This is a genomic window from Microbacterium sp. UBA7513 (genome assembly GCF_002478345.1).
Classification (GTDB): domain Bacteria; phylum Actinomycetota; class Actinomycetes; order Actinomycetales; family Microbacteriaceae; genus Microbacterium.
Genome location: NZ_DLNJ01000002.1, coordinates 1 through 55478 on the forward strand (window position 1 = coordinate 1; position 55478 = coordinate 55478).

Annotated in this window: 56 protein-coding genes (1 of these 56 running past the window's edge); 28 read left to right on the forward strand and 28 right to left on the reverse strand. The window is 70.6% G+C overall.

Annotated features, from left to right (window positions below):
• Positions 1–75: 75 nt before the first annotated feature.
• On the reverse strand, positions 76–813 hold the full coding sequence (locus tag B2W79_RS00060) for an IclR family transcriptional regulator (protein ID WP_256209444.1): 738 nt from the start codon (positions 811–813) through the stop codon (positions 76–78).
• A 94-nt stretch (positions 814–907) separates the two neighbouring features.
• On the opposite strand from B2W79_RS00060, the gene hutH reads away from it, so the two are divergent.
• Genes hutH through hutI form a run of 3 tightly spaced genes read left to right on the forward strand, consistent with a single transcriptional unit; the run spans position 908 to position 5263 of the window.
• Positions 908–2449 (forward strand): histidine ammonia-lyase, encoded by a 1542-nt coding sequence (hutH, locus tag B2W79_RS00065; protein ID WP_292785749.1) that lies wholly within the window; start codon positions 908–910, stop codon positions 2447–2449.
• Positions 2442–4100, forward strand: coding sequence for a urocanate hydratase (hutU, locus tag B2W79_RS00070; RefSeq protein WP_292785751.1), 1659 nt, complete (start codon positions 2442–2444; stop codon positions 4098–4100). The genes hutH and hutU overlap by 8 nt, the downstream gene beginning before the upstream one ends.
• Entirely contained in the window at positions 4097–5263 is a 1167-nt protein-coding gene (gene hutI / locus B2W79_RS00075) for an imidazolonepropionase (protein WP_071329109.1), read from the forward strand. Before hutU ends, hutI begins: the two co-directional genes overlap by 4 nt.
• A 12-nt stretch (positions 5264–5275) precedes the next feature.
• Here the strand turns inward: hutI and B2W79_RS00080 are convergent, their stop codons facing one another.
• From B2W79_RS00080 to B2W79_RS00095, 4 genes are read right to left on the reverse strand one after another with little or no spacing between them, the layout of a single operon-like run.
• Positions 5276–7144, reverse strand: a complete 1869-nt coding sequence (locus B2W79_RS00080) for a glycogen debranching N-terminal domain-containing protein (RefSeq protein ID WP_071329108.1) — start codon at positions 7142–7144, stop codon at positions 5276–5278.
• On the reverse strand, positions 7141–7980 hold the full coding sequence (locus tag B2W79_RS00085) for a carbohydrate ABC transporter permease (protein WP_292785758.1): 840 nt from the start codon (positions 7978–7980) through the stop codon (positions 7141–7143). The genes B2W79_RS00080 and B2W79_RS00085 overlap by 4 nt, the downstream gene beginning before the upstream one ends.
• Positions 7977–9074, reverse strand: coding sequence for a carbohydrate ABC transporter permease (locus B2W79_RS00090; protein WP_071329107.1), 1098 nt, complete (start codon positions 9072–9074; stop codon positions 7977–7979). The genes B2W79_RS00085 and B2W79_RS00090 overlap by 4 nt, the downstream gene beginning before the upstream one ends.
• A 2-nt stretch (positions 9075–9076) precedes the next feature.
• Positions 9077–10327 (reverse strand): sugar ABC transporter substrate-binding protein, encoded by a 1251-nt coding sequence (locus B2W79_RS00095; protein ID WP_071329106.1) that lies wholly within the window; start codon positions 10325–10327, stop codon positions 9077–9079.
• A gap of 116 nt (positions 10328–10443) precedes the next feature.
• On the opposite strand from B2W79_RS00095, the gene B2W79_RS00100 reads away from it, so the two are divergent.
• Entirely contained in the window at positions 10444–11448 is a 1005-nt protein-coding gene (locus tag B2W79_RS00100; RefSeq protein ID WP_292785783.1) for a LacI family DNA-binding transcriptional regulator, read from the forward strand.
• Between the two features lie 30 nt (positions 11449–11478).
• Here the strand turns inward: B2W79_RS00100 and B2W79_RS00105 are convergent, their stop codons facing one another.
• Together B2W79_RS00105 and B2W79_RS00110 are read right to left on the reverse strand one after the other, a co-directional pair.
• A complete protein-coding gene (locus tag B2W79_RS00105) occupies positions 11479–12393 on the reverse strand; it encodes an agmatinase family protein (protein WP_292785785.1) in 915 nt (304 codons plus the stop codon).
• A gap of 1 nt (position 12394) precedes the next feature.
• Entirely contained in the window at positions 12395–13672 is a 1278-nt protein-coding gene (locus tag B2W79_RS00110) for a DUF445 domain-containing protein (protein WP_292785787.1), read from the reverse strand.
• Between the two features lie 36 nt (positions 13673–13708).
• Here B2W79_RS00110 and B2W79_RS00115 point away from each other — a divergent pair, with 36 nt between their 5' ends.
• Entirely contained in the window at positions 13709–13981 is a 273-nt protein-coding gene (locus tag B2W79_RS00115) for a metal-sensitive transcriptional regulator (RefSeq protein ID WP_025102619.1), read from the forward strand.
• 20 nt (positions 13982–14001) lie between these two features.
• Here the strand turns inward: B2W79_RS00115 and B2W79_RS00120 are convergent, their stop codons facing one another.
• On the reverse strand, positions 14002–15390 hold the full coding sequence (locus tag B2W79_RS00120; RefSeq protein ID WP_292785801.1) for an aspartate aminotransferase family protein: 1389 nt from the start codon (positions 15388–15390) through the stop codon (positions 14002–14004).
• Positions 15391–15405: 15 nt separating this feature from the next.
• Positions 15406–16890 carry a CoA-acylating methylmalonate-semialdehyde dehydrogenase gene (locus B2W79_RS00125; RefSeq protein WP_292785803.1) on the reverse strand — a complete coding sequence of 495 codons (1485 nt, stop codon included), beginning with the start codon at positions 16888–16890 and terminating at the stop codon, positions 15406–15408.
• A gap of 178 nt (positions 16891–17068) precedes the next feature.
• Between B2W79_RS00125 and B2W79_RS00130 the strand changes: the two genes are divergently transcribed.
• Complete coding sequence (locus tag B2W79_RS00130; protein ID WP_292785805.1) at positions 17069–18526, forward strand: PucR family transcriptional regulator; 1458 nt, start codon at positions 17069–17071, stop codon at positions 18524–18526.
• Positions 18527–18535: 9 nt separating this feature from the next.
• Here the strand turns inward: B2W79_RS00130 and B2W79_RS00135 are convergent, their stop codons facing one another.
• The 5 genes from B2W79_RS00135 to B2W79_RS00155 are packed head-to-tail and all read right to left on the reverse strand — an operon-like array spanning position 18536 to position 23137.
• Entirely contained in the window at positions 18536–19003 is a 468-nt protein-coding gene (locus B2W79_RS00135; RefSeq protein ID WP_071329100.1) for an Lrp/AsnC family transcriptional regulator, read from the reverse strand.
• A 55-nt stretch (positions 19004–19058) separates the two neighbouring features.
• Positions 19059–20219: an acyl-CoA dehydrogenase family protein gene (locus tag B2W79_RS00140; RefSeq protein ID WP_292785808.1), complete on the reverse strand. Its 1161-nt coding sequence runs from the start codon at positions 20217–20219 to the stop codon at positions 19059–19061.
• Complete coding sequence (locus B2W79_RS00145; protein WP_292785809.1) at positions 20216–20974, reverse strand: alpha/beta fold hydrolase; 759 nt, start codon at positions 20972–20974, stop codon at positions 20216–20218. The genes B2W79_RS00140 and B2W79_RS00145 overlap by 4 nt, the downstream gene beginning before the upstream one ends.
• A gap of 40 nt (positions 20975–21014) precedes the next feature.
• A complete protein-coding gene (locus tag B2W79_RS00150; RefSeq protein WP_292785811.1) occupies positions 21015–21932 on the reverse strand; it encodes a sugar kinase in 918 nt (305 codons plus the stop codon).
• Positions 21929–23137 carry an MFS transporter gene (locus tag B2W79_RS00155; protein ID WP_292785813.1) on the reverse strand — a complete coding sequence of 403 codons (1209 nt, stop codon included), beginning with the start codon at positions 23135–23137 and terminating at the stop codon, positions 21929–21931. Before B2W79_RS00155 ends, B2W79_RS00150 begins: the two co-directional genes overlap by 4 nt.
• 377 nt (positions 23138–23514) lie before the next feature.
• On the opposite strand from B2W79_RS00155, the gene nrdH reads away from it, so the two are divergent.
• The 4 genes from nrdH to nrdF are packed head-to-tail and all read left to right on the forward strand — an operon-like array spanning position 23515 to position 27350.
• Positions 23515–23748 (forward strand): glutaredoxin-like protein NrdH, encoded by a 234-nt coding sequence (gene nrdH / locus B2W79_RS00160; RefSeq protein ID WP_017202656.1) that lies wholly within the window; start codon positions 23515–23517, stop codon positions 23746–23748.
• A gap of 6 nt (positions 23749–23754) precedes the next feature.
• Entirely contained in the window at positions 23755–24189 is a 435-nt protein-coding gene (gene nrdI / locus B2W79_RS00165) for a class Ib ribonucleoside-diphosphate reductase assembly flavoprotein NrdI (protein WP_060922465.1), read from the forward strand.
• Complete coding sequence (nrdE, locus tag B2W79_RS00170) at positions 24186–26330, forward strand: class 1b ribonucleoside-diphosphate reductase subunit alpha (protein ID WP_292785821.1); 2145 nt, start codon at positions 24186–24188, stop codon at positions 26328–26330. Before nrdI ends, nrdE begins: the two co-directional genes overlap by 4 nt.
• 39 nt (positions 26331–26369) lie before the next feature.
• Positions 26370–27350: a class 1b ribonucleoside-diphosphate reductase subunit beta gene (nrdF, locus tag B2W79_RS00175; RefSeq protein WP_292785823.1), complete on the forward strand. Its 981-nt coding sequence runs from the start codon at positions 26370–26372 to the stop codon at positions 27348–27350.
• Positions 27351–27467: 117 nt separating this feature from the next.
• Here nrdF and B2W79_RS00180 read toward each other — a convergent pair whose 3' ends face one another.
• Both B2W79_RS00180 and B2W79_RS00185 read right to left on the reverse strand, forming a co-directional pair.
• Positions 27468–27743: a hypothetical protein gene (locus B2W79_RS00180; RefSeq protein ID WP_292785825.1), complete on the reverse strand. Its 276-nt coding sequence runs from the start codon at positions 27741–27743 to the stop codon at positions 27468–27470.
• A gap of 94 nt (positions 27744–27837) precedes the next feature.
• The gene (locus B2W79_RS00185; protein WP_292785827.1) at positions 27838–28314 is read right to left on the reverse strand and encodes an adenylyltransferase/cytidyltransferase family protein; all 477 of its coding nucleotides are present in this window, start codon (positions 28312–28314) and stop codon (positions 27838–27840) included.
• A gap of 203 nt (positions 28315–28517) precedes the next feature.
• Here B2W79_RS00185 and B2W79_RS00190 point away from each other — a divergent pair, with 203 nt between their 5' ends.
• Complete coding sequence (locus tag B2W79_RS00190) at positions 28518–30326, forward strand: oleate hydratase (protein ID WP_292785829.1); 1809 nt, start codon at positions 28518–28520, stop codon at positions 30324–30326.
• Between the two features lie 8 nt (positions 30327–30334).
• Here the strand turns inward: B2W79_RS00190 and B2W79_RS00195 are convergent, their stop codons facing one another.
• Together B2W79_RS00195 and B2W79_RS00200 are read right to left on the reverse strand one after the other, a co-directional pair.
• A complete protein-coding gene (locus B2W79_RS00195) occupies positions 30335–30739 on the reverse strand; it encodes a PIN domain-containing protein (RefSeq protein WP_292785831.1) in 405 nt (134 codons plus the stop codon).
• Positions 30736–30990: a type II toxin-antitoxin system VapB family antitoxin gene (locus B2W79_RS00200; protein WP_062636763.1), complete on the reverse strand. Its 255-nt coding sequence runs from the start codon at positions 30988–30990 to the stop codon at positions 30736–30738. The genes B2W79_RS00195 and B2W79_RS00200 overlap by 4 nt, the downstream gene beginning before the upstream one ends.
• A gap of 135 nt (positions 30991–31125) precedes the next feature.
• Here B2W79_RS00200 and B2W79_RS00205 point away from each other — a divergent pair, with 135 nt between their 5' ends.
• The gene (locus B2W79_RS00205) at positions 31126–31752 is read left to right on the forward strand and encodes a hypothetical protein (protein WP_292785834.1); all 627 of its coding nucleotides are present in this window, start codon (positions 31126–31128) and stop codon (positions 31750–31752) included.
• Positions 31753–31768: 16 nt separating this feature from the next.
• Here B2W79_RS00205 and B2W79_RS00210 read toward each other — a convergent pair whose 3' ends face one another.
• The gene (locus tag B2W79_RS00210) at positions 31769–32158 is read right to left on the reverse strand and encodes a hypothetical protein (protein ID WP_292785836.1); all 390 of its coding nucleotides are present in this window, start codon (positions 32156–32158) and stop codon (positions 31769–31771) included.
• Positions 32159–32222: 64 nt separating this feature from the next.
• Between B2W79_RS00210 and B2W79_RS00215 the strand changes: the two genes are divergently transcribed.
• The 4 genes from B2W79_RS00215 to B2W79_RS00230 all read left to right on the forward strand — a co-directional run bounded on the left by B2W79_RS00215 (position 32223) and on the right by B2W79_RS00230 (position 37270).
• Complete coding sequence (locus tag B2W79_RS00215) at positions 32223–32840, forward strand: cyclodeaminase/cyclohydrolase family protein (RefSeq protein ID WP_292785838.1); 618 nt, start codon at positions 32223–32225, stop codon at positions 32838–32840.
• A complete protein-coding gene (locus B2W79_RS00220; protein WP_396654692.1) occupies positions 32761–33696 on the forward strand; it encodes an aminoglycoside phosphotransferase family protein in 936 nt (311 codons plus the stop codon). The genes B2W79_RS00215 and B2W79_RS00220 overlap by 80 nt, the downstream gene beginning before the upstream one ends.
• A 13-nt stretch (positions 33697–33709) precedes the next feature.
• Complete coding sequence (locus tag B2W79_RS00225) at positions 33710–34225, forward strand: hypothetical protein (protein WP_292785842.1); 516 nt, start codon at positions 33710–33712, stop codon at positions 34223–34225.
• Between the two features lie 267 nt (positions 34226–34492).
• Entirely contained in the window at positions 34493–37270 is a 2778-nt protein-coding gene (locus tag B2W79_RS00230; protein WP_292785844.1) for a hypothetical protein, read from the forward strand.
• Between the two features lie 64 nt (positions 37271–37334).
• Here the strand turns inward: B2W79_RS00230 and aztD are convergent, their stop codons facing one another.
• Genes aztD through aztB form a run of 4 tightly spaced genes read right to left on the reverse strand, consistent with a single transcriptional unit; the run spans position 37335 to position 41587 of the window.
• Complete coding sequence (aztD, locus tag B2W79_RS00235) at positions 37335–38531, reverse strand: zinc metallochaperone AztD (protein WP_292785846.1); 1197 nt, start codon at positions 38529–38531, stop codon at positions 37335–37337.
• 29 nt (positions 38532–38560) lie between these two features.
• Positions 38561–39475 (reverse strand): zinc ABC transporter substrate-binding protein AztC, encoded by a 915-nt coding sequence (aztC, locus tag B2W79_RS00240; RefSeq protein ID WP_292785848.1) that lies wholly within the window; start codon positions 39473–39475, stop codon positions 38561–38563.
• Position 39476: 1 nt separating this feature from the next.
• Positions 39477–40700, reverse strand: a complete 1224-nt coding sequence (locus tag B2W79_RS00245) for an ABC transporter (protein WP_292785850.1) — start codon at positions 40698–40700, stop codon at positions 39477–39479.
• 20 nt (positions 40701–40720) lie between these two features.
• Positions 40721–41587, reverse strand: coding sequence for a zinc ABC transporter permease AztB (gene aztB / locus B2W79_RS00250; protein WP_292785852.1), 867 nt, complete (start codon positions 41585–41587; stop codon positions 40721–40723).
• Between the two features lie 55 nt (positions 41588–41642).
• On the opposite strand from aztB, the gene B2W79_RS00255 reads away from it, so the two are divergent.
• A complete protein-coding gene (locus B2W79_RS00255) occupies positions 41643–42299 on the forward strand; it encodes a metal ABC transporter ATP-binding protein (protein WP_292785854.1) in 657 nt (218 codons plus the stop codon).
• A gap of 26 nt (positions 42300–42325) precedes the next feature.
• Here B2W79_RS00255 and B2W79_RS00260 read toward each other — a convergent pair whose 3' ends face one another.
• Positions 42326–42670, reverse strand: a complete 345-nt coding sequence (locus tag B2W79_RS00260; RefSeq protein WP_071329076.1) for a hypothetical protein — start codon at positions 42668–42670, stop codon at positions 42326–42328.
• 105 nt (positions 42671–42775) lie between these two features.
• On the opposite strand from B2W79_RS00260, the gene B2W79_RS00265 reads away from it, so the two are divergent.
• A complete protein-coding gene (locus B2W79_RS00265; RefSeq protein ID WP_292785860.1) occupies positions 42776–44371 on the forward strand; it encodes a DHA2 family efflux MFS transporter permease subunit in 1596 nt (531 codons plus the stop codon).
• Positions 44372–44387: 16 nt separating this feature from the next.
• Here B2W79_RS00265 and B2W79_RS00270 read toward each other — a convergent pair whose 3' ends face one another.
• Positions 44388–45218, reverse strand: a complete 831-nt coding sequence (locus tag B2W79_RS00270; RefSeq protein ID WP_292785862.1) for a zinc-ribbon domain-containing protein — start codon at positions 45216–45218, stop codon at positions 44388–44390.
• 168 nt (positions 45219–45386) lie between these two features.
• Here B2W79_RS00270 and B2W79_RS00275 point away from each other — a divergent pair, with 168 nt between their 5' ends.
• Positions 45387–45878 (forward strand): DUF1269 domain-containing protein, encoded by a 492-nt coding sequence (locus tag B2W79_RS00275; protein ID WP_071329073.1) that lies wholly within the window; start codon positions 45387–45389, stop codon positions 45876–45878.
• Between the two features lie 86 nt (positions 45879–45964).
• Complete coding sequence (locus B2W79_RS00280) at positions 45965–46480, forward strand: GNAT family N-acetyltransferase (RefSeq protein WP_292785865.1); 516 nt, start codon at positions 45965–45967, stop codon at positions 46478–46480.
• Between the two features lie 10 nt (positions 46481–46490).
• On the opposite strand, the gene B2W79_RS00285 is transcribed toward B2W79_RS00280, so the two are convergent.
• Positions 46491–47891: a threonine/serine ThrE exporter family protein gene (locus B2W79_RS00285; protein WP_292785867.1), complete on the reverse strand. Its 1401-nt coding sequence runs from the start codon at positions 47889–47891 to the stop codon at positions 46491–46493.
• A gap of 134 nt (positions 47892–48025) precedes the next feature.
• Here B2W79_RS00285 and B2W79_RS00290 point away from each other — a divergent pair, with 134 nt between their 5' ends.
• Entirely contained in the window at positions 48026–49465 is a 1440-nt protein-coding gene (locus B2W79_RS00290; RefSeq protein WP_071329070.1) for a serine/threonine-protein kinase, read from the forward strand.
• 37 nt (positions 49466–49502) lie between these two features.
• Here B2W79_RS00290 and B2W79_RS17590 read toward each other — a convergent pair whose 3' ends face one another.
• The gene (locus B2W79_RS17590; RefSeq protein ID WP_313391092.1) at positions 49503–49679 is read right to left on the reverse strand and encodes a hypothetical protein; all 177 of its coding nucleotides are present in this window, start codon (positions 49677–49679) and stop codon (positions 49503–49505) included.
• A 314-nt stretch (positions 49680–49993) separates the two neighbouring features.
• Positions 49994–50428, reverse strand: a complete 435-nt coding sequence (gene soxR, locus B2W79_RS00300) for a redox-sensitive transcriptional activator SoxR (protein WP_060922707.1) — start codon at positions 50426–50428, stop codon at positions 49994–49996.
• A gap of 171 nt (positions 50429–50599) precedes the next feature.
• On the opposite strand from soxR, the gene B2W79_RS00305 reads away from it, so the two are divergent.
• From B2W79_RS00305 to B2W79_RS00335, 7 genes are all read left to right on the forward strand, one after another.
• Positions 50600–50974, forward strand: coding sequence for a VOC family protein (locus B2W79_RS00305; protein ID WP_071329068.1), 375 nt, complete (start codon positions 50600–50602; stop codon positions 50972–50974).
• 108 nt (positions 50975–51082) lie between these two features.
• Positions 51083–52408, forward strand: coding sequence for a flavin monoamine oxidase family protein (locus B2W79_RS00310; protein WP_292785870.1), 1326 nt, complete (start codon positions 51083–51085; stop codon positions 52406–52408).
• 106 nt (positions 52409–52514) lie between these two features.
• Positions 52515–52679 carry a hypothetical protein gene (locus B2W79_RS00315; protein ID WP_292785872.1) on the forward strand — a complete coding sequence of 55 codons (165 nt, stop codon included), beginning with the start codon at positions 52515–52517 and terminating at the stop codon, positions 52677–52679.
• A 56-nt stretch (positions 52680–52735) separates the two neighbouring features.
• On the forward strand, positions 52736–53104 hold the full coding sequence (locus tag B2W79_RS00320; RefSeq protein ID WP_292785874.1) for a hypothetical protein: 369 nt from the start codon (positions 52736–52738) through the stop codon (positions 53102–53104).
• A 75-nt stretch (positions 53105–53179) separates the two neighbouring features.
• The gene (locus tag B2W79_RS00325; RefSeq protein WP_396654693.1) at positions 53180–54907 is read left to right on the forward strand and encodes an MDR family MFS transporter; all 1728 of its coding nucleotides are present in this window, start codon (positions 53180–53182) and stop codon (positions 54905–54907) included.
• A gap of 1 nt (position 54908) precedes the next feature.
• The gene (locus tag B2W79_RS00330; protein ID WP_071329065.1) at positions 54909–55364 is read left to right on the forward strand and encodes a MarR family winged helix-turn-helix transcriptional regulator; all 456 of its coding nucleotides are present in this window, start codon (positions 54909–54911) and stop codon (positions 55362–55364) included.
• 52 nt (positions 55365–55416) lie between these two features.
• A protein-coding gene (locus B2W79_RS00335) for a MarR family winged helix-turn-helix transcriptional regulator (protein ID WP_071329064.1) crosses the window boundary here: on the forward strand, positions 55417–55478 show its 5' end (the start). It continues 406 nt past the right edge of the window; the window shows 62 of its 468 coding nt (coding positions 1–62); the start codon lies at positions 55417–55419; its stop codon lies beyond the right edge, outside the window.

The following is a 55478-nucleotide window of genomic DNA, read 5'->3' on the forward strand; positions in this document are numbered from 1 at the left end:
CCGCCGGACTCCTTTTAAACAAGAAGGCCACCCAATGCTGGGTGGCCTTCTTGCGTTAACGCGTGAGGCGTCGCCTCAGCGGGCTAGCCGCGCCTCGAGCGTTGCTGCGGTCTCGCGCACCGCTTTCGCCAGCATGACCTCTGCGCCGTCGTCCCCGGCCCAGGTGACCGCGACCGCGGCGACGGGCCAGCCGGCAGCGTCGCGCACGACGGCGCCCACGGAGCGCAGGCCTTCCGCGACCTCTCCGTCCTCCGTCGCCCAGCCTCGCGAGCGCACCTCCCGGAGGAGATCGCGCAGCTCGCCGGGCCGTCGCGGGCCCCGCCCCGTGCGCTCGGAGAAGGCGGAAGCATCCGGGTACAGCGCCCGCACCTGTTCGCGGGGGAGGGCGGCGAGCATCGCGCGTCCGGTCGCGGTCAGGTGCGCGGGCAGGCGCACGCCCACGTCGGTCACCAGCGCTGGCCGCCGTGGCGCACGCTCCTCGACGATGTACAGCACGTCGCCGCCGCTCATGACCGCCAGGTGCGCGCTCTCCCCGAGCTGGTCGGAGAGGCTGGCGATGAGCGGACGGCCGAGCCGTGCCAACGGCTGCTGCCGGGCATAGCCTCCGGCCAGCTCGAAAGCCGATGTCCCGAGTCCCCACCGGCGCTCCTCGCGGAGGTGCAGCACGAAGCCGTGCACGGCGAGCGTGCGCAGCAGGTGATAGACCGTCGATCGCGGAAGCATGAGCTCGCGGGCGATCGCGGACGCCGCCACCGGTGCCGGCCGGCCCGCCAGGTAGCTGAGGATGCGCAGGGTCTGCGCCGCGGCAGGCACCTGGACGTCATCGGCCTCGGGAATGTCTGGGATCACAGACACAGGTTGCCACGAAGCCGCGCGCACGTCGACCCGGCGGGTGTGGAATCGAGACATGAGCGATCCTGCCCCTGTCCTCGTCGGCGCCGCCCCTCTCTCCCCGGCGGAGGTCGTCCGCGTCGTGCGTCACGATGCTCCCGTCATCGTGGACCCGGCTGCGCTGGCCAAGGTCGCTGAGACCCGCCGCGTGATCGACGGCCTCGCCGCCGACCCGCACCCGCATTACGGCGTGTCCACCGGCTTCGGTGCGCTGGCGACGACCTTCATCGCCCCGGAGCGTCGACTGCAGTTGCAGGCGAGCCTCATCCGATCGCATGCCGCCGGCACCGGCGCCGAGGTGGAGCGGGAAGTGGTGCGCGGGCTCCAGTTGCTGCGCCTCCAGACGCTCTCGTCGGGACGCACGGGGGTTCGTCCCGTCGTCGTCGAGACGTATGCCGCGCTGCTCAACGCGGGCATCGTGCCAGTGGTCCGCGAGTACGGCTCGCTGGGGTGTTCCGGGGATCTCGCTCCCCTCGCCCACATCGCCCTCGCCGCCATGGGCGAGGGCGAGGTGCACGACGCCACGGGCCGACTCGTCCCGGCGGCCGAGGCCCTCGCGGACGCCGGCATCGCGCCCCTCACGCTCGTGGAGAAGGAGGGACTGGCCCTCATCAACGGCACCGACGGGATGCTCGGGACGCTGGTGCTCGCGCTCCACGATTTGGAGACGCTGCTTCTGACGGCGGATGTGGCGGCGGCGATGTCGGTGGAGTCGCAGCTCGGCACCGATGCGGTGTTCGCCGCCGATCTCATGGCGCTGCGTCCGCAGGCGGGACAGGCCGTATCCGCAGGTCATCTCCGGGCGCTGCTCGCCGGGTCGCCGATGGTCGCCAGCCACAAAGGCCCGGAAGACGGCCGTGTGCAGGACGCATACTCGCTGCGGTGTTCCCCGCAGGTGCACGGCGCCGCACGCGACACGCTCGGGCATGCCGTCACGATCGCGGAGCGCGAGCTGTCCAGCGTCATCGACAACCCCATCATCACCCTCGACGGGCGCATCGAGTCCAACGGCAACTTCCACGGGGCGCCCGTCGCCGCCGTCCTCGACTTCCTCGCGATCTCGGTCGCCGACGTCGCGTCCGTGTCGGAGCGCCGCACGGACCGGGCCCTGGACCCGGCGCGCAGTCACGGACTCCCGCCCTTCCTGGCGGCGGAGGTCGGCGTCGACTCCGGCCTGATGATCGCGCAGTACGCGGCGGCCGGCATCGTCTCCGAGCTGAAGCGTCTCGCCGTCCCCGCCTCGGTCGACTCCATCCCCTCCTCGGCGATGCAGGAGGACCACGTCTCGATGGGCTGGGCTGCAGCGCGGAAGCTGCGTCGGGCGATCGACGGCCTCTCCCGCGTCCTGGCGATCGAGATCCTCACCGCCGCCCGCGCCCTGGATCTCCGCGCCCCGCTCGAGGCGGGGCCGGCGACCGGAGCCGTGCGCGACCTCGTCCGCACGGTCGCCGCGGGCCCCGGCGCCGACCGCCACCTCTCGCCCGAGATGGAAGCCGTGACCGCCCTCGTCCAGTCGGGTGCCATCGCCCGTGTCGCAAAGGAGCACATGCATGACTGAGGAGAACGCAGCGCGCACGGTACGCGCCGCCCGCGGTGCCGAGCGCACCGCCAAGAGCTGGGGCGCGGAAGCGGCCAAGCGCATGCTCATGAACAACCTCGATCCCGAGGTCGCCGAGCACCCCGAGGACCTCGTGGTCTACGGTGGGACGGGCAAGGCGGCCCGTAGCTGGGCGGCGTACGAGGCGATCGTCCGTACGCTCGACGAGCTGGAGCCGGATGAGACGCTGCTCGTCCAGTCCGGGAAGCCCGTGGGCGTGTTCCGCACCCACGAGTGGGCGCCGCGCGTGCTCATCGCCAACTCGAACCTCGTCGGCGACTGGGCGACCTGGCCGGAGTTCCGCCGTCTGGAGGAGCTGGGGCTGACCATGTACGGCCAGATGACCGCCGGCTCCTGGATCTACATCGGCACGCAGGGCATCCTGCAGGGGACGTACGAGACGTTCGCCGCGGTCGCCCGCTCGCTCGGGCGGGACTCCTTGCGGGGGACGCTGACGCTGACCGCCGGTGCGGGCGGGATGGGCGGGGCGCAGCCCCTCGCCGTGACCCTCAACGAGGGCGCGGTCCTGATCGTGGACGTCGACGAGACGCGGCTGGCCCGCCGTGTGGAGCACCGGTACCTCGACGAGTACACCACCGACCTCGATGCGGCGGTGGCCCGGGTGGTCGCGGCGAAGGAGGCCGGTCACGCCCTCTCGGTCGGCGTCGTGGGCAATGCCGCAGAGGTCTTCCCCGAGCTCCTGCGCCGGGGCGTGCCGATCGACGTCGTGACGGACCAGACCAGCGCCCACGACCCGCTCGCCTACCTGCCGATCGGCATCGACGTGGACCGCTGGAAGGAGGACGCCGCGCGCGACCCCGAGGAGTTCACCCGGCGGTCGAGGGAGTCCATGGCCGCCCACGTCGCCGCGATGGTCGGCTTCCAGGACGCGGGGGCGGCGGTCTTCGACTACGGCAACTCGATCCGCGCGGAGGCGCAGCTCGGCGGTTTCGACCGGGCGTTCGCGTTCCCCGGATTCGTCCCCGCCTACATCCGCCCGCAGTTCGAGGAAGGGCGAGGACCGTTCCGCTGGGTGGCGCTGTCCGGAGACCCGGAGGACATCTTCAAGACGGACCGCGCGATCGCCGAGCTCTTCCCCGAGGACGCCGCCCTGCACCGCTGGCTCGACAAGGCGGGATCGGCCGTCCACTTCGAGGGGCTGCCGGCGCGCATCTGCTGGCTGGGCTACCAGGAGCGGCACCTCGCCGGACTGAAGTTCAACGAGATGGTCGCCTCGGGAGAGCTGTCCGCGCCGATCGTCATCGGCCGCGACCACCTCGACTCCGGTTCCGTCGCGTCGCCGTACCGGGAGACCGAGGCCATGAAGGACGGTTCCGACGCGATCGCCGACTGGCCGCTGCTCAACGCCCTCCTCAACACCGCCTCCGGGGCGTCGTGGGTGTCGCTGCACCACGGCGGCGGGGTGGGGATCGGGCGCTCGATCCACGCCGGACAGGTCACGGTGGCGGACGGTTCGGCTCTCGCGGCGGAGAAGCTCGCCCGGGTGCTGACGAACGACCCCGGGACCGGCGTCATGCGGCACGTGGACGCCGGGTACGACCACGCCAAGGAGGTCGCGCGCGACCGCGGACTGAAGGTGCCGATGCTGTGACGACGACGCTCATCTCCGGGATCGGGGAGCTGACGACCAATGTCGCCGCCGGGGGCGACCCGACCGGCACGCTGCGCGACGCGGCCGTGCTGATCGACGGCGAGCGGATCGCGTGGGTAGGATCGTCCGCCACAGCTCCCGCGGCCGACGAGGTCGTCGACGCCGGGGGTCGGGCCATGATCCCCGGATTCGTCGACAGCCACAGCCACCTCGTCTTCGGCGGCGATCGGGCGGCGGAGTTCGAGGCGCGCATGGCGGGGCAGCCGTACGCGGCGGGCGGCATCCGCTCGACGGTCCAGGCGACGCGGGCGGCGACCGACGACGACCTGCGCGCCCGACTGCGCGGGTTCATCGGGGAGCTGCGGACACAGGGCACCACCACGGTCGAGATCAAGAGCGGTTACGGTCTCGCCGTCGCGGAGGAGGAGCGCCTCGTGCGCCTCGCCGCCGAGGTGACGTCGGAGGTCACGTTCCTCGGTGCGCATGTGGTGCCGGTCGAGTACGCCGACGATCCCGACGCCTATGTCGACCTCGTCGTGGGGCCGATGCTCGACGCGTGCGCCCCGCACTCCCGGTGGATCGACGTCTTCTGCGAGACCGGCGCGTTCACGGTGGCGCAGTCACGACGGATCCTGGAGGCGGGCATCACCCGGGGTCTCGCTCCTCGGGTGCATGCGAGCCAGCTCGGTCCGGGCGACGGCGTGCGGATGGCGGTCGAGCTGGGGGCGGCGTCGGTGGATCACGGCACCTACCTCACCGACGCGGACATCGCCGCGCTCGCCGCATCGGACACGGTGCTCACGCTGCTGCCCGGCGTGGAGTTCTCCACGCGCCAGCCCTATCCGGATGCGCGCCGGCTCCTCGACGCAGGGGTGACGGTCGCGCTCGCGTGCGACACGAACCCGGGGTCCAGCTTCACGTCGTCCATGGCCTTCTGCATCGCCATCGCCGTGCGGGACATGGGCATGACCACGGCGGAGGCGGTCTGGGCCGCCACCGCCGGCGGGGCGCGGGCACTCCGGCGCGACGACATCGGCCGCATCGCCCCCGGGGCGCGCGCCGACCTCGTGCTGCTCGACGCCCCCTCCCGCGTGCACCTGGCGTATCGCCCGGGTGTGCCGCTGGTGCGGCGCGTCTGGAAGGACGGGACGGCCGTCGTCTGACCGTCCCGCCCGTCACCGCAGGGCTTCGGCGCAGACCACGGCGGCCGCGGCGGACCACGCCTGTGGACGGCAGGCGGCCGGATAGGGGACCGGTCGGCCGCCGACGATGCGGGGCTCGCCCGAGTGCAGCTCCGGCACGCGGTAGTCGAAACCCTCGGCGAGATCGAGCAGCTGGGCGGCGATGCGTCCGGCATGATCCGTGAGGCCCGCGCGGAGCATCCCGTGCACGGCGATCGCGGTGTCGTGCGTCCACACGCTGCCGCCGTGGTAGCTCAGCGGCCAGTACCCCGAGGCCTCCGTGGACATCGTGCGGACGCCGTAGCCGCTCGACATCGTCTCACCGACGAGCAGTTCCGCGCAGGCGCGCTCCTCGTCCGGATCGAGCAGCCCGGTGCCGATGAGGTGACCGATGTTGCTGGTGAGCGTGTCGACCGCGGCGCCGTGGGCGTCGAGGGCGATGGCGGGGTACCGCCCCTCCGGCGTAGTGACCCAGTAGGCATCCCGGAAGCGTCGCCGCAGGTCCGCCGCCCACGAACGCAGATGGTCGCCGCCGGCCGTGCCCAGCTCGTCGAGGAGCGCTGCTCCGCGCACCGCGGCCTCGTAGGCGTATCCCTGCACTTCGCTGAGCGCGATGGGACCTTCCGCCAGACGACCGTCGCGCCACTGGATCGAGTCGCCGGAGTCCTTCCAGCCCTGATTCGCCAAGCCGTGGCCCGACTCATCCGCATAATCGATGAAGCCGCTGCCGGAGGCGTCGCCGTGCTCGATCATCCACGTCAAGGCGGCGCGCAACGCGGGCTCCAGGTCCCTCAACTCCGTGATCGTCAGGCCGGCCGCGCGCGCGTCGGCGAGGAGGCAGATCCACAGCGGTGTTGCATCGACCGTGCCGTAGTAGAGCGGAGGCAGCAGCACGCCCTCGCCGGGGAGGGAGAGCTCCGCGCTACGCAGCTCGTGCGCGATCTTGCCCGGAGCCTCCGCGGTGCCGGGGTCGTGCACCGTGCCCTGGAGACGCGCGAGCACCCGCAGGGTGGAGGCGGCGATGTCGCGGTCGGCGGCGAGGGCGAGACGGGCTGCCCAGAGCGAGTCCCGTCCGAACAGGGTGAAGAACCAGGGAGCACCCGCGGCGTAGAACGCTTCGTCCGGCTGGTCCGGCAGGGCCAGTCGTAGGGCGTCGAGGTCGGCGCAGGCGCGCTCCAACCACCGCGCGGTGCGAGGGTCCGCTCCGGTGGGGACGCGCCGGACGCCGGCTGTCCGGGGTGGCGACGTCACGACCAGGGTCGGATCGTCGAGGTCGGCCGACCACGTCACCTCAGCCTCGCCGCGCGGAGGGACGGTCACTCGCCAGGCGAGCAGCAGCTCCCGACCGTCGATCGACACGGTGGCGTCCACAGCGCGCAGCGTGAACGATGCCTGCCCTGCGCGGCAGCGCTCGCCGTCCCACGACCACTCCTCGCCACCGGTCACCCCCGCCTTGACGAGTTGCATGGGGGTGAAATCCGGGCGGATGCGCACCGCGAGCTCGGCCGTCACCTCGTGCTCGAGGTGCGAGGATACCCGCAGGGCCTCGGTCAGTCTCCCCGGCTCGACAGCGCGATCCCGATCCAGGCGCACTTTCGGATCGGCGGCGGCATCGTCGAGTCCGCGCAGCAGGCTGGTGAACAGCGCACGCTGCGGGACCGGCGACGAGCAGGCGATGGCTTCCAGGGCGGTGTCCCGCACCTCGAGTCCGATCGCGGCGATGTGACGGACGTCGCCGTGGTAGACGCCGTGGATCGGGGCACCGCCGACGTCGCCGTCGCGGTCGGACCAGACCTGGGTGGGGGCATCGAGCACGACCACGGCGTCGTCGAGCAGCGGCTGGAGGTGGGGGCGGTCGGTCATTCCTTGACGGCTCCTTCGGTGGAATTCATGATGCGGCGCTGGAAGATGAAGAACATCACGGCGACGGGGATCGTCATGATGAGCGCCGCCGCGAGCTTGAGCGGATACTGGGTGCCCTGGCTGAGCTGCCCGCTGGCGAGCGAGGCGACACCCTTCGTGAGGGTCGTCAGCGCGGGGTCGTTCGTGGACACGATGAAGTGGCTGAGCTCGTTCCACGACCCCTGGAACGACAGGATGACGATCGTGATGAGGGCGGGCGTCGCCATCGGGAGCACGACCGACCAGAAGGTCCGGAACGCGCCGGCTCCGTCGATCCGCGCCTGCTCTTCGACCGAGACCGGGATCGATTCGAAGAAGTTCTTCATGATGAAGACGCCGGCGGCGTCGACCAGCAGCGGCAGGATCATACCGGCGTAGGAGTTGAAGATGCCGAGCTGGTTGATGACGAGGAACTTCGGGATGAGCAGGACGACCGTCGGCACCGACATCACGGCGACGAGGGCCGCGAACACGACTCCCCGACCGCGGAAGCGCAGACGTGCGAGCGCGTATCCGGCGAGGGAGTTGAAGAACACCCGCCCCGCGGTGACGAAGATCGTCACGATCGCGCTGTTGACGAACCACGACGGGAAGTCGGAGTTGGCGAAGAGCCGTTCATAGGCGGCGAAGGTCCAGGACTCCGGGAGCAGGTTCACTCCGGAGCTCGCGGCGTCCTCGTCCGTCTTGAAACTCGTGAACACCTGGATCAGGAACGGGTAGATGTAGATGACGGCGAGCGCGATCAGCACGGTGTACAGCACGATCTGCCCGGTGAGCTGCGTGCGCGAGAACCTCATGATGTCCCTCCCTCGCGCGCGACTTCGTACGCGCGGATGCGGCGCCGCGATACCGGCCGGTCGCGCAGCACCCAGCGCTGCAGCAGCGTGAAGATCACGATGATGACGAAGAGGATGAAGGCGATCGCGGCGCCCTGACCCCACTCCTGGTCCGTGAACGCCGTCTTGTACGACAGGTACGCCGGGGTGAGAGTCGTCTTGCTGGGGGCACCACGGGTGCCGGTGTAGATCTGATCGAACACCTGCCAGCAGCCGATGAGGCCGAGGGTGAGCACCGTGAACAGCGTCGGCCGCAGCTGCGGCAGGGTCACCCGCCAGAACCGCTGCCACCCGTTCGCCCCGTCCATCATGGCCGCCTCGTCGACGTCCGCGCCGAGATTCTGCAGACCGGCGAGGAAGAGCAGCATGAAGGTGCCGGAGGTCGTGAAGATGGCCATCAGGATGTACGCGCTCATGGCGATCGAGGGACCAGCGAGCCACTCCCACCAGGAGATGCCCAGCATCCCGCCGCCGGTGAGCGCGGCGGGCCCCGTGTCGATGCCGACGCCGCTGAGCGCGAGATGCAGGATGCCGCGGGGGTCGTTGAACCAGTTCGGACCGTTCAAGCCGAACCAGGCGAGCACGCTGTTGACCGCTCCGCTCGCGGAGAACAGGAAGAGCCAGAGCACCGTGATCGCCACCGAGCTCGTGACGGAGGGGAAGTAGTACGCGGTCCGGAAGAACCCGCGGCCGCGCAGCACCGCTCTGTTCACCAGGACGGCGAGGAACAGGGCGATGGCCGTCTGCAGGGGCACGACGAGCAGCACGTACCAGGAGTTGTTGCGCAGCGCGGTCCCGAAGTCCTTGGTCGCGAGGCCGCCGTCGGCCAGCACGGCCGAGTAGTTCTCCGTGCCCACGAACGAGACCGACGGCGAGAGGGGGCTGCCGCGCCCCGCCCAGTCCGACATGCTGACCCACAGGGCCATGAGCACGGGGACCAGCAGGAAGACCCCGAGGATGAGGATGACCGGCGCCGTGAAGAGCCAGCCGGCTGCGGCCTCGCCGCGGCGGAGTCCGGAGGCTCCCCCGCGGCGAGACAGGGCGTGTCCCGCCATCGCTACTCGACGATCGCTTCGAGGTTCGACTGCACGGTGCCGAGGATCTGTGCGGGGTCTCCCGTCTTCAGCGACTCGAGCTGCGCGTTGAAGTCGGCGATCACGTCCGCAGCGCCGTCCTGGTTGGGCGGGAACTGCGCGTAGTCCGCTCCCGCGAGGAAGGGCGCGAGGTCCGGGTTGTCGGCGGTCCACTGGTCGGCGGCGGAGGTGATCGACGGCATCGGGCCGAATGCCTTCGAGAAGGCGAGCTGGCTGTCGGCACTGGTGAGGTACTCGACGAGGTCGAGGGCCGCCTGCTGGTTGGGGCTGTCGGCGGCCATGCCCCAGCAGTTCGTGAACTGCAGGGTGCCCGGGCCGCCCGGACCTTCGGGAAGCTCGGCGACGGTGTAGTCCACGGAGCCGAAGTCGTTCGCCATCGCGCCGGTGATCCAGTTGCCTTCGATCACCATCGCGGCGAGCTCCTTCCCGAGTGCCTCACCGCCCCAGCCCGCCCCGACGTCCTTGGCGTAGGCGAAGGTGCCGTCGACGAGGTGGGACTGCACGTACTCCAGCGCCTGGACGTTCGCGGGGTCATCCGCGATCGCTGTGCCGTCTTTCACGAGCCCGCCGCCGGCCTGCGCCATGAACGTGCCGACGCGCTGGTATTCCGCGCCGAAGGCCAGGCCCACGTGGTCGGCGGTGGTGAGCTTCTGCGCGACGGCCGCGAGGTCGTCCCAGCTCTTCGGGAGGTCGGCATCGGTGAGTCCGGCCTCCGCCCACAGGCGCGTGTTGATCACGAGCGCGAGCGTGGAGAAGTCCTTGGGTGCGCAGTAGAACGTGCCGTCGAGGGTGAAGTTCTCCACGAGGGAGGGGTAGAAGTCGTCCTTGTTCGAGAGCTCGTCGCCGTATGCCTGGAGGGAGCCGTTCGAGGCGTACCCGGCCATCTGCTCGGGTGCGAGGTAGAAGAGGTCGGCGGGTTTTCCGGCGGCGAAGCCCTGAGAGAGCTCCTGCGCCAGGTCGCTCGCCACCTGGAGGTCGACCTCGGTGCCGGACTCCTCGGACCAGGCGTCGAGCGCCGACTGCACGGCGGCGGTCTCGGCGTCGCCGGACGAGCCGATGAGGATCGTGAGGCCGTCGTCGGAGGAGGTGAGGTCCGTGTCGCCCTCGCTCTGCTCCTCGCCCGAGAACCCGGACCCGCACCCGGTGAGCGCGAGGGTGGTGGTGATCAGGACCGCTCCAGCGCCGAGCCAGGCGCGTGTGGTCTGCCGTGTCATGTCTCTCTCTCCTTTGATGAGGGCCGGCGGGCAGGAATTTGAACGATCAAACTCTGCATGGAATACGCTAGGTGCGGCAGTGCGGACGTGTCAAGCCGCCGGGATCGAGGAGTGCGATGGCCAAGGCCCCCACGGTGGAGGATGTGGCGGCGCACGCCGGCGTCTCCCGCCAGACGGTGTCGAACGTCCTGAACACCCCGGACATCGTCCGGCCGGCCACCCGGGAGCGCGTGCTCGCCTCCATCGACGAGCTCGGCTACCGTCGGCACGCGGCGGCCCGCCGGCTGCGCCTGCGTCGGAGTTCGACGATCGGCATCCGGCTCGACCCGTATCTGGGCGGGATCTCGGGGGTGGTGCTGGATCGCTTCGTGCACGCCATCACGGAGCGTTCGAGTGATCGCGGCATGCGCATGCTCGTGTACGCGGCGCGGACCCCGGAGGAGGAGCTCGGCCGGCTCGCCGAACTGTGGGACGGATCCGAGATCGATGCCGCGATCCTCACCGGCACCGTGCGCGACGATCCCCGCGTCATGCGGCTGGACGCGCTCGGTCTGCCGTTCATCTCCTTCGGCCGGCCGTGGGGGGACGACGACATCTCCGATCCGATGCATCTCTGGGTCGACGTGGACGGTGCGGCGGGCACCAGGGCGGCGACGACGTATGCGCTGCAGCACGGGAGCGCGGTGACCTTCCTGGGCTGGCCGTCGGGGTCGGGCACGGGGGACGACCGAGAACGCGGGTGGCGCGAGGCCCTCACGGAGGCGGGGGCGCACGGGGCCCGGGTCATCGCCGAGGATTCGGTTCCCGAGGCGCGTCGGGCGATCACCCGCGCGATGGAGGACGGCATCCGGGCGGACGCCGTCGTCTGCGCCAGCGACTCTCTCGCCGTGGGGGCTCTGCTCGGCCTCGCCGACGCCGGGAAGACCGTCCCGGTCATCGGGTTCGACAACACCCCCACCGCCGAAGCACTGGGATTCTCCAGCGTCGAACAACGACCGGAGGATGTCGCGGAGGCGATCCTGCAGCTGCTCATGGGGCCGACAGGGGACGTGGTCGCACCGCGCCGGGTCGAGTCCGGCTCGGCGCACGCACTCATCACGCCTGAGCTGGTCGTGCGCTGATCCGGCGCGTCGCCCGAGCCGCTCCCCTGCTCAGCGTGCCGCGAGGCCGGCGAGCAGCTCGAGCACGCAGAGGGCAGCGAGTCGCACGGTGCGACCGTCCTCGGCGTCCGCGGTCGCGTCGACCTCGGCGATGTCGGCGCTCACGACCCGCGGATCGGCGGCGACCGCCCGGGTGAGAGCGCGCAGCTCCCACGCCGCCAGGCCTCCGGGGACGCTGGCTGGGCAGCCCGGTGCGACCGCGCGGTCGCACACGTCCACGTCGATGTCGAGGTGCACCCGGGCGGCGTCGCCCGCCCCCGCGATCTCGACCGCCTCGGCCACGACGTCGGCGATGCCGCGACGGCGCACGTCGTCGAGGGTGACGACCCGGATGCCCCAGTCGGCCGCGCGGCGGGCGTACGCGGCGGAGTTCGCGAAGTCGGCGAGGCCGATCTGCACGATCCGGGTGGGGTCGACGCGGGCCGTCGGGACGCCTGCCGCGGCGGGAACGTCCTGGACGAGCCGCCGCACCGGGGTGCCGTTGGAGACGCCGTCGCGCAGGTCGAAGTGGGCGTCGAACGTGATCAGGCCCGTGGCCTCCGCTCCGAGCGCGACCGGGTAGGTGAGGGAGTTGTCGCCGCCGAGGGCGATGACGAGGTCAGACGCTCCCGCGAGCTCCCGGACCCGCTCGATCGTACGCGCCTCTCCCGCGTCGCCGTCCGGCTCCGGCACGTCCCCGGCGTCCGCGATGCGGAGCACCTCGTCCAGGTCGATCGTCGGCGGGCCGAGCACCGTCGTGCCGTAGCGGGGGAGCGCCTCGCGGATCGCGGCCGGTGTCGCGTGCGCCCCGGTCGGGGACAGGGAGGTGCGCGAGGTCGGGACGCCGAGGAGCACCGCATCGGCCGTGCCCTCGAACGCGGGCCAGGCGCCGGCGCGCGGCCAGAGCGGATCGTGGGACAGCGCCATGTCAGACTCCCGGGATCAGGGCGTGGGCGACGGTGAAGATCGCGAGGCCCGCGAGGGCCCCGACGACCGTGCCGTTCAGACGGATGTACTGCAGGTCGCGTCCGACCATGAGCTCGATCTTCTCGGTGGTCTCGGCGGGGTCCCAGCGCTCCACGGTGTCGGTGATGATCGAGGCGATGTCGTGCCGGTACCGGTCGACGAGGAAGACGGCCGCATCGGAGACCCACGTGTCGACGCGGCGCTGCAGGGCGGCATCGGTCGTGAGCCGCTCGCCGACCTCCTGCAGCGCCTGCACGGCGCGTCGCCGCAGCCCGCTCTCCGGATCGGCGAGGGAGGTGAGGAGCCCGTTCTTGGCGGTGTTCCAGGCCTCTGCAGCCAGGGCGCCGACGCGCGGGCTGTCGAAGAGCGCGGCCTTGGCGTTCTCCAGCTTCTCGCGCGTCGCGGGATCGTTCTGCAGGGCGTCCGCGAGGCGGGACAGGTACCCGTCGATCGCGAGGCGGGCCGGGTGCCGCGGGTCGGCCTGGACGGCGCGGACGAACTTGACCGCCTCGTTGTACACCGTGTCGTCGATGAGGCGGTGCGCGATCTTCGGCATCCATCCGGGGAGCCGCCGGGAGACGAGTCCGGTGAAGGAGGCGGCGTTCGCGTCCAGCCATCGCCCGATGCTGTCCACCGCGAGGTCGACGGCACCGTGGTGCGCCTCCGCCTCCACGATCTTCTCCAGCCACGCTCCAGCGGGCGGCCCCCACTCCGGCGCGACGAGATGCTCGCGCGCGAGGTCGGCGAGGAGGTCGCGCACGTCGTCGTCGCTCAGCGCGTTCAGCACGGCCGTCGCGATCGTCGCCCCCTCCGCGGCGACGCGCTCGGCATGCGGGGTCTCGCGGAGCCACTCGCCGGCGCGGAGGGCGATCGCGGTGCTGGTGAGCTTGGTGCGCACGACGTCGGCGGCGAGGAAGTTCGTCTCCACGAACTCGCCGAGCGTGCGGCCGATCTCGTCCTTGCGGTTCGGGATGATCGCGGTGTGCGGGATGGGCAGGCCCAGCGGACGGCGGAACAGCGCGGTCACCGCGAACCAGTCCGCGAGCGCGCCGACCATGCCGCCCTCCGCGGCGGCGCGGACGTACGCGAGCCCACCGACCCGCTCCTGGAACGCGAACGCGACGATGAAGGCGAGGGCCATGAAGATCAGAGCCCCGAGCGCGACGGCCTTCATCCGCCGCAGCGCGCGCCGGCGCTCCTGGTCGGCGACGGAGAGCAGCGTCGTGGGTGTTCGCGGCATGACGTCATCCTTTCACGGGGCGAGTAGCCTCGATACGTGATCGAAGACATCAAGAAGCGCGCCCTGCACCGCACCAGCATCCTCGAGGGTCAGATGCGCGGCGTCGCGCGGATGATCGAGAACGAGGAGTACTGCATGGACATCATCACGCAGTCCCGCGCGATCCAGCGCTCCCTCGAGTCACTCAACCGTCTGCTGCTGGAGAACCACCTGCGCACGCACGTCACCCACATGTTCGAGGACGGCGGCGAGGAGCGCGACAAGGCCGTCGGCGAGCTCCTCAAGGCGTTCGACTTCGACCGCAAGTAGCGGCCGGCGCGGGACGCCTCTCAGCCGACCGCGTGCTCGTCGGCGACCGCCAGCGCCTCCTCGATCGCCGCCAACCCTCGCACCAGCTCCGCCTCCTCGATCACCAGCGGCGGGGCGATATGCACGCGGTGGAAGTGCGTGAAGGGCCACACCCCCGCCCGCTTCGCGGCGGTCGCGAACGCGGCCATCGGTGCGGCGTCGGCACCGCTCGCGTTGAACGGCACCAGCGGCTCCCTGGTCTGCTGATCCCGCACGAGCTCCACCGCCCAGAACAGACCGCGGCCGCGCACCTCGCCCACGCTCGGATGCGATCGCGCCCACGAGCGCAGGGTCGGACCGACGACCCGCTCGCCGAGGTCGCGCACCCGTTCCAGGATGCCGTCGCGGCGGAACACCTCGAACGTGGCCACACCGGCCGCGCAGGCGAGAGGGTGCCCGGAGTAGGTCAGTCCGCCCGCGAACGGGACGGTGTCGAAGGCCGCGGCGATGCGGTCGGAGATCACGACGCCGCCGAGGGGCACGTAGCCGGAGTTCACGCCCTTGGCGAAGGTGATCAGGTCGGGGCGGACGTCGAAGGCGTCGATCCCGAACCACTCGCCGAGCCGGCCGAACCCCACCATCACCTCGTCTGCGATGAAGACGATCCCGTAGCGATCGCAGAGCGCGCGCACCCCGGGCAGATAGCCGGGCGGCGGAAGCAGCACGCCGTTGGTGCCGACGACCGTCTCGACGATGATCGCGGCGATGGTCTGCGGTCCCTCGAGCTGGATGGTCTGCTCCAGATGCGCGAGGGCGCGCTCCGTCTCCTGCTCGGGCGTCTCGCTGTGGAACGGCGAGCGGTAGAGGTACGGTCCGAAGAACCGCACGGCCCCGCTGTCCGTGACGTCGTTCGCCCAGCGGCGCGGGTCGCCGGTGAGGGAGATCGCGGTCGCGGTGGAGCCGTGGTAGCTGCGGTACATCGACAGCACCTTCCGGCGGCCCGTGGCCTGCCGGGCCATGCGCACCGCGTACTCGTTCGCCTCCGCGCCGCCGTTCGTGAAGAACACCTTCTCGAACCCGTCGGGAGCGACCTCGGCGATGAGGCGGGCGAGCTCACCGCGCACATCGTTGGCCATCGACGGCTGGATGGTCGCGAGCCGCCCGGCCTGCTGCTGGATCGCGGCGACGAGGTCCGGGTGCTGGTGGCCGAGGTTGAGGTTCACGAGCTGGCTGGAGAAGTCGAGGTAGGCGGTGCCCTCGTAGTCCCAGAACGTCGAGCCCCGACCCGTGGCGACCGGCAACGGGTCGATCAGCGCCTGCGCGCTCCAGGAGTGGAAGACGTGAGCGCGGTCGTCGGCGCGCACCTGCGCCTCGGCGTCCGGAGCGGGGAGCGGGGAGGAGAGTCCGTGGCGGTCGGTGAAGGTCGTCATCGTGATCGCTCCTCGTCAGTGGTTGCTCGGGAAGCCGAGGTCGATCTGCGACGGGGTGTGGTCGGGCCACCGCGTCGTCACGACCTTCGACCGCGTGTAGAAGTGCACGGACTCCGGGCCGTAGATGTGTGCGTCGCCGAAGAGCGAGTCCTTCCACCCGCCGAACGAGTAGGCGCCGATGGGCACCGGGATCGGGACGTTGACGCCGACCATGCCGACCTCGATGTCGAACTCGTACTTCCGCGCCGTCCCGCCGTCGCGCGTGAAGATCGCGGTCCCGTTGCCGTAGGCGTTCGCGTTGACGAGCGCGACCGCCTCCGCGTAGGAGCCCACGCGCACGACGGACAGGACCGGGCCGAAGATCTCGTCGTCGTAGACGCGCATGCCGGGTGTGACGTCGTCGATCAGGCTCACCCCGAGGAAGAAGCCGTCGCCGTCGAATCGCTTCGTGGTGCCGTCGACGACGACCCTGGCGCCCTCCCCGGGTGCCTCTGTGACGTAGGAGGCGACCCGGTCACGGTGCTCCGCGGTGATGAGCGGGCCCATCTCGCTCGCCGGGTCCGTGCCGGGGCCGATCGAGAGGCCGTCGATGCGGCGGGCGATCGCGGCGACGAGGTCGTCGGCGATGTCGCCCACCGCCACGAGCACGGACACCGCCATGCAGCGTTCGCCCGCGGAGCCGTAGGCCGCGGAGACGGCGGCGTCGGCAGCCGCATCGATGTCGGCGTCGGGCATCACGACCATGTGGTTCTTCGCGCCCCCGAGCGCCTGGACCCGCTTCCCGGCGGCGGACGCTCGTTCGTAGATCGAGCGGGCGATCGGGGTGGACCCGACGAAGCTCACCGCCTGGACCCGCGGGGAGTCGAGGAGCGCGTCGACGGCCTCCCGGTCGCCGTGCACGACGTTGAGGACGCCGTCCGGGAGACCGGCCTCGCGGAACAGCCGTGCGAGCCAGACCGCGGCGGACGGATCCTTCTCGCTGGGCTTGAGGACGACGGTGTTGCCGCACGCGATCGCGGAGGCGACCATCCACAGCGGCACTATGACCGGGAAGTTGAACGGGGTGATGGCCGCGACCACGCCGACCGGCTGCTTCACGGAGTGCACGTCGACCCCGCGGGCGACCTGCTCGCTGCGCTCGCCCTTGAGCAGGTGCACGAGGCCGGCCGCGAACTCGACGTTCTCGATGCCGCGGGACACCTCGCCGGCGGCGTCGGACAGGACCTTGCCGTGCTCGGACGTGACGATGGCCGCCAGCTCGTCCGTCCGTTCCTTGAGGAGCTGACGGAGCCGGAAGAACACGTCGGCGCGCTTGATGAGGCTCGTCTCCCGCCACGCCGGGAGGGCCGCCGCAGCGGCGGCCACGGCGGCGTCGACCTCGGTGGCCGAGGCGAACGCGACCTCTTTCGTGACGGCTCCTGTCGCCGGATCGAAGACGAGGCCGCGGCGGGCGGCCTCGCCCGTCTCGGTGCCGTTGATGAGGTGACGGACGATGTCCACGGGGGCTCCTTCGCAGAGGGGATCGCGTGTCGCACACTCTGACCGAGAGTCGCTACGCTGGGGCTCGGCCTATGCTGACAGGAAATGGAGCGGGTGCGGAGTGGCAGAGCGTCAGGACTTGTCGGTTGATCGGACAGATCGTCCGGATCGATCGCCCTCGGTCCTGCGCGTCAGGGACGTGCTCGCGCTCCCCGCGGTGCAGGAAGGGGCGCCGTCCGTCCTCGTCGGAGGCCCGGCGCTGGACGCCGGGGTGCGGTGGGTCCACGCCTCGGACAGCGCCGCCGTCGCCCGCCTGCTCGACGGCGGCGAGCTGCTGCTCACGACCGGCGCCGCCTGGCCGACGAGCCCCGCAGCGCTGCGCGTGCTCGTCGCGGAGCTGGCGGCGGTCGGGGTGTCCGGCATCGTCGTCGAACTCGGCTCGCGGATGCCCCGCGTCCCGGCTGCGGTCGTCGAGGCCTGCGCCACCTCCGGCCTCGCTCTGATCGCGCTCGGGGCGGAGGTCAAGTTCGTCGCGGTGACCGAGGCCGTGCACCGCGCGCTGATCGAGGCCCAGACCGCGGCGCTCCGCGAGCGTCAGCGACTGCACGACCTCTTCACCGCCCTCAGCCTCCGTGGCGCGCCGGCCGACCTCATCGTGTCCGAGGTCGCCCGCGCACTCGATGCCCCGGTCCACCTCGAGAATCCGGCGGGGGAGGTCGTCGCGATCGAAGCGCTCCGCGTCCCGGTCGGCGAGGCCCTCCGACAGGGGGAGCGGGGCGGCGATCGGGTGCCCGTGCAGGCGCGCGGAGTGCGCTGGGGCTGGCTCGTCGCGGCGGAGGGCCCGCCGCATCCCGCTGGTCGGGCCACCGTCCTGGAGCTGGGGGCGACGGCCCTCGCCTTCGGCTGCCTCGCCGATGGGGAGGGGGCATGGACCGTGCTCGCCCATCGCAGCCTCGTCGAGGATCTTCTCGGCGCGCGGTTCGCCCGCGAGGAAGACGTCGAGGTCCGACTCCGGCGACTCGGGCTCGACCCGTCGGGCGGGAGCGTCTCCGGCCTCGTCTTCCGCACGGACGAGGCGGAGATGCTCGTCGCCCGCGCCCGTGCAGCGGGCCTGCCTGCGGTGGGGGCCCGGCGCGGAGCCGACGTGGTCCTGCTCGTGGCCGCCGGAGCCGATGCGCTGACCGATGCCGTCCTCGCGCACCTGTCCGGCGGGGCGCCCGTGACCGTCGGACCGAGCGCCGAAGGCGTCCTCGGGCTCCTGGCCTCGATCCGCGCCGCGCTCGATCTCGCCGCACGGCCGTCCGGGGGCGACGTGCCGGTGGTCCGGCGCGTCGCCGATCGGCCGCTCGAACGCCTCGTGTCGGCCCTGCGCGACGATCGGCGGCTCCAGGCGCACAGCGAGCAGATGCTGGATCCGCTCGTCCGTCACGACCGGGATCGCCGCGGAGACCTGCTCGCGGTCCTCGCCGCCCTCGTCGCACACCCCGGCAACCGCTCCGCGGCGGCGGCCGCGAGCCACCTCTCCCGCTCGGTGTTCTATCAGCGCCTCGCGCTCATCGGCGACCTGCTCGGCGCGGATCTGGACGACGGGGAGACCCTCGCCGCCCTGCACCTCGCCCTCCTCGCCCGCCGTCGCGAGGAGACGCGGCCGCGCTGAGGCCGACCGTCAGCGCGTGCCCCAGGCGAACTGCTGCTTCTGGAGCTTCGCGTAGATGAAGGTCTCGGTCGACACCACGCCCGCGATCGGACGGATGCGATCGTTGACGAGCGCCAGCAGATGGTCGTCGTCCTCGCACACCGCCTCGACGAGCACGTCGAACGATCCGACCGTGATCACGACGTAATCGACCTCGTCGATGGCGGCGATCGCCTCCGCCACGCCTCTGGCGTCCCCGGCCACCTTGACGCCCACCATCGCCTGCCGACGGAAGCCGAGCTGCATCGGATCCGTCACCGCGACGATCTGCATCACCCCGGACTCGGTGAGCCGCTGCACCCGCTGCCGGACGGCGGCCTCGCTCAGGCCGACGATCCGGCCGATCTCGGAGTACGAGCGCCGCCCGTCCTCCTGCAGCATCTCAACGATGGTCTTGGAGATCGCGTCGAGGGTATGGTCCTTCTTCGACGGTGCCATGGTGCGATCTTGGCACCGCCGACGGTCGTGGACAACGGGGTGCGCGTGCGCCCGCTCAGGCCTCGATCGGGCCCAGCCAGGCGCTCGCCGCGGTGGCGTGCGCCGACTCCGGGTCGGAGGGGTGGAACGCGCCGGCGAGGACGTCGCGGTAGAGCCGGGAGAGCTCGTTGGCGCTGAAGTACGAGCCGCCGCCGGCCACCAGCATGGCCTCGTCGACCACCTGCTTGGCCATCGTCACCGCGCGATGCTTGACGCCCGAGAGCGCGGGGAACCACCCGGCGCCGCGGTCCGCGCGCTCGTCGACATCGCGGGCGACCACGGCGATCTGCGGAGGGAGCGCGTCGTAGGCGAGCGCCATGTCGGCGATCCGCCAGCGGATGTCCGGATCCTGGCTGTACGCGGCGCCGCTCTTCTTGGAGCGACGCCGGTGGGCCGTCGCCACGGCCAGCTCGAGGGCCCGCCGGGCGATGCCGGTGTACACGGAGGCGAGGAGGATCTCGAAGACCGCGAAGATGCCGAAGACGATCGGGTCGGGGCTCGGGCCGGGGTCGATGCGCCGCACGACGTGCGCCGCGTCCGCGACGGCCCCGTCGAGGCGCGTGGTCCGGCTCTGGGTGCCGCGCATGCCGAGGGTGTCCCAGTCATCGGCGGTGGTGACCGCGGACGTGCGGTCGACGAAGGCGAACACGAGCTTCGGCGCGTCCGGGCTCGTGGTGTCGAGTCCGTGCAGGCCGAGCTTCGTCCACACCGGGGCGAGCGAGGTGAAGATCTTGGTGCCGGTGAAGGCGTAACCCCCGGCGCCGTCCGGGACCGCCGCGGTGTCGCTCCCGAACAGCACGAGGTCGTTGCCGCCCTCGCTGATGCCGAACGCGAAGACCTCGCCGGCCACGGCGCCGTCCTGCACGAACTCGAGACCGGGGACCCCGCGGTCCGAGAAGACCTTGGCGACGCCGGTCCAGACGAGGTGCATGTTGATCGCCAGGGCGGTCGCGGGCGCGGCCCCCGCGAGCCGCTGCTGGAGGAGGGCGGCCTGCTCGAGGCCGAGTCCCGCGCCACCGCGCTCCCGGGGCACGAGGATCGACAGGTAGCCGGCCGCGCGGAGCTCATCGAGGTCGGCCCGGGGGAAGGTGTTGTCCCTGTCGTGGATGGGGGCGCGCTCGCGGATGCGGTCGAGCAAGTCGTCGGGGAGATACGCCGACGGGTCGAAGTCGGTCATGCCAGAGCCTCCAGGAGCTGTCGGATCGATTCCTCCGGGCGGTCGCGATGCACCGAGTGGCCGGCGCCGGACACGACCGACAGGGAGATGCGGGGGTTGCTCGCGAGCACCTCGTCGGCGAGGGCTCCGGTGAAGATGCTGGAGACGGCGGGATCGCCCCCGATCACGTGCGTGGGCACGGTCAGACGGGCTGCGTGTGCGCGGACATCCCACGGCTGGTTCTGTGCGCTGGTCTGCTCGACCGCCCACGCGCTCGCCCGCCGGACGGCGTCGACCTTGAGCTCCTGATCCTGCGGGTGCCAGTGCGGGTGCTCCTGCCGCACCGCGTCGAGGCGGTTGTCGGCGAAGGCGCGCTCCTGGCTGCGGCGGACGTCGGCCGCGTCCCGCTGGACGATGTGGATCGCGGGATCGATGAGGACGAGGCGGCGTGTCCAGTCCGCGTCCGCCGCGGCGGCCACCGTCCCGGCGGCGCCGCCGAGCGAGTGTCCGACGACCGCGTCCCAGGCGCCCGCACCGGGAGGGCGCGTGGCGGCGAGGTCCGCGGCGTAGGCCGCGACGGAGTAGTCGAGCGTGCGCGGGGCGTCGCCGTGGCCGCGCAGGTCCACTGCCGTCGCGTGCCAGCCGGCTGCCGCGAGGGCGTCGCCGAGACGCCACATGAGCGCGCCGGAGGATCCCAGGCCGTGCACGAGGAGTGCGCGTCGCGGTGCAGCGGCATCGCCCCAGCTCAGGCGGGGGAGGGTCACGGGAGCGGGCATGGCACCAGCCTACGACCGCCCTGGGACGTGGCGGGCGGCGTCAGCGCGCGGGCTCCAGTGGTGGCAGGTCGGCCGCGATGCGGAGCACCCGCGCGGCGGCCTCATGTCCGGCGGCCAGGCGGGTGTCGAGGTCGGCGCCGTCGAGGGTCGCGGCGAGGAACCCGGAGGCGAAGGCGTCTCCGGCACCGACGGGCTCGACGACGTCGACGGTCGGGGCGGGCACGAACACCGGGTCCGCGTCGCCGAGGAAGGCCGTGGCGCCGACGTCGCCGTCCTTGACGACGAGCAGACCGCAGTGCGGGAGGTGGGCGCGGATCTCCGCCGCCGTGGCGGTGCCCCAGATGCGCTCGGCCTCATCGCGGCCGACGAAGGCGATGTCGGCGGCGTCGGCCAGGCGAGCCAGGGTGGCGGACGCCTCCTCGGGGCTCCACAGCGCCCGGCGGTCGTTCACGTCGAAGGAGACGACGGCTCCGGCGGTGCGCGCGTCGGCGAAGAGCTGGTCGACCATCGCCAGGCAGGTCGGCGACAGGGCAGGCGTGATGCCCGTGGTGTGCACGATGCGCACGCCGGCGAGCTGCGCGGGGGACAGGAACCCCGGTGCCATGCGCGAGGCGGCCGAGCCGCGGCGGTAGTAGTAGACGGCCGACGACTCCACGCCGGGATCCTTGAACATCACACCGGTCGGCGCCTCGGCGTCGAGCTCGGTCCACAGCTCGACGCGACGCTGTTCCAGCTCGGCGGTGAGACGTCGGCCGAGGGGATCGTCGCCGAGGCGAGAGGCCCAGGCGGCGCGGTGGCCCGCGGCCGCCAGGCCGACCGCGACGTTCGCCTCCGCGCCGGCGTGCGTGATCGACGCCGTGTCGGCGGACGCGAGGTCGGCGCCGGTCGGCGTGATCAGTGCCATCGACTCGCCGACGCACACGATCGCGGGGGAGGAGGACGGGACGGAGGGGCTCATGAGGGGGTGACCGCCAGGGGCTCGGTGTCGGGATGGGGGCTCGCGTCGCGGTGACGCAGATCGGGGAAGGAGCGCACGAACACGATCGAGACGAGCAGTCCGACGCCCGCGAAGATGGTGGCGGCCAGGTAGGCGCCGCGCCAGTCGCCGACGTCGACGAGGAAGCCGGCGACCGCCGATCCGGCCGCGGCGCCGATGAGCTGTCCGGTGCCCGCCCAGCCGAAGGCCTCGGCGGTCTCGCTGAACTTCACGCTGGCCGTGGTGATGGCGAACAGCACCGCCAGGGCGGGAGCGATGCCGATGCCGGCGAGGATGAGCGTGCCGCCCAGCCAGAACACGTTGAGCATCACCATCGTGAGGGCCAGGCCCACGGTGACGATGAGCAGGCGGCGCGCCATGGCCCAGGGGCCGATCGGGACATGACCGAAGGCGAGGCCGCCGGCCAGGCTGCCGGCGGAGAAGACGGCGAGGACGAGGCCCGCCGCGAGGCTGCCGTGCTCGAACGTCGCGACCACGCCGACCTCGACCGCCGAGCAGGCGCCGATGAGAAGGAAGCCGATGACCGTCGCGAGGAGCACGGGCGGCTTGAGCACGACCTTGCCCAGCGCATTGCGGCTGCGGGGGATGCGCACGCGGCCGACCTCGGGGGAGAGGATGAACCATGCGCCGCCGGCGACGAGGACGATCGCCACCAGGAGCAGGCCCTCCATGGTGCCGACCTGGGTGGAGACGAGGGTGATGACCACCGGGGCCAGCACCCAGATGATCTCCTGCAGGGACGCGTCGAGGGAGAACAGCGGCGTGAGCTGGCCGGCGTTCACGAGCTTGGGGTAGATGGTGCGCACGGCCGCCTGCACGGGCGGCGTGGAGAGGCCGGCGATCATGCCGAGGGCCATGTAGCCGGGAACCGAGAGGGGCAGCAGCCCGAGACCGAGCACCGCGATCACGCAGACGGACAGCGTGAGGGTCAGCACCCGCCGCATGCCCCAGGCGCCCATCCAGCGGCTGGTGATGGGGCCGGCGACCGCCTGGCCGACGCTGGTCGCGGCGAGCACGAGGCCCGCCGATCCGTACGATCCGGTCTGCTGCTCGACGTGCAGCAGGATCGCCAAGGACATCATCCCGTTGGGGAAGCGCGCGGTGAGCTGGGCGGCGATCATGCGGCCCACTCCCGGCGTGCGAAGAAGATCCCGATAGCCCGCCACCAGACAACGGTACCGGGCCGCGGGGACGTCGGGGAGACGGGCCGGTGGCCGAGGTGCCGCGACACGCCGTGGACACGCCGACCGACGAATTCCACAGGCCTGGGGATGTCCGAAGCCCGTCGTAAGGTGCCGTCTGTGGATGGATCCCTCACAGGCTCCTCCCAGCCGCGATTTCCCGCGGCTCGACGACCTCGGGAGAGGGGGTCCGCCTGTGGAAGAAACGGTGGACAACCTGTGTTGTATCTGTAGAGAGCGGTGGAAAAACTACACGGATGTAACTACTACCCCTTGTGGTCGCACCGAATGTCCGTCCCTATATGTAGTATTGAGATCCCGGCGGAGGTCTGCCGGAGAAACCAGAGATTTGAGGGGTTCAGATGTCGATCACGGTGTACACCAAGCCTTCCTGCGTCCAGTGCAACGCGACCTACCGTGCCCTGGATGCCAAGGGCATCGAGTACGAGATCCACGACCTGTCGGAGGACCCGACGGCGCTGGAGCAGGTCAAGGCGCTCGGCTACATGCAGGCGCCGGTCGTCGTCACCGACGAGGACCACTGGTCGGGCTTCCGTCCCGACAAGATCGACGAGCTCGCGTCCCGCCTGGCGTGACCGACCATGAGCGCCGTCGCGACCGCAGCGCCGCTCCTGGTCTACTTCTCGAGCGTGTCGGGTAACACCGCGCGCTTCATCGAGAAGCTCGGGCTACCCGCCCGCCGCATCCCCCTCCACCGGAACGAAGAGGATCTCGTCGTCGACGAGCCCTTCGTCCTGGTCACCCCCACCTATGGCGGGGGTGCCGGGCGCGGGGTCGAGAAGGGGGCCGTGCCCAAGCAGGTGATCCGGTTCCTCAACGACGAGCGCAACCGGCGTCACATCCGCGGGGTCATCTCCGCGGGCAACACCAACTTCGGCGACGCGTTCTGCCTCGCCGGCGACATCATCAGCCGCAAGTGTCACGTGCCTCACTTGTATCGGCTCGAGATTTTCGGCACACAGGACGACGTGGATCGCGTGAGCGACGGATTGGAACGACGGTGGAATCTTCAGTGACCGAGACAGTGGCATTCAAGGTGAACCCCACGTACGAGGGCCTGGACTACCACGCCCTCAACGCGATGCTGAACCTGTACGACGCGAACGGGAAGATCCAGTTCGACGCCGACAAGCGCGCCGCGCGGGAGTACTTCCTGCAGCACGTGAACCAGAACACGGTGTTCTTCCACTCGCTCAAGGAGCGCCTGGACTACCTCGTGGAGAAGGAGTACTACGAGGGCGCCGTCATCGAGAAGTACTCGTTCGACTTCGTGCAGAAGCTCAACGATCTCGCCTACTCGAAGAAGTTCCGCTTCGAGACGTTCCTGGGTGCGTTCAAGTACTACACGAGCTACACGCTGAAGACGTTCGACGGCAAGCGCTACCTCGAGCGCTTCGAGGACCGCGTCGTGATGACCGCGCTCGCCCTCGCGGATGGCGACGAGAAGCTCGCCGTGAACCTCGTCGAGGAGATCATCTCCGGTCGCTTCCAGCCGGCCACCCCGACCTTCCTCAACGCGGGCAAGGCCCAGCGCGGCGAGCTCGTCAGCTGCTTCCTGCTGCGCATCGAGGACAACATGGAGTCGATCGCCCGCGGCATCAACTCCGCGCTGCAGCTCTCCAAGCGCGGCGGCGGCGTGGCCCTGCTGCTGTCGAACATCCGCGAGTCGGGTGCCCCGATCAAGCAGATCGAGAACCAGTCCTCGGGCATCATCCCCGTCATGAAGCTCCTCGAAGACAGCTTCAGCTACGCCAACCAGCTCGGCGCGCGTCAGGGCGCGGGTGCGGTGTACCTCAACGCCCACCACCCCGACATCATGCGCTTCCTCGACACCAAGCGCGAGAACGCCGACGAGAAGATCCGCATCAAGACGCTGTCGCTCGGCGTCGTGGTGCCGGACATCACGTTCGAGCTCGCCAAGAACGACGAGGACATGTACCTGTTCTCGCCGTACGACGTGGAGAAGGTCTACGGCGTCCCGTTCGGCGACATCTCGGTCACCGAGAAGTACCGCGAGATGGTCGACGACCCGCGCATCAAGAAGACCAAGATCAACGCGCGCGAGTTCTTCCAGACCGTCGCCGAGATCCAGTTCGAGTCCGGCTACCCGTACGTCATGTTCGAGGACACGGTCAACAAGGCCAACCCCATCAAGGGGCGCATCAACATGTCCAACCTCTGCAGTGAGATCCTGCAGGTGAACACGCCGACCACCTACAACGACGACCTGTCGTACAAGGAGATCGGCAAGGACATCTCCTGCAACCTCGGCTCGATGAACATCGCGCTGTCGATGGACGCCGACGACCTCGGCCAGACGGTCGAGACCGCGATCCGCGCGCTCACGGCGGTCAGCGACCAGAGCCACATCGGCTCGGTCCGCTCGATCGAGGACGGCAACGACCGGTCGCACGCGATCGGCCTCGGCCAGATGAACCTGCACGGCTACCTCGCCCGCGAGCACGTGTTCTACGGCTCGGAGGAGGGTGTCGACTTCACGAACATCTACTTCTACACCGTGCTGTTCCACGCGCTGCGCGCCTCGAACCAGCTCGCGATCGAGCGCGGCACGACGTTCGACGGGTTCGCCGACTCGACCTACGCGTCCGGTGAGTTCTTCGACAAGTACATCGACCGCGCCTGGGTCCCGGAGACCGAGAAGGTCAAGGAGCTCTTCGCGGGCAAGCACATCCCGACGCAGGAGGACTGGGTCCAGCTCAAGGCGTCGATCCAGGAGCACGGCATCTACAACCAGAACCTGCAGGCCGTGCCGCCGACGGGCTCGATCTCCTACATCAACAACTCGACCTCCTCGATCCACCCGATCGCCTCGAAGATCGAGATCCGCAAGGAAGGCAAGCTCGGTCGCGTCTACTACCCGGCGGCGTTCATGACGAACGACAACCTGGAGTACTACCAGGACGCGTACGAGATCGGCTACGAGAAGGTCATCGACACGTACGCCGCGGCCACGCAGCACGTCGACCAGGGTCTGTCGCTGACGCTGTTCTTCAAGGACACCGCCACCACGCGTGACATCAACAAGGCCCAGATCTACGCATGGCGCAAGGGCATCAAGACGATCTACTACATCCGTCTGCGTCAGCTGGCGCTCGAGGGCACCGACATGACCGAGTGCGTCTCGTGCATGCTCTGACACTTCGACAGGCTCAGTGACCCAGGAACTAGGACAAGAATGACTCCTCACTCCCCGCTCAAGCTGGTCTCCAGCGTGCAGGCGATCAACTGGAACCGCATCCAGGACGACACGGACCTCGAGGTCTGGAACCGTCTGGTGAACAACTTCTGGCTGCCGGAGAAGGTGCCGCTGTCGAACGACGTGCAGTCGTGGAACACGCTCACTCCCGACGAGCAGCTGCTCACCATGCGGGTGTTCACCGGGCTCACGCTCCTCGACACGATCCAGGGCACCGTCGGCGCGGTGTCGCTAATCCCCGACGCGATCACGCCTCACGAGGAGGCCGTCTACACGAACATCGCGTTCATGGAGTCGGTGCACGCGAAGAGCTACTCCTCGATCTTCTCGACGCTCGCGTCGACGAAGGAGATCGACGAGGCGTTCCGCTGGTCCACGGAGAATGCGAACCTTCAGAAGAAGGCGCAGATCATCATGGACTACTACCAGGGAGACGACCCGCTCAAGCGCAAGGTCGCCTCGACGCTGTTGGAGTCGTTCCTGTTCTACTCGGGCTTCTACCTGCCGATCTACTGGTCGTCGAAGGCGAAGCTGACGAACACGGCCGACCTCATCCGCCTCATCATCCGTGACGAGGCCGTGCACGGGTACTACATCGGCTACAAGTTCCAGCGCGGACTCGAGACGGCCGACCAGGCGCGCAAGGACGAGCTCAAGGACTACACGTTCTCCCTGCTCTACGAGCTCTACGACAACGAGGTGCAGTACACGCAGGACCTCTACGACGGCGTCGGTCTGACCGAGGACGTCAAGAAGTTCTTGCACTACAACGCCAACAAGGCCCTCATGAACCTGGGCTACGAGGCGATGTTCCCCTCCAGCGTCACGAACGTGAACCCGGCGATCCTGTCGGCACTCTCCCCGAACGCGGACGAGAACCACGACTTCTTCTCCGGTTCGGGCTCCTCCTACGTCATCGGCAAGGCCGAGGCCACGGAAGACGACGACTGGGACTTCTGAGCCCGTTGTGAGGCGTCACACAGTGTGACGCCGCACCACGGTGAAGTTGACACAACTTTGAGACCGGCGCTGGTTCGGGACCCCACTCTTCGTCAGTTCCTCGACGCGGCGGAAACCTCAGCGTGCGCTCAGGACGAAGGCCAGAACCGCTCCCAGGGCGGTGCCCGTGAGCATTGCGGCGGCCGTCCAGCCGACGATGCGACCTCGGGCGGCCTCGCGTTTCGTCGCGTACACGCCCGCGCCGAGGCCACCCGCCACCGCTGCCGCCATCGTCACGCCGGCGACGAGCGTCTGGACCCCGTAGTCCGGTGTCGGCGGGGCAGGATCGACGAGCGGAGTCGCGAAGCGGTAGGTCATGACGACACCCAGGGCGACGAGTGAGAGCGCGGTCATCGCTGCGATCAAGCCCCACGCTGTCGATGTGCGCATCAGTCACCTGTTCTTTGCGGAGTTCGATGACCGGGGGTCGCCACAGGCAGAACGCGGGTCAGTGACTCGCGGCGCGCTCCGCTTCCTTCTCCGCGACGATCCTCCGGAGGCCCGAGCTGGAGAAGCGATGGTCTCGACTGTTGAAGTAGAGCTCGATGCCGCTCTCCTCGCAGTACGCGCGGCCGGTGAAATCCCGATCGCGGTACTCATCGCCGACGATGCGCACATCGAGCTTGAAGGACCGAAGGATGTCCTCGAGGTCCTGCTCCGTGGAGTAGGGCACGATTTCATCCACGTGCTGACAGCCGCGAAGCTGGATGTAGCGCTCCACGACCGTCTGTGTCGGCGCGTTCTTCTCCGGACGGTCCAGGGTCGGATCCATCTGCAGACCGACGATGAGGTAGTCGCACTGCCGCTTCGCCTCGGCGAGCATCATGATGTGCCCCGCGTGCAGCAGGTCGAACGTGGAGAAGGTGATCCCCACTCGCGGTCCGGGGTTGTAGTCGCGCCGTTGCGCCGTGGACTCGTCAGACAAGATGTGCCCCCCTGTTCCCCGTACTCTACCGGCCCGCGCTCGCGCGCGTGCTCGTGGTGGATCATCCGCCCAACTGGAACACGACGGCGTGAGGAACACCAGCCATCCGTAGTTCGGCCGGTCGCAGAGGAAGCCCTTCCCTTCCGCATCGGTTTCGGCTGGACTGTGCGCATCGGTGTCGAACCAATCGGAGGGTGGGACAGATGTACCGCAGCAATGGAAACTACGAAGCATTCGCACGACCTCGGAAGCCGGAGGGGGCCGACGACAAGACGGTCTGGCTGGTCGGCGGCGGTCTCGCCGCGATGGCGGCCGCGATCTTCATGATCCGCGACGGGCAGGTCGCGGGGGAGCGGATCACGATCCTCGAGGAGCTGGGGCTGCCCGGCGGCGCGCTCGACGGGATCAAGTACCCCGAGAAAGGATTCGTCATCCGCGGCGGCCGCGAGCTGGAAGACCACATGGAGTGTCTGTGGGACATGTTCCGCTCCATCCCGTCGTTGGAGATCGAGGGTGCCAGCGTGCTCGACGAGTTCTACTGGCTCAACAAGGACGACCCCAACGTGTCACTGTGCCGGGTGACCGAGAAGCAGGGGCAGGATGCGCATACGAACAAGCTCTTCACCCTCTCGGAGAAGGCGCAGAAGGAGATCGTCGCCGTCATCCTCGCCACCCGTGAGGAGATGGAGGGCAAGCGCATCGACGAGGTGTTCGGCGACGACTTCCTCGGCAGCAACTTCTGGTTGTACTGGCGGACCATGTTCGCGTTCGAGGAGTGGCACTCGGCGCTGGAGATGAAGCTGTATCTGCACCGCTTCATGCACCACATCGGCGGGCTGCCCGACCTCTCCGCGTTGAAGTTCACGAAGTACAACCAGTACGAGTCGCTCGTGCTGCCGATGCGGAAGTTCCTCGACGACCACGGCGTGCAGTTCCGGTTCCATCACACGGTGACCGACATCCAGTTCGACATCGAGGACGGTCGCATCCAGGCGACGCGCATCGACTGGATCGCCGACGGCGAGCCCGGCGGCGTCGACCTGGGCCCTGACGACCTGTGTCTGGCGACGATCGGGTCGCTGACGGAGAACTCCGGCAACGGCGACCAGCACACCGCTCCGGAGCTGAAGACCGGCCCGGCCCCGGCCTGGGACCTCTGGAAGCGGATCGCCGAGAAGTCGCCGGCGTTCGGGAGACCGGAGGTGTTCTGCAGCGACATCGACAAGACGAAGTGGGAGTCCGCCACCGTCACCACCGTCGACGAGCGCATCCCGAAGTACATCGAGAAGATCTGCAAGCGCGACCCGTTCAGCGGCAAGGTCGTCACCGGCGGGATCGTCACCGCCAAGGACTCGGCCTGGCTGATGAGCTGGACGGTGAACCGGCAACCGCACTTCAAGGCGCAGAAGCCGAACGAGATCGTGGTCTGGGTGTACGGACTCTTCGTCGAGACGCCCGGCGACTACGTCAAGAAGCCGATGCAGGAGTGCACGGGCGAGGAGATCGCGCAGGAGTGGCTCTACCACCTCGGTGTGCCGGTGGAGGACATCGCCGAGCTCGCCGCGTCGGCGGCCAAGACGGTCCCGGTGATGATGCCGTACGTGACCTCCTTCTTCATGCCGCGCCGGGCCGGCGACCGTCCGCAGGTGGTCCCGGAGGGAAGCGTCAACTTCGCCTTCCTCGGACAGTTCGCCGAGACGACGCGCGACACGATCTTCACCACCGAGTACTCCGTGCGCACGGCGATGGAGGCCACGTATCAGCTGCTCGACGTGGAACGCGGCGTGCCGGAGGTCTTCAACTCGACCTACGACATCCGCTACCTCCTCAAGGCGACCGCGCGGCTGCGCGACGGCGAGGCCGTCCACATCCCCGGCCCGAACTTCCTCCAGGGCCGCCTCCTCGACAAGCTCGACAACACGCAGATGGGAGAGCTGCTGACGGACTTCGGGCTCATCCCCGCGCATGGCGCGACGGTGCCGCGCCCGCGGGACGACGACGCGATCGCGTGAGCGTGCGCTCAGGCGGCGACGTACTCCTGGCGGACTCGGCCCGCCGTCGCCAGCTCGATGTATCCGAAGTCGTGGTCGGAGTTGAGGATCACGGCGTCGTTGGCGACGGCGTACGCCGCGATCAGGCAGTCGAAGGCAGCCGCGGCTCGCAGGAATCCGTTGGTCCAGAGCGCCTGCTGGATGTCCAGGGCTATCCGCTCGTCGGGATGCTCCCAGGCGGGGAGCAGCTCCTCCATGTCTTCTCGCAGAGCGGCGTACTCCTCCGCGTCACGGGCCGAGCGGCAGTACTCGAGCACCTGCGGCGGGCAGGTGATGAGGAGGTGGTTCGGCGAGAGGGAGCGGAGGCGGTCGGCGATCGCGGCGCTTCTCCCTGCCTTCTGCCAGATGCTGTTGTCGACGAGGTAGATGGTCACCGGGGAGTGCTCGCGCTCCGTCCAGCGCCCTCGCGCCGCTCCGGCATCGGCTCGGGAGCCACGGTCGGTGCGTCGATCTGTTCGGCCTCGAAACGGCGGCCGATGATGCGCTCGACGGCGGCGGGCTGGCGACGTACCGCGATGAGGGTGCGCAGGGCGAGATCCACGGTCTCGCGGTTGGAGGTCGTGCCGGCGAGCTTCTTGGCCTGCTTCAACTCGTCGGGGTCGATGTCGATGGATGTGACGGTCATGGTCGTTCCTTCCTCCCCGCGATCTTGTATAAGGCAGTATATAAAACTGTCAGCCGGCGGTGGTCGGCTCACGGCGGGAGGGGAGGACACATGCGTTCGACGCGACCGATGCCCGGGAACCCGTGGCCGCACGACATGACCATCACCGTCGAGGATCGTCCGCACACGCTGCTGGAACTCCTCTGGATCCGCGAGGCGCACGGGCTGGATCCCGCCGATGACGCGCTCCCACCGCCGCTGGTCGACCGACCGGCGGCGGCCGCGCGGCGCGTGGACGAGGAGACCCGAGCGCGCTGGGCGGAGGTGTGGCCCCGGATCTGGGGCGATGCTGTCGCGCACGCCGCGACCGAGCCCGACCAGGCGCTGCTCGACCGCGCCGTCGCCACGACGCTGAGTCCTGACGAGCGGGAGACGCTGCTCGGGCGGATCGTCGGGCCCACAGCGCGGGACGCGTTCGGGGTGGAGGTGTCCGATGATGCGGCGTACCGCGACTGGGAGCGGCGCGGTTCCGAGGCGCATCTCGCGTCGCACCTCACGGCCCTCACGGACAGCCCCGAACACCGCGACGTCGCCACCCTGGCCGACGCCTGGCGGCGCGGCCTCGGAAGGGTGGTGACGCTGCCGTCCCGGGGGACGTACGTCCGGCAGATCGGACCGCACGCTCTCCTGGTCACCGATGAGGTGCGGAGCGATTCCGCCGCGTACCGCGTGGCGCTGGAGTCGTTCGGTCGAGGTCCCTCGGAGCACCCGTCGAGGGCGTGACGCCGAGCGGCCCGAGTCAGAGGACGAGCGGGAGGAACGACACGATCAGGCCGACGCCACCGACCGCGGAGAAGACGACCCCGACAGTTCGCAGCACCCGGCGCAGATGCGGCGGCTCACCGATCCGGATGCGAGCCGGGTCGTTCGAGCTGTGGAACCCGTCGAGCCATCCATCGGTGGTGGCCGTGGGCTCGCTGCGGCGCAGCGGTCTCTCGTGGAAGTCGCCGCCCGCGAACCAGCGAGCGGTGGGGCGGCCGTCCCGATCGATCACGGCGATCTCGACGGGGACCCACTGCCCCTCGACGAGCCGGATCAGCAGGGCCACGATGAGGAACGGGATTCCGACGCCGAGGCCGATCCAGGACAGCACCTCACCGACGACGGAGAGGGTATCCACGAGCTGCACGACTCCATCGTAGAGAGGGGAACCAGTGGGAGAGTCACACCTGCACGCGGATAGTCTGACCGGCATGACGGATTCCGCAGACATCCCGACGTCACGGCCGTTGGACGCCTGGCTCGACGCGCTCAGCCAGCCCACCGGCTCGCCGGGTGGCGGAGCCGCGACGGGGGTGATGCTCGGTCTGGCGACCGGGCTGATGGGCATGGTCGCCGGATACACCCGCGACGACGCCGTCGCCGAGATCGCCGGCCGTCTCGACAGCACGCGCGCGGCGCTTCTGGAGGCGGTCGAAGCCGACGGCGTGGTCTCGGCGGATCTCGGCGCCGCGCTCGCACGGGTGCCGGAAGACCCCGAGCGGGAGGAGGCGGTGCGAGCCGCCGCCCTCGATGCGGCCGCATCCGTCGCACGACTCGGTCGCCTCGGCATCACCGTGGTCGATGAGGCGCGCACGCTCGCCGCCCACGGGAACCCGCACGTCGCGGTGGACCTCGCGGTGGCGACGGAAGCGCTCGCCGCGGGGCTGGCGGGGGCGTCCCTGAACCTCCGGGCGAATCTGCAGCTCGCTCGCAGGCACGGGGCATCGACCGCGATGCAGGCAGGGCGCGATGAGGAGATCGGGCGACTGGCGGAGGCGCGGACTCAGGTCGCCCGGATCACCGTGGAGCTTTCCGCGCGCCTGGACTGACATGGCGCACGAAAGTCCGCTGCCTGAACGGGCCGCCGAGATCCTGGACGCCTGGGGTCTCTCTCCGGACGGGCCCCTCCTGTCCGGCGAGGCGGGGATCGTCGTCCCGGTCCGGCGGACGGACGGCCTCGCCGCCGTGGTGAAGCTGCAGCAGCCGGGGCCGGAGGTCGATGCGGCAGTACTCGGGCTGGCGCGGTGGGACGGGCGAGGGATCGTCCGTCTCCTCGCGAGCGCGCCGGATCGCGGAGCGATGCTCCTGGAGCGCCTCGATGCCGAGCGCAGCCTCGATGCGATGGACGATGACGATGAGGCCACGCGCATCGTCGGATCCCTCCTCGCACGTCTGCATCGCGTCGACCCGCCGGCCGGCCTTCCGCGACTGGAGGCGGTGGTGTCGCAGATGCTGGACGATGCGACGGAGGCGGGCACATTGCTGACCCGAGAGGACCGACGGCGGTTCGACCGGTGGCGGCGCCTCGTCGCGGACGTCGCCGCGACGCCCGGCAGCCGGTTCCTGCACTGGGATCTGCACTTCGGCAACGTCCTCTGCGCGGAGCGCGAACCGTGGCTGGCGATCGACCCCGAGCCCCTCGTCGGCGACGCGGGCTTCGATCTGTGGCCGGCGCTGGACAGCGGCTGGAGCCGCGATCCGGGCACCGTGGATGCGGCCCGCATCGTGCGGCGTCGGTTCGACATCCTCACCGAGATGCTGCACCTCGACCGCGCCCGCGCGGCACGCTGGACGACCGCGCGGCTCCTGCAGAACACACTGTGGGACATCGAGGACGGTGAGCCCGCGATCGCTCCCGCCGCGACGGTGCTCGACGATGCGCTGCGGTCGGCAGGGCTGGCTTGATAGCATCCCGCCCATGAGCACGCCGGACTCCGATCCCGCTCGGCCCGAGCACGACCGCGCCGCGATCAAGGAGCGCGTGTACGCGACCTTCACGGGGCTCGCCATCGTGCTCGTGCAGAACGCCAACGTGGCGCACACCAGCGCCCTGCAGGCCACGGTGACCCTGCTGATCGGCATCGTCGCGATCGCGCTCGCGGGCTTCGCCGCCGATCTGGTCGCGCACCTCGCGACGCATGGCAGCTTCCCCCGGGGAGCGGACCTGCGTGAGGTCCTGGGGCTCACCGGCACGGCGCTCGGCTCGGCGGCGGTGCCGCTGCTCGTCCTCCTCGCCGCCGTGCTCGGATGGATCGAGCTGCGGACGGCGCTGACCATCGCGTCGATCGTGTACGTCGCGATCCTCGGGCTCATCGGGTACGTCGCCGTCCGCCGGACCGGGGTGAGCGGGTGGCAGCAGCTCATCGCCCTGGGAATCCTCGTCGGGCTCGGCGGCATCGTCGTGCTCGTCCAGCAGCTCGCGCACGGACACTGACGGACACACCCGTTGCGCGCGCCCTGCGCATGGTTCATCCTGAACGTGCTGCACGGGATCGGCTTGGGGGGCCTCGACGGTCACGCTGCGGCCGACGGAGCGCCTGCCACCCAACTCCCTCCCCCGGCGGGCGCTCCGCTGCGAGTGCGTTCCGCTGCTGTACCGACGCCTACCGCCGCCGCCTCCACCGACCCTTGCCCTGCCGCGGCCCCCGCCCCTACGGTGAGGTGACGGGTGGGCATCCGCACCCGGGGCGGGGGCCAGTCGATGAGAAGAGTCCGATTCGGAGTTCTGGGCGTGCTGCTGGCCGCCGTGGTCGGCCTCGGTGGTGCTCTTCCCGCCGTCGCCGCCGAACCCACCGCCCGGCTCTCGCTCTTCAAGGCGATCGAGAACCTCGACACCGGCGCCAGTCTCGGCGACCGCACGCTGTGGACGATGCACGCGGTCAACGTGGCCACGGGGGAGACCTTCACCGGCGACGGCCTCAACGGCATGCAGTCGCGTCTCATCCCGCCCGGCACGTACCGCATCTTCGAGACCGGCGGTGTGGCGGGCTACGCCTTCTACTCCTGGAACTGCGACGGCGACGTGACGACGCAGCCGGAGCGCACGATCACCATCACCGCGAACCAGTCGATGACCTGCACGGTGCAGAACAACGCGATCCGGAGCAGCCTCACGCTCGTCAAGAACGTTCAGGGCGGGGGTGCGACTCCGTCGGAGTGGACCCTGCGGGCGCAGGGGCCCTCGACCATCGAAGGTGCGGGCGGCTCGGCCGCGGTGCAGAACCAGCCGGCACGGATCGGCACGTACACGCTGAGCGAGTCCGGCGGGCCGGGAAGCTATGTGGCAGGACCCTGGACCTGCGAGCGGCGGGATCTGACGACCGGCGCGGTCACCGCCGTTCCCGTGGCCGGTGATCAGTTCGAGGTGACCCTCGGCGGTGCGGTGACCTGCCAGATCACCAACACCGGGGATCTGCCCCACCTGACGCTCGTCAAGGAGGTCGTCGACCCGGCGGCGACCGGATTCCCACTGGCCGCCCCATCGGACTTCGTCCTGACCGCGAGTGGACCCGAGCGGATCTCCGGCCCTTCCGGGTCGGACGCCGTCGATCACGCCTCCATCGACCCCGGCGCCTACTCGCTCGCCGAGAGCGGTCCCGCCGGATACAGCGGCGGCGCGTGGACCTGCGTCGACGCCACGAGCGACGGCGGGATCGATGGGGCACTCCTCTACGTGCGCGAAGGGTCTGACATCACGTGCCGTATCACCAACACCTTCGCGGGCGGCTGGCTCACCCTCGTCAAGAACGTGGTGGGCAGCGACCAGCCGCCGTCCGACTGGACCCTGACCGCCGCAGGCCCGGAGACCGTCACCGGCGCCTCCGGATCCGCTGCGGTCACCCGCGTCCCGGTGCCGGTCGGCGACTACACGCTCGCCGAGGCGGACGGACCCGCCGGGTACGCGGCCGGGCCGTGGTCGTGCACGGGCGGCGCCATGGCGACCGACACCGTGACCGTCGGCGCCGGAGCGGACGTGACCTGCACGGTCACGAACACCCTCGAGGTCGGCCAGCTCACCCTCGTGAAGAACGTCGTGAACGCCGGCGGCGGTCCCCTCACCGCGCAGGACTGGGAGCTCACCGCGGCATCGGCCGACACCGTCATCAGCGGCGTCTCCGGCTCGGGCAAGGTGAGCTTCGCGGCGGTGGCTCCAGGGACCTTCACCCTGTCGGAGGCGAGCACCGCTCCGGAGGCGGGCTCCTATGTGAGTGAGGGCTGGTCCTGCGTCGATGACGAGGGCACCCCCGTCGGCACCGGCGACACCGTCGAGGTCGTGCCGCTGGAGAGTGTGATCTGCACCGTCACGAACCGTTGGACCCAGTCGACCCTGACGCTGCGCAAGCAGGTCGCCTCCGCCTTCGGGACTCCGGCCCTGCCCTCGGCGTGGACCCTGTCCGCCACCGATGGCACCGCCACCGTCTCAGGACCGGCGAACTCGCCGGCGGTCACCCAGGCCGCCGTCGCCCCCGGTGCGTGGACGCACAGCGAGCAGGACGGCCCCACCGGCTACGACCCGCTCGGCTGGAACTGCTCGGGCGGGACGGTGACCGGCGACGTGGTCCAGGTGCCTCCGTCGGCTGATGTCGTCTGCATCCTGACCAACGCATCGATCACGCCGAGCCTGACTCTCGTCAAGCAGGTCGTGAACGGCGAGCGCGGGCGCGCCGTGCCCGCCGACTTCGAGCTGAAGGCGCGCGGCCCGGGCAACGCGGCACTCTCCGGCCCCAGCGGGTCGGAGTTCGTCACCGACATGTCGCTCCCGCCGGGCGACTACATCTTCTCCGAGGACGGCCCGAGCGGGTACGAGGGCGAGTGGTCCTGCACCGGCACGACCTGGGACGGGACCACGGCGACGCTGGGATTCGGGGAGGACGCGATCTGCACCGCCACGAACACCTTCGTCGGCGGCACGCTCACGCTCCGGAAGGCCATCGTCGGGAACGCCCCCGGAGCCCCGGCCGGGCCGGCTGCCGTCACGGACTGGACCCTGCACGCCCTCGGCGGCGGGGAGTTCCCGCGCCCGCGCATCGAGGGAGCGTCCGGCGAGACGGCGGTGACCCTGGCTCCGCTCGGGGCCGGTGCGTTCCGACTCTCGGAGCGGGCGGTCGCGGGCGCGCCCACAGCGGACTACCGCAGCGACGGCTGGGAGTGCACCGGGGGCGTGCTGGAGGGCGACATCGTCCAGGTGACCGCAGGGGTCGACACCGTGTGCACGGTGACGAACGTCTACGACCCCCGTTCCGGTCCCGACCCCGAGCCCGAGCCGGAACCCGAGAACCCGGATCCCGGGACGGGCGGTGGACCAGGGCCGGGGGCCGGGGCCACCGGCGGATCCGCCTCCGGCCTCGCGACGACAGGTCTTGCGCCGGGCGCGGCCGCGGCGGCCGGCGCCGGTGGTCTGCTCGTCCTCCTCGGGGCCGCGCTCCTCGCGGCGCGGCGGCTTCGGCGCACGCGCCACGGGCATCCCGGATCGCGCTGACCCGACCCCTCCGCACGCGCGCGGCGGGTCCGCCCGGGAGAGGACGGACCCGCCGTGACGAGGATCAGCCGGCGGCCGGCGCGATCTCGTTCGGCGTAACCTCCAGCTCCGTGCTCGCGAGCACCTCGCCGGTGGTGAGGTCGACGGCGTGCACGCTGTTCGCGGCCGGCTCGGTCACGTAGGCGATGTCGCCCGCGACGACGATGGCCGGGTGCGGGTCTTGCCACTCGGCGGGTCCCTCCCACGCCTCGATGACGGGGTAGGAGCCGGTGATCTCGCCGGTCTCCGGGTCGAGCACGTGGATGGCGCCGTCGGCGCCGAGGATGTAGGCCCGGTCGTCCGGGCCGCGCACGACGTCGCGGAAGGTGTACTCCGCCCCTTCGGGCAGGGACACGACCTCCGACGTCATCGCCTCGGTGTCGATGAGCGTGACGGCGCCGAGCAGGTAGCCCTCGGCGTCGGGGTCGTCCTTGTAGTCCCCGACGATGATCGGGCTCGTCTCGCTCACGTACGCGTTGCCCATGCGGCCGTACGGCTGGTCGGGAGCGGCGAGCTTGGTGATCTCGCCGTCCTTGTAGACGAGCGCGCCGTCCTCGCACCCGAAGACGACCACCTCGTCGGCCGCGGTGCCTTCGCCGTGGACGCCCGGGCACTGGTCGGACGAGGCGATCTCCGTACCGTCCGCATCGCGCACCACGATGCCGGTGCGACCGTCCGCATCGCCCACCGTGGTGAGGAACGTGCCGTCCTCCAACAGCACCGAGACGCCGTGGTGCGCCTCGACGCCGTCCACGGTCTCCACCTCCGGCATGCCGCCGTCGCCGAGGTCGGCGGTGTCGAAGATGGTGGTGTCGCTCGTGCCGTCGGCGTAGAGGATGGTCTTGCCACCGTGGCGGACGACGTGGCCGGGGGTGTCGGCCGCGAACACCGTGTCGGTCAGGACCGCCTCGTCGGCTGACCCGGCCCCGGTGTCGAGCACCTGGAAGCCCTCGCTCATCGTCACCATCACATGGCGACCGTCGCCGGCCGGGTTCAGGCGGGTGAACGGCTCGGAGTCGAAGTCGGCGACGGTGTCGAGGGTCTCGCCGTCGAGGACGAGGATGCCGCCCTCGTACGAGATGGCCACGCGGGGGCCGGCGTCCGGTTCCGGGGCGTCGCTCGCGGATCCGGCTCCGGCCGTGGTCGAGCAGGAGGCGAGCGTCACGGCGGCGCCGAGGGCGACGGCCCCGACCAGCGCCCGGCGCAGGGGGAGTGGCTTCATGCGGTGCTTCTTTCTTGTGAGGGGTGGTCTCAACGGGTGAGACCGGAGGCGATGCGCTCGGTGTTGACGCGCATCATGGTCAGGTAGTCCGGGGCGCCGCCGTCTTCCGCGGTGAGCGACTCGGTGAACAGCTCGATCACCGCGACGTGGACGTCAGCCTCTTCGGCCAGCGCCTGGACGAGGCGGTCGGGGGAGGAGGACTCCGCGAAGACGGCGGGCACACCCGTCTCCTCCACGGCACCCACCAGATCGGCGAGGTCGGAGGCCGAGGGGGCCGCGAGCGTGGTGCCGCCCGGGATGACGGCGCCGACGACCTCGAAGTCGAAGCGGTCGGCGAGGTAGCCGAAGACGTGGTGGTTGGTCACGAGCGCCCGACGGTCGTCGGGGATCCGGGCGAACGCGCTCGTCATCTCATCGTCGAGCGCCGTCAGCTCCTCGCGGTAGTCGGCGACGTCCGCCGCGAGGATGTCGGCGTCGACCCCGTCGAGCGCGGCCAGGGCGGGCTCCAGGGCGTCGACGACGTCGATCATCCGCGCCGGATCGGTCCAGAAGTGGGAGTCCGGCATTCCCGCGGCGTCGCCGTCGCGGTAGTCCAGGACGTCGATCGCGTCGCCTGCGACGAAGGACGGCACCTCGGCCGCGACGGCCGCGTCGAGATGCTGCTGCAGACCCTCCTCGAGCCCGAGTCCGTTGGAGACGAGCAGGTCGGCGTCCCGCAGCGTGGCGGCCTCCTGCGCTGAGATCTCGAACGAGTGCGGGTCGGCGTTCGGCTTCATGAGGGTGACGACGCGCGCCTGATCGCCGACGAGCTCGCCGACCACGTCGCCCAGGATGTTGGTCGTGACGACGACCACCGGCCGCGTATCGGCGGGAGGGGCGCAGGCGGTCAGAGCGGCGGAGGTCAGCGCGGCGAGAACCGCGGCGAGGGGGCGCAGGAGGCGCATGTCAGCGTCCCGTCTCGGCGACGAACGCCGGGGCGTCGGCGGTATCGAAGGTCCGCGCGAGGCGGGCGTCGTCGGCGTAGTCGATCTCGAACAGCCGGTGCTCCGCCGGGCCGTTCAGGTAGGCGCGGTGCTGATCGGCGATGAGGGCCGGAGCCTCGCCCGCCGCCAGCGATGCCGCCACGAGCGGGGTGGTCTCCGCCCGCACCGTCCCGTCGAGCGCGCTGAGCACGAGCACGCGTCCGTCCTGCGTCAGCGCGAGGAGGGTGTCGTCCTCATCGCCGACCGCGGTGACCTGCGCGAGGGGAGTGGGGGCGGTGAGCAGCGTCCAGGCCTGCGCGCGGGTGTCGAGGACCCGGATGTCGGTCGGTCCGGCGAGGCCGGCGACCGTGGGGCGCCCCTCGCGGTTGTGGAACGCGGACACGGCTCCGGCCGGCGCTCCATCCGGGTACGGGATGCGGTCCACGGTCAGCGCCCCGGCCTCGACACGGGCGAGCAGGGCACCGTCGGCGCAGCCGATGACCGCGCCGACCCTGGTCGTGATCGTGCCGGTCGCTACGGCGCACTCCTCCCGGAGCCCGGTGCGCTCGCCGTCCGCCGTGTAGCCGACGACGACTCCGCCCGTGTCCCCCTCGGCTTCGGTCACCAGCGCGAACGACCCGACCGGCACCACCAGCCCCTCGTGCGGGGATCGCTCGACGCGGAACAACTCACGGATCTCTCCCTTCGACAGGGCCTCCGTGTCGAGGAGGACGGCGTCTCCGGACCCGGAGAAGGAGATGCCGGTGCCGCCGGTGGTCGAGCTGTTCGTCGTCGCGACCGTCGCCGACCCGTCGCCCCCGACCGCGCCGAGCAGTGCGGGAGCGGTGCGGTAGTAGTGGAAGTGGTCGACGTGGTCCCACGTCCAGACGCCGCTGTCGACGACCTCGACGCCGTCGCCGGTGTCTGCGAAAAGGTACCGGCCGTCGGTCGTCATGCTCTCCGGGGCGGCCACCGTGCCGATGTCGGTGACGCTCTCGTCCAGGAGGTCGAGGTGGGTGACCCGACCCTGCGCGTCGATGGTCGTGAGTCCGAGCTGCGCTTCGGCGACCTCTTCCGCTCCGGCGATCGCGCCGTGTCCGTCGGCGGAGGAGGGGGCGGTCAGGCCCGGCGTCGAGGGTCCGGCGCAGGACGCGAGAGGCAGAGTCAGGACGGCGACGGTGATGAGGGGAAGGAAGCGGGAATGCACGAAGAGCCTTTCGGGACGAGTCAGGAGGCGGCAACCGGGGCGGGACGGGCGATCGGTCGCCGGGTTCGCACGGCGACCCGTGCCGCCCAGGACAGACCGGCGAGGCTGATCGCGGCGGCGGCGACGGACGCTCCCGCAGCGGTGGCCGCATACCAGGACGCGAGGAGGCCGACGAGGACGGCCGCCACGCCGAACACCGACGCGAGCGCCATCCGCGTGGGCAGACGGGACGTCCACTGTCCGGCGGCGACAGCCGGCGCGAGCAGCAGACCGACGACGAGCAGCGAGCCCACCGCCTGGTACGACGCCACCACCGCGAGGGTCACCAGTCCGACCAGGGCCGCCTGGGCCCACCGTGGTCGCAGCCCGAGCACCGTCGCGATGCGGGCGTCGAGGGCGAGCGCGACGAACGGCCGATGGCAGAGGGTGGCGACCGTCACTCCCAGGACCGCGGCCGCGGCGAGCAGGAGAAGGTCGGCGCGGGTGATCGCGAGGATGTCGCCGAAGAGGATCGCCGTCGCATCCGTGGCGAAGCTCCCGGAGTGGGAGATGACGATCACCCCCAGGGCCAGCATCGCGACGAAGAGCAGGCCGATGCTCGTGTCGTAGGAGAGTCGGGCGCGTCGCTGCAGGGCGCCGATGCCGATGCTCATCGCGACGGCGCTGACCGCCCCGCCGACCAGCACGGGTGCCCCGAGCACCGTGGCCAGCGCGACGCCGGGCAGCATCCCGTGGGCCAGGGCCTCGCCGAGGAAGGCCATCCCTCGAACGACGACCCAGGTGCCGACGACCCCGCAGAGGACCGCGACGAGAGCGCCGCCGACGAGTCCGCGCTGGAAGAACTCCAGCGTGAACGGGGTGAGCAGGGCGGCGAGCGAGAGGGTCACGGAACGCGAGCCTATTCGTAATTGAGAATGATTATCAAATTCATAAACTGGAGACATGACGAGAATCTCCCGCGCTGCCGACGGCGCCGTGTGTCTTGACGACGTCTCCGTCCGGCTCGGCGACCGCGTGGCGCTGCGCCGCCTCACCCTGAAGGTCGAGGCGGGGGAGTTCGTCGTCGTCACCGGTCCGAACGGCGCGGGGAAGTCGACGCTCCTGGAGGTGGCCGCCGGGGTGCGCTCACCGACCGGAGGGCGGCGGAGCGTGACCGGTGCGATCGCCTTCGTGCCGCAGCGCGCCGCGGTGCCCGCCGGCCTTCCGCTCACCGCGCGAGACGTCGTGACGGTCGGGACGTGGCGTCGGCTCGGGGCCTTCCGGCGGCGGGATCGACGGGCGCGTGCGGCGGTGGTGGCGGCGATGAAGCGCACCGCCGTGTCGTCACTGCAGCGTCTGCCGTTCGCGACGCTGTCCGGCGGCCAGCAGCAGCGTGTGCTCCTGGCTCAAGGGCTCGCGGGGGAAGCAGGCATCCTGCTCGTGGACGAGCCGACGACGGGCCTGGACGCCGCATCGGTCCGTCGCATCCGGACAGTGCTGCGCGAGGAGGCGGACCGCGGGGCGGCCGTCCTCTGTGTCACGCACGATGCGACCCTGATCGCCGATGCCGACCGCGAGGTCGCGCTCCGCGACGGTGCGCGGCTCCCCACGTCGCGCTGAGGGGGCAGTCGCTCAGCGGAGCGCGATCAGAGTCCGTGGCCCATGTCGAAGTCGGAGAGCGCCGGGACCTCGATGTCGCCCGGCGATGACGTCTCGCTCGGCGGCTTCGGGAACAGGCGGTGGGACCGCAGCTCATCGACCTCGGCGGAGAAGTCCGGGTCGGCGTCCACGGCGTGGTGAGGGCTGACGAGCACGTCGTTGCCGACGCCGACGAGGAGATCGGCCCAGTCCTTCTCGCCCTCCAAGAGGATCGGGATCTCGACCGCTTCGGACTCGCCCTCCCTGGCGATGGCGGCGGCCAGGGTCAGCAGCGTCTCCGCGATGTCGTCGGAGGTGATGAGCTGCTGGCCGGCGTAGGAGACGAGTTTCATGAGGGCATCATCGCGCTCCGCGCGTCCGTGCGCACGGGGGTTGCGCTCGCGGGAGAGAACGGATAAAACTGCTTTCCATTCAAGTATCTAACTAGGCTAGCGAACATGGACAGATTGCAACGCCGGCGCTGGGCGGGTCTGGTCTTCATCAGCATCGCCGTCAGCCTCATCATCGTCGACTCGACGATCGTCAACGTCGCCATCCCGGCCATCGTCGACGACCTGGGGATCACCTCGACCGAGGTGCAGTGGGTGCAGGAGTCCTACACCCTCGTCTTCGCCGCCCTCCTGCTCGTCTTCGGCAGCCTCGCCGACCGCTTCGGTCGTCGCCGCTTCATGATCGTCGGTGTCGTCGTGTTCGCCGCCGCCTCCGTCCTCGCCGCCACCGCGCCGAGCGGGAGCATCCTCATCCTCGCCCGGCTGGTGCAGGGCGTCGGCGGTGCCATGATCCTGCCGACCACCCTGTCGATCATCAACGCGACTTTCCGCGGGCGGGAACGCGGCGTCGCGTTCGCCGTCTGGGGCTCGACCATCGGCGGCATGGCGGCCGTGGGGCCGCTCCTCGGCGGGTGGCTGACCACCGCCTTCTCCTGGCGCTGGGCGTTCGGCATCAACATCCCGCTCGGCCTGCTGATCGTCGTCGGTGTGCTGCTGACCGTGGCCGAATCGCGTGGAGAGCGCACGGAACGGATCGACGTGGTGGGGGCCGTGCTCTCGGTCGTGACGATGGGCAGTCTCGTCTTCGCGCTCATCGAGGGCCGCACGTACGGCTGGTGGCTCGTGGACGAGCGCCCGCAGATCGGCGGCTGGACCTGGCCGGGGGAGCTCTCGCCCATCCCGTTCGCGTTCGCCCTCGCGGGCCTCGGGCTGGTCGCGTTCATCGCCTGGGGCCTGCACCGCCAACGACACGGACGCTCCACCCTGCTCGCGCTGCGCCTGTTCGCGATCCCGTCGTTCCGCAACGGGAACATCGCCGCCGCCGTCGTGTCCCTCGGAGAGTTCGGCCTCATCCTCGCGCTCCCGCTCTGGCTGCAGTTCGTGCTCGGCTTCGACGCGCTGCAGACCGGTCTGCTGCTGCTCGCCCTCGCGGGCGGATCCTTCCTCGCCAGCGGAGTGGCCGGTGCCGCGAGCGGACGGATCGCCCCGGTCTGGGTGGTCAGGGTCGGGCTCCTCGCCGAGATCGTCGGCGTCGCCGGTGTGGGGCTCGTGATCGCCCCAGAGGCGTCCTGGGTGCCCCTCGTTCCGTTCCTCTTCGTGTACGGGCTCGGTGTGGGGCTCGCGACCGCGCAGCTCACCGGCGTCGTGCTCGCCGACGTGCCTGTTACGGACAGCGGGGCCGCGTCCGGCACCCAGTCGACGTCTCGTCAGCTCGGCGCGGCGCTCGGGGTGGCCGTGCTCGGCACCGTCCTGTTCACGAGCACGGCGGTCGTGCTCGGGGCGGCACTCGATGACCGCGGCGTGCCGTCGGCGGCGCGCGACCAGGTGGTCTCCGCCGTCGTGGACAGCGCCGGCGCCGCCATCGCGGGGCTCGACCAGAACCCGGAGACGGCGCCGTTCGCCGAGGCGGCCCGCAGCGCGTTCTCCGACGGCACCCGCTACGCGGCCTGGACGGCGGCCGGTTTCCTCACTCTCGGCCTGCTCTCCACCGTCGCCCTCGGCTCTCCCCGGGAGCGGCGCGGGGACGAGTCGGTCGCATCGTGAAGGGAAGCGGGCTCCCTCAGCGCAGGTAGGCGTCGACCAGGAGGGCTCCGCGGATGTCCCGGAGCCGGTCGACCAGCCGGGTGATGCCGCTCGCGCCGAGGGAGGCGAGCGGGAGGTCGAACGGCCCGAGCGGCTCGAGCGTCCCCATCCGCACGCGCACCACCTCCCAGCCGGCGGCGCGTACTGCGCGGTCCTTCCGGCGATCGGTCTCCTCCCTCTTCCCGACGTGCTCCAGCCCGTGCCGGCCGACCGTGTCGTACTCGATCGCGATCCGCAGCTCCGGGAGCAGGATGTCGGGCCACACCTCCGTGTGCCGGAAGAACGGCCGCGCGACCTTGATGGCGTTGACGTCGTCAGGGAACAGCAGCCGTTCGGTGAGCGCCCGCCGGAGCTTCCCCTCGGCCGCCGAGGCGGGTTTCGGAGCGCACACACTCAGGAACGCGGTCCCCGTCGGCAGCGCGGGGGTCTTCGTGCACAGCGGCGGCGCCGGCTTCTTCGGACGGGCGGGGAGCGCCCGCGCCTCTCCGAGGACCACGGACTGCGGACGCGCCAGCGCCGTGCATTCGGGGCACCAGGACGAGCGCCGTCGCACCCGCCCCGGGCGTTCGCGCTGCTCGGTCGGCGTCGCCGCGAACAGGTGGCCGACGGCGCACTCCCAGCAGAGCAGCACATCGGCCGCCAACGGGATCTGCGAGAGTGCGATGCCGTGGTTGAGTTCCGGGTGGTACTGCCGGATGAGCTCGGGGTAGGCCGCCCACGCCGCCCGGTAGGTGCCCACCGCGTAGGGCACGTCGAGTCCGCGCGAGAACTGGCGTCTCGCCCACCACTGCTGCACGGGCTCGGGCACGACAGCGACGCTAGGCGAGGCCACCGACATCGCCGCTGCGGAGTCACCAGGGTGAACATCGGCGGCTGCTCTGTCGTGTCCGCAGGGGCGCGCCTAGGGTCGGTGGCGAAGACCGGTGCCTCTGCGCGCGTGGAGAGCATCTCCGATCGCAACCGAAAGCAGGAAACCATGGCTGAACTGATCGTCATCTCCTATGACACCGAGAGCGACGCGGAGGGCGCCTACAACCGCGTCCAGGCCCTGCAGGACGACCTCGTCGTCGAACTCGCCGGCCTCGCGCTCGTGAAGGTGGACGGCGAGGGCAAGACGAAGGTGGAGTACCCGGGGGCCGGGAGCAGGATCGGCCTCGGAGTCGCCTCCGGCGCCTTGTTCGGTGCGCTGATCGGCATCCTGTTCTTCATCCCTGTTGCCGGGCTGGTGTTCGGCGGTCTGCTCGGGGCGCTTTTCGCGGGACTCGACAAGACCGGCATCGACGCCGATTTCCGCGATCGCGTGAAGGCCACCGTGACGGCCGGCAAGTCCGCCGTCGTCATCTACGCGCTCAAGCTCACGGAGGACAAGTTCGCCGAGGCGCTGGCCCCGTACAACGGCACGGTCGTGCAGACCTCGCTGTCGAAGGAGGACGAGGCCGAGCTGGTCAAGGACCTCGGCGGCCACTGAGACCCGGCCGATGCGCCCGTCGTGGAGCCGTCCGCGGCGGGCGCACCGTCGTGTCCGGTGTCGGTGGGGCGTGCGAGGCTCCGAGCGTGGACACACTGAGCCTCCGGCCCTGGTCGGCCGATGATCTCCCTCTCCTGCGGGCGGCGAACACCCCAGAGATGACGGCGCACCTCAACGGGCCGGAGAGCGCAGCGGAGGTGCAGGCGCGACACGAGAGGTATCTGCGCCTCGTCGCGGAGGACGAGGCCCTGATGTTCGCGATCGTCGACCACGCCGGGCAGCCTCTCGGCTCGATCGGCGCGTGGCGGATCACGTGGCAGGACGAACCGGCGTGGGAGACCGGCTGGTTCGTGCTGCCCGCTGCACAGGGCCGGCGAGTGGCTGCCCGGGCTCTGGTTCTGCTCGTCGATCTCCTCCGCGATCGCGTAGGGGACGGGCGTTCGCTGCTCGCGTTCCCCGGGGTCGACAACCCGGCGTCGAACGCGGTGTGTCAGCGGGGCGGATTCACTCGTCAGGGAACCCTCACGGAGCAGTTCCGCGGCGCTGAGCTCACGATCAACGCGTGGGTGCTCGACCTCGCCGCCGACACCTCGGCGGGATGACGCCGTCGGGTCAGCGGCGCACACGCGCCCTGGTCTTCGCGACGCCGGCGAGGGTCGCTCGCACCGGCGTTCCGAGGTAGAGCCCGAGGGAGGCGCCGGAGGCGAGGGCGATGCCGATCACGGCGGCGTCGATCAGCGATCCGCCCACGGTGAGCATCCCGGTGGAGGTGCCCGCTGCGTGCACGACCTCGAGAAGGCCCTGGAACACCGCGACACCGGGCACGAGCGGGACGATCGCGGCGGTCGTCACCGCGACCGAGGGCACGTGCAGGTTGTGCGCGATGAGCATGCCGATGAAGCTCGCCAGCAGCGCTCCGACCGCGCTCGCCGCGGCCGGGTGGAGCTGGAGCGCGACGGTGCTGGCGTACCCGGCGAGGGTGACGGCGCTGAGCAGGGCGCTGACGAGGATGATGCGGATGCCCGCGCCGTTGAATACGGCCACGGCGACCGCGATGATGACGGCCCCGACGAACTGATTGAGCAGCGGGCCGAAGGGCGCGGGATCGTCCGGCAGCTCCATCGTGAAGCCGAGTACGCCGCCGAGCTCCAGGCCGACGAGGATGCCGATCACCACCCCGAGCGTCTGCATCGTCAGGTCGAGGATGCGGCCGCCGGCCGTGAGCGCGAAGCCGTCGATGGCATCCTGCGCGGCGCCCACCACCGTGAGTCCCGCGAGCATGAGCACGATTCCGGAGGCGACGATGATCGACGGGCGGATGCCGACGAACGGATCGATCCCCGCGCTGCCGAGCGCGGACACGGCGACCGCGACGACCGTGGTGACGAGGCCTCCGGCGATCTGGCTGAAGAACAGCGGCACCCTCAGCCGGGCCAGGCCCGCCTGGGTGAGCGCCGCCCCCAGCGCGGCGACGAACGTGAGACCCACGATGAGCGGAGAGGCCCCGAGCATGATGCTCACTCCGACCGCGAGGAGCGCCCGTGCGACGATCACCACGGGCTGCTGATAGCGGAAGGGCACGCGGCGGATGACTCGGAACGCGGTGCGCGCGGACTCCAGATCCAGTCCGCCGTCGATGTCGGCGACGAGCGCCTGCACGCGCTGCAGCTTGGCGTGGTCGGGGGCGGCGACCCGGACCACGCGGACCAGCGTCTCCGGCCAGACCTCCCCGCTGAGGTGGAAGGACACCGTGATCGAGTTGTAGGTCACGTCGACCTGGACGCCCTTGAGGCCATACGCCTCGCAGACGCGGGTGATCGCGAGCGTGACCTCGTGCGCCGAGGCGCCGACCGCGAACATCGACTCTCCGATGCGCGTCGCCAGATCGAGGACCCGCGGAACGGTGTGCTCGTCGATCACGGGCATCGCCTCGGTGTGGGCGACGGTGGACGGATCGGTGTGCAGCAGCCGGCGGACGGAGAGGAGCAGTCGCTGGGGAGAACGCGCGGGCATATGTCCCATTCTCCCGCGGTCTGAGACCTCCCCATCGACGGCCCGTCTGTCAAGGCCCGAGACGGCTGCCGACCGCGCTTCTACAGTGGGGTCTCGCCGCGCCGCTCCCGACGCCGCGGCAGGAGGATTCGACGATGACGGATGACTCGCTTCCCACTGAGGCGCTGCTCGATGGTCGCTACCACCTCCGGGAGTGCGTCGGGCAGGGCGGGATGGCGCGCGTGTACCGCGCGGAGGACTCGCTGCTCGGGCGCACGGTGGCCATCAAGATGCTCCGGGCGGAGACCGAGCAGGGGGCCGCCTCCGATCGGGCCCGCAGCGAGATGACCGTGCTCGCCTCACTCAACCACCCCGCGCTGGTCACGCTGTACGACGCGCAGCTGCATCCGGGACGGGCCGAGTACCTGGTGATGGAGTTCGTCGACGGCCCGACCCTCGCGGAGCGGATCGCCCAGGGGCCGCTGTCCTCGTCCGAGGTGGCGGCGCTCGCGGCCGATCTCGCGGAGGCCCTGCACGTCGTGCACGGCGCGGGGATCGTGCACCGCGACATCAAACCCTCCAACGTCCTCCTCACGGGGCGCTCCCTCGTGGGGAGCCGGTCTGGGGCCAAGCTCGCCGATTTCGGGATCTCGGTGCTCGTGGATGCGGCCCGGCTGACGTCGCCTGGGACAGTGATCGGCACCGCGGCGTATCTGGCGCCGGAGCAGCTCAACGGCGCCGCGCCCGCGCCGCCCGCCGACATCTACGCACTGGGGCTTGTCCTGCGCGAAGCGCTCACGGGCGAGCGCGCCTTCGCGGAGGCGGAGGGGATCGGTGCCACCCTGGCCCGCTTGATCGAACCGCCCACGATCCCGGACTCAGTGGGTCCCGCCTGGTCCGCGCTGCTGCAGCGGATGACCGCAACGGACCCCGGGGACCGGCCGAGCGCCGCCGGCGTCTTCGCGGCGGTGTCCGCGCTCGCGCACGACCCCTCGATTCCCCCGCGGCCCGCGGTGCCGGCTCCGATCGCCGCGGCAGCGTTCGCGGAGCAGGCGTCGACCGCGCCGTCGGCGCCGACGCCGACCCTCGTGCTTCCTCGCCGCCAGCCCCCCGACGGGGTCGTTCTCCATACTCGGGGTCCGCGGATGCAGCGTGCGCGGCGACGCCGCGGACTCCTGACCGGAGCCGTGGCGGTCGCGGTCGCCCTCACCGTCGCCGGAACGCTCTGGGCCGCGGGAGCGCTCAACCCGAATCCCGTGGTGACCCCCGTCGACACCGAGCCGAGTCCGCGCTCGTCGCCCACACCGGCAGTCGTCGTGCCAGCGACCGTGCCGGAAGAGGCGGACGAGCCGGTGACCCCGGTCGACGCCCCCGCCCCGGAACCGAAGCCCGACCTGCCGGACGACAAGAAGGCCGAGAAGGCGCAGGAGGCCGCCGAGAAGGCCGCGCAGAAGGCCGCCGACGAGCAGCGGAAGGCCGAGGAGGACGCGCAGAAGAAGGCCGAGAAGGCGCAGGAGGCCGCCGAGAAGGACGTGGAGAAGGCCCAGGAGAAGGCTGAGAAGGCGAAAGAGGAGGACGCCGACCTCGAGGACTGAGTCCTCGGGCCTGCCCTCCGCTTCGGCGGTGCCGATGTCAGACGGTGAGACCCGCGAGCTGCCGGGAGGCGCTGCTCGACTCGGTCGGCTCCGGCACCAGGTATAGGCCGTGCAGCGTGTTCGCGGTGAACGCGAGCGCGTCCACCCACCGCCGGTTGATGGCCGGAGGCCTGTTGCCGAAGAACTTGAACACGATGTTCGAGTGCGCATGCACCCAGACCGTCGTCCGACCGCCCCCCGACAGAGGCGTCTTCCTTCCACGAGAACGGCATCGGCTCGCCGCGCCGGAGCTTCGTCGTCATGACGAGCTGGATGTGTGTGAGAGGGCGGTCCTCGATCTCGATCTTCGGACCGCCCTCATAGATGAACCTGCCCATTCGATGGATCCTTCGTTCCATCTCCACAGGAACCCGTTGCCACGAGGCGCAACCACGCTGATCGCTGGTGGGGATGTCTCCACGCTCTCACCGATCCGAGCTCCGCACCACCCTACCTTCGGGCACCCGGCCGAGGCGGACGCCCCCGGCCTCAGATGCGGCGGGGGCCGGGGCCGTTCTCGCCGAGGGCGTCCTCCGGATTCAGCAGGCGGCAGGCCTTCAGGGACAGGCAGCCGCAGCCGATGCAGCCCGCGAGCTCGCGCTGCAGGTGCTCGAGCTGGGTCCGCCGCTCCTCGAGCTCGGCGCGCCAGCGTTTCGCCACGCGGCGCCAATCGCCGTGTGAGGGCGGGGCATCGACGGGCAGGGTCTGGAAGAGTTCCTGGACCTCGCTGAGCGGGATGCCGATGCGTTTGGCCACGACGATGATCGAGATCCGTCGCAGCATGTGGCGGCGATACCGCCGCTGGTTTCCGGGCGTGCGCGTCGAGGCGATGAGGCCGAGCTGCTCGTAGAAGTGCAGTGCGGAGGGCGCGACGCCCGTGCGTCGGGTGACCTCCCCGATCGGGAGGAGATCGTCCGGTTCCATCCGTCGCCCTTCCGTAGACCTCAACAATAGTTGAGGAACGGGCGGAACGGTCAGCGTGAGGTCGGCGGGTGCGCTGTGCCGCGTGCGACGCCCAGGGGGTTGTCATCCGGCGCGCGGTGTGGTCGGTGGGTGGCGCTACCGTGAACGGACACGACCACGGAGGGTTTTCCCATGACATCCGTCCTCGCCGGACTCGATCACATCCAGCTGCCCGTCGCCGACCTCGCGGCGTCCATCGCGTGGTACGAGCGTCTGCTCGGCTTCCGCGTCCTCACCCACTACGGGTCGAGCGCCATGCTCCGCGCCGAGGGTGGTCCCGACCTCATGCTGTGGGAGGCGCCAGGGCACGCGCCGATGAAGCTCACGGTGTCGGGGGAGGAGCGGCCGCTCTTCTTCCTGCGCACGACCGAGATCCATGCGCTCGCCGAGCGGTTCGCGGCGGAGGGCGTCGACGTGGTGAGCTTCGACGACGGCGGTTTCGCCCTCTTCCTGAAGTTCTTCGACCCGGACGGCACTTTGCTCGGACTCATCCAGCACGCCGCCTGAGCCCGGCATCGCGGGCGGGTCGTCGGGCTCCGCGGCCCTGTCGGCGGGTGCCGGGCTGGGCTATCGTCGGGGCACGGCTCCCTGCGGAGGGGCTGCGAGGAGGAGCGCATGGAGCAGGTCGACACGGTGATCGTCGGCGCGGGCGTGGCGGGTTTGACAGCGGCCCGGCTGCTGCAGGATGCCGGACGGACGGTCGTGGTGCTCGAAGCGCGCGACCGGATCGGCGGCAGAGTGCACACGGATCGGACCGACGGTGTCGTCGATCTCGGCGCCTCGTGGATCCACGGTGTCGACGGCAGTCCGGTGGCGGCGGCCGCCGAGGCCTTCGGCATGCGGACCGTGGAGTTCACCGTCGGCGGTTTCCAGGTGGACAGCCGGCCGATCGCCTATCACGGCCCCGACGGGCGCCCGCTCTCCGCCGAGGAGACACGCGCCTTCGCCGCCGATGTCCACGCGGTGGACGCCGTGCTCCCGGACATCATCGCCGCCTCCCGCCCCACGGCCTCCTACCGCGACGTCACGGACGAGGCCCTCTCGCGCCAGGGATGGAGTGCCGAGCGTACGCAGCGGGTGCGGGAGTACCTGGAGCATCGCGCCGAGGAGCAGTACGGGGCGTGGATCGAGGACCTCGCCGCGCACGGCCTCGACGACGACGCGATCGAGGGCGACGAGGTCGTGTTCCCCGACGGGTACGTCGTGCTCCCGGAGCGCCTGGCCGAAGGCCTCGACATCCGGCTGGAGCACCTCGTCACCCGTGTCGACTGGAGCGACGAGGGCGTCTGGGTGCGGACCTCGCATGGCGACTTCTCCGGGGACACGACCGTCATCACGGTTCCCGTCGGCGTGCTGCAGGCCGGGACCATGGAGATCGTCCCTCCGCTGCCGCCGGTGAACGCCGAGGCGCTGGGGCGGCTGCGCATGAACGCCTTCGAGAAGGTGTTCCTGCGGTTCCCCGCGCGGTTCTGGGAAGACGGGGTGTACGCCCTCCGGCAGCAGGGCCCCGAGGCGCGGTGGTGGCACTCCTGGTACGACCTCACCGCGCTGCACGACGAGCCGCTCCTGCTCACCTTCGCCGCCGGGCCCGCCGCGGCAGCCACGCGGGACTGGAGCGATGCGGAGGTGCAGGCCTCGATCATGGCGCAGCTCCGCCGGCTCTACGGCGACGGAATCCCCGATCCGATCGGGATGCGCCGCACGGCCTGGCAGGACGATCCGTTCGCGCACGGGTCGTACGCGTACATGACGGTCGGGTCGACCACCGCGGATCACGACGACCTCGCCACCCCGGTCGGCGGCGTGCTGCACCTCGCGGGCGAGGCCACGTGGACCGACGATCCGGCCACGGTGCCGGCGGCCCTGTTCTCCGGGCATCGTGCGGCGGAGCGCATCCTCGGGCGGGCGGTCCCGATCGAGCGGCTCTGGGCCCTGGACTGACACCGCGGGCGACGGCAGTGTGGCCGCCGACGCGCGCCCGGTCAACCCCCTGCATCAGCCGCGACGGGCGCACGTACGGTCGGGGGACCGAACAGAGGAGGAGAGCATGAGCGACCCCCAGAACACGCAGGGCACTCCGGGCGCCGACGAGGAAGCCGACACGGCGTCCGGCGGCGCCCCCGACGACAGCGGCGAGAACACCGACGACGTGCTCAAGCGCGAGACGACGGACGACGAGGGCAAGCCCCTGGAGAATCCGTCCGGCGGGTGACCGCCGCACCGCCCGAGGGTCAGCCGCGCCCCAGCCGGCGCGGCTACCCTCGGGGCATGCGCCGAATCGCCCTCGTCCCTCTGCTTCTCGCCGTCGGCCTCCTCGCGGGGTGCGCCCAGATCACCCAGACCGCGGGTGATGCGTTCGGGGTCCCGGTGGCGGAGACGTGCGCGACCATCGATGGCGCGTACACGCAGTATCAGGAGCTGCTGAGTCAGGGCGACGCGTCCGCAGAACAGCTTGACGCCGCCCGCGACGACCTCGTCGCCACCCTCGACGGCGTCGCGGACGGTATGGACGGGCAGCTCGGCGACCTCATCCGCTCCGGCGCCGATCAGCTCGGCGGCATGACCGACCTTCAGGCCCCGGAGACCGTCGAGGCGATCGAGCGCCTCCACGACGGACTCTCCTCCTTCTGCGGCTGAGCGGCGGTGGGGAGTGCACGCCGATAGTTGCGAAACCGCAACTATCGGCGTATGGTTGATCTCGATCAACTTTCTATGCAGGAGCATTCCCCCGTGACACACACCTCATCCTCTTCCGAGACCGCGCGCTCGGCCCGCGAGGTCTTCACCGCGATCTCGGGCCTCATCGTCGGCATGTTCGTCGCCGTGCTCTCCGGCACGGTCGTCTCGACCTCGATGCCCGTCATCATCGCCGACCTCGGCGGCACCCAGTCGCAGTACACCTGGGTCATCACCGCGAGCCTTCTCGCCACCGCCGTCTCGACGCCGATCTGGGGCAAGCTCGCCGACCTCGTCGACCGCAAGGTCCTCATCCAGATCTCGCTCATCCTCTTCACGGTCGGCACCGTCATCGCCGGCTTCTCGACCGACACGAACATGCTCATCGCGGTCCGCGTCGTGCAGGGCATCGGCGTCGGCGGCCTCATGTCGCTCGTCATGATCGCCGTGGCCCTCATCATCTCCCCGCGCGAGCGCGGCAAGTACATGGGTGTCGTCGGCGGCATCATGGCCCTCGGCACGATCGGCGGCCCGCTGCTCGGCGGCGTCATCACCGACGCCTGGGGCTGGCGCGCCAACTTCTTCGTCGGCGTCCCGTTCGCGATCGTCGCGCTCGTCCTGCTGCAGTTCACGCTGCACCTGCCCAAGCCGCAGCGCGGCACCAAGGTGTCCATCGACTACTTCGGCATCGTCCTGCTCGCCGTCGGCGTCTCGACCCTGCTGATCTGGGTCTCCATGGGCGGCAGCCAGTTCGACTGGGACTCCGGGACCAGCATCGCCCTCGCCGTCACCGCGGGCGTCGCCATCGCCGCCTTCGTCGCGGTGGAGTTCTTCGTCAAGGAACCCATCGTCCCGATGTCGCTGTTCCGCAACCGCACCTTCACGCTGTCGGTCATCGCCTCGATCGCGATCGGCGTCTCGATGTTCGCGACCTCGGTCTTCCTCGCGCAGTACTTCCAGCTGGCCCGTGGCGCCACGCCGACCGAGTCGGGCCTGATGACCATCCCCATGATCATCGGTCAGATGGGCGCCTCGATCATCATCGGACAGCTCGTCAGCCGCTTCGGCAAGTGGAAGGGCTGGATGGTCACCGGCTCGATCCTCGCCACCATCGGTGTGAGCCTGATGGCCACTCTGCGCTACGACACTCCGTTCAGCCTGGTGGCCGTGTACATGTTCGTCCTCGGCGCCGGCCTCGGCATGGTCATGCAGAACCTCACCCTGATCGTGCAGAACGACACCGCACCGCAGCAGCTGGGTGCCGCGTCGTCGAACGTCAACTTCTTCCGCACGATCGCCGGCACCATCGGCGTGACCGTCATGGGATCGCTGCTGTCGACCAGCGTCGCCGACTTCATGAAGGACGGCCTGAAGGGCTTCGTCCCGACCACGCCCGACGAGATCAGCGCCCTGGAGCGCCTGGGCTCCGGAGACGTGCCGAAGGTGGGCGAGCTGCCCGACACGATCCGCACGATCGTCGAGAGCGCCTACGGGCACGGCATCGCGGACGCGTTCATCCTCGCCATCCCGCTGGCCGTGATCGCGATCATCGCGATCGCGTTCATCAAGAACAAGCCGCTGTCCACCAAGAACGCCGCGGAGCAGCTGCGCGAGCAGGCCGAGGAGTCCGTCATCGAGGTCTCCGAGGCCGAGGTCGGCGCGAACCTCTCGACGGGGGCGATCCGCACCGGGCAGGCCGGACCGACGACCACCACGGGGTCGGTGAGCGTGCTCGAGCGCGAGGATCGGAAGCAGGAGCGCTGACATGATCGCGTCCGAGGCGGTCGGCACCCCCGACGTCGACACCGCCCTCAGTGACCTCCAGGCGCATCTCAACCTCATCTTCGCGCGGACCCGGTCGCTGTGGAAGGAATCGGCGTCCCGGGTCCACCCGGAGCTGCAGGTGGCCGGTTACAAGCTGCTCACGTTCATCGACCGCGCGGGCTCTGCCAACGCGCACGAGCTCGCCGAGCGCTTCGAGATGGACAAGTCCGTCGTCAGTCGCCAGGTGCGGATGCTGGAGGACCTCGGGCTGATCGCCTCCGTGCCGGACGAGCACGACGGCCGGCTTCGGGTGCTCACCGCGACACCGTCCGCCTGTACCGCACTCGCCGACGTCCGTCAGGCGTACGGCACCCGGCTCCGCGCCGTGATCGACGAGCTCACGCCCGCCGAGATCGAGGCCGCCTCCAAGGTGTTCCGACTCCTCGCCGAGGTCTGAGCGAAGCCCCGCGACCGCGTACGGTCGCGGGGCTTCGCCGTACACTGGCGATATGAGCGCCTCGCCCGACGACTCCGCCGACGGCGCCCCGATCGACGACCTCGACCAGGCGGT

Bases quoted from the DNA above. Each gene is read 5' to 3' on its own strand.
- B2W79_RS00320 (WP_292785874.1), top strand. From the start codon at position 52,736: ATGCGCCGAATCGCCCTCGTCCCTCTGCTTCTCGCCGTCGGCCTCCTC.
- B2W79_RS00190 (WP_292785829.1), top strand. From the start codon at position 28,518: ATGTACCGCAGCAATGGAAACTACGAAGCATTCGCACGACCTCGGAAG.
- B2W79_RS00145 (WP_292785809.1), bottom strand. From the start codon at position 20,974: ATGCCCGCTCCCGTGACCCTCCCCCGCCTGAGCTGGGGCGATGCCGCT.
- B2W79_RS00255 (WP_292785854.1), top strand. From the start codon at position 41,643: ATGACGAGAATCTCCCGCGCTGCCGACGGCGCCGTGTGTCTTGACGAC.
- B2W79_RS00260 (WP_071329076.1), bottom strand. From the start codon at position 42,670: ATGAAACTCGTCTCCTACGCCGGCCAGCAGCTCATCACCTCCGACGAC.
- B2W79_RS00150 (WP_292785811.1), bottom strand. From the start codon at position 21,932: ATGAGCCCCTCCGTCCCGTCCTCCTCCCCCGCGATCGTGTGCGTCGGC.
- B2W79_RS00290 (WP_071329070.1), top strand. From the start codon at position 48,026: ATGACGGATGACTCGCTTCCCACTGAGGCGCTGCTCGATGGTCGCTAC.
- B2W79_RS00205 (WP_292785834.1), top strand. From the start codon at position 31,126: ATGACCATCACCGTCGAGGATCGTCCGCACACGCTGCTGGAACTCCTC.
- B2W79_RS00180 (WP_292785825.1), bottom strand. From the start codon at position 27,743: ATGACCGCGCTCTCACTCGTCGCCCTGGGTGTCGTCATGACCTACCGC.
- B2W79_RS00220 (WP_396654692.1), top strand. From the start codon at position 32,761: ATGAGGAGATCGGGCGACTGGCGGAGGCGCGGACTCAGGTCGCCCGGA.
- B2W79_RS00200 (WP_062636763.1), bottom strand. From the start codon at position 30,990: ATGACCGTCACATCCATCGACATCGACCCCGACGAGTTGAAGCAGGCC.
- B2W79_RS00285 (WP_292785867.1), bottom strand. From the start codon at position 47,891: ATGCCCGCGCGTTCTCCCCAGCGACTGCTCCTCTCCGTCCGCCGGCTG.
- nrdH (WP_017202656.1), top strand. From the start codon at position 23,515: ATGTCGATCACGGTGTACACCAAGCCTTCCTGCGTCCAGTGCAACGCG.
- nrdI (WP_060922465.1), top strand. From the start codon at position 23,755: ATGAGCGCCGTCGCGACCGCAGCGCCGCTCCTGGTCTACTTCTCGAGC.
- B2W79_RS00135 (WP_071329100.1), bottom strand. From the start codon at position 19,003: ATGGCACCGTCGAAGAAGGACCATACCCTCGACGCGATCTCCAAGACC.
- B2W79_RS00315 (WP_292785872.1), top strand. From the start codon at position 52,515: ATGAGCGACCCCCAGAACACGCAGGGCACTCCGGGCGCCGACGAGGAA.
- B2W79_RS00215 (WP_292785838.1), top strand. From the start codon at position 32,223: ATGACGGATTCCGCAGACATCCCGACGTCACGGCCGTTGGACGCCTGG.
- nrdF (WP_292785823.1), top strand. From the start codon at position 26,370: ATGACTCCTCACTCCCCGCTCAAGCTGGTCTCCAGCGTGCAGGCGATC.
- B2W79_RS00095 (WP_071329106.1), bottom strand. From the start codon at position 10,327: ATGACACGGCAGACCACACGCGCCTGGCTCGGCGCTGGAGCGGTCCTG.
- B2W79_RS00225 (WP_292785842.1), top strand. From the start codon at position 33,710: ATGAGCACGCCGGACTCCGATCCCGCTCGGCCCGAGCACGACCGCGCC.
- aztC (WP_292785848.1), bottom strand. From the start codon at position 39,475: ATGCGCCTCCTGCGCCCCCTCGCCGCGGTTCTCGCCGCGCTGACCTCC.
- B2W79_RS00090 (WP_071329107.1), bottom strand. From the start codon at position 9,074: ATGGCGGGACACGCCCTGTCTCGCCGCGGGGGAGCCTCCGGACTCCGC.
- B2W79_RS00265 (WP_292785860.1), top strand. From the start codon at position 42,776: ATGGACAGATTGCAACGCCGGCGCTGGGCGGGTCTGGTCTTCATCAGC.
- B2W79_RS00085 (WP_292785758.1), bottom strand. From the start codon at position 7,980: ATGAGGTTCTCGCGCACGCAGCTCACCGGGCAGATCGTGCTGTACACC.
- B2W79_RS00330 (WP_071329065.1), top strand. From the start codon at position 54,909: ATGATCGCGTCCGAGGCGGTCGGCACCCCCGACGTCGACACCGCCCTC.
- B2W79_RS00140 (WP_292785808.1), bottom strand. From the start codon at position 20,219: ATGACCGACTTCGACCCGTCGGCGTATCTCCCCGACGACTTGCTCGAC.
- hutH (WP_292785749.1), top strand. From the start codon at position 908: ATGAGCGATCCTGCCCCTGTCCTCGTCGGCGCCGCCCCTCTCTCCCCG.
- B2W79_RS00100 (WP_292785783.1), top strand. From the start codon at position 10,444: ATGGCCAAGGCCCCCACGGTGGAGGATGTGGCGGCGCACGCCGGCGTC.
- B2W79_RS00080 (WP_071329108.1), bottom strand. From the start codon at position 7,144: ATGACCGACCGCCCCCACCTCCAGCCGCTGCTCGACGACGCCGTGGTC.
- B2W79_RS00275 (WP_071329073.1), top strand. From the start codon at position 45,387: ATGGCTGAACTGATCGTCATCTCCTATGACACCGAGAGCGACGCGGAG.
- B2W79_RS00310 (WP_292785870.1), top strand. From the start codon at position 51,083: ATGGAGCAGGTCGACACGGTGATCGTCGGCGCGGGCGTGGCGGGTTTG.
- B2W79_RS00230 (WP_292785844.1), top strand. From the start codon at position 34,493: ATGAGAAGAGTCCGATTCGGAGTTCTGGGCGTGCTGCTGGCCGCCGTG.
- B2W79_RS00105 (WP_292785785.1), bottom strand. From the start codon at position 12,393: ATGGCGCTGTCCCACGATCCGCTCTGGCCGCGCGCCGGCGCCTGGCCC.
- B2W79_RS00305 (WP_071329068.1), top strand. From the start codon at position 50,600: ATGACATCCGTCCTCGCCGGACTCGATCACATCCAGCTGCCCGTCGCC.
- B2W79_RS00325 (WP_396654693.1), top strand. From the start codon at position 53,180: ATGCAGGAGCATTCCCCCGTGACACACACCTCATCCTCTTCCGAGACC.
- hutU (WP_292785751.1), top strand. From the start codon at position 2,442: ATGACTGAGGAGAACGCAGCGCGCACGGTACGCGCCGCCCGCGGTGCC.
- soxR (WP_060922707.1), bottom strand. From the start codon at position 50,428: ATGGAACCGGACGATCTCCTCCCGATCGGGGAGGTCACCCGACGCACG.
- B2W79_RS00120 (WP_292785801.1), bottom strand. From the start codon at position 15,390: ATGACGACCTTCACCGACCGCCACGGACTCTCCTCCCCGCTCCCCGCT.
- B2W79_RS00110 (WP_292785787.1), bottom strand. From the start codon at position 13,672: ATGCCGCGAACACCCACGACGCTGCTCTCCGTCGCCGACCAGGAGCGC.
- aztD (WP_292785846.1), bottom strand. From the start codon at position 38,531: ATGAAGCCACTCCCCCTGCGCCGGGCGCTGGTCGGGGCCGTCGCCCTC.